At 63.6% G+C, this 54,817-nt stretch carries 56 protein-coding genes and 1 pseudogene (1 of these 57 only partly in view); 37 read left to right on the forward strand and 20 right to left on the reverse strand.

Annotated elements, in window-relative coordinates; genetic code table 11:
• A protein-coding gene (locus tag AC07ZH_RS02290) for a DUF4382 domain-containing protein (protein WP_495198373.1) crosses the window boundary here: on the forward strand, positions 1-817 show its 3' portion. 347 nt of this gene lie to the left of the window's left edge; 817 of the gene's 1,164 nt are visible here — the last part of the coding sequence; the start codon falls outside the window, past its left edge; the stop codon is at positions 815-817.
• Positions 818-1,051: 234 nt separating this feature from the next.
• Here AC07ZH_RS02290 and AC07ZH_RS02295 read toward each other — a convergent pair whose 3' ends face one another.
• A complete protein-coding gene (locus AC07ZH_RS02295; RefSeq protein WP_119107900.1) occupies positions 1,052-1,327 on the reverse strand; it encodes a metal/formaldehyde-sensitive transcriptional repressor in 276 nt (91 codons plus the stop codon).
• 65 nt (positions 1,328-1,392) lie between these two features.
• On the opposite strand from AC07ZH_RS02295, the gene dmeF reads away from it, so the two are divergent.
• Both dmeF and AC07ZH_RS02305 read left to right on the forward strand, forming a co-directional pair.
• Positions 1,393-2,346, forward strand: a complete 954-nt coding sequence (gene dmeF / locus AC07ZH_RS02300; RefSeq protein WP_495198374.1) for a CDF family Co(II)/Ni(II) efflux transporter DmeF — start codon at positions 1,393-1,395, stop codon at positions 2,344-2,346.
• 92 nt (positions 2,347-2,438) lie between these two features.
• Positions 2,439-3,392, forward strand: a complete 954-nt coding sequence (locus tag AC07ZH_RS02305) for a cation diffusion facilitator family transporter (RefSeq protein WP_119107898.1) — start codon at positions 2,439-2,441, stop codon at positions 3,390-3,392.
• A gap of 6 nt (positions 3,393-3,398) precedes the next feature.
• On the opposite strand, the gene AC07ZH_RS02310 is transcribed toward AC07ZH_RS02305, so the two are convergent.
• Positions 3,399-6,080: a cation-translocating P-type ATPase gene (locus AC07ZH_RS02310; RefSeq protein WP_495198375.1), complete on the reverse strand. Its 2,682-nt coding sequence runs from the start codon at positions 6,078-6,080 to the stop codon at positions 3,399-3,401.
• Between the two features lie 422 nt (positions 6,081-6,502).
• Here AC07ZH_RS02310 and AC07ZH_RS02315 point away from each other — a divergent pair, with 422 nt between their 5' ends.
• From AC07ZH_RS02315 to arsA, 8 genes are all read left to right on the forward strand, one after another.
• Positions 6,503-8,053, forward strand: coding sequence for an RNB domain-containing ribonuclease (locus tag AC07ZH_RS02315; protein WP_495198376.1), 1,551 nt, complete (start codon positions 6,503-6,505; stop codon positions 8,051-8,053).
• Positions 8,054-8,178: 125 nt separating this feature from the next.
• Positions 8,179-9,420 (forward strand): MFS transporter, encoded by a 1,242-nt coding sequence (locus AC07ZH_RS02320; RefSeq protein ID WP_495198377.1) that lies wholly within the window; start codon positions 8,179-8,181, stop codon positions 9,418-9,420.
• 22 nt (positions 9,421-9,442) lie between these two features.
• A complete protein-coding gene (locus tag AC07ZH_RS02325) occupies positions 9,443-10,915 on the forward strand; it encodes an RNB domain-containing ribonuclease (protein WP_495198378.1) in 1,473 nt (490 codons plus the stop codon).
• An 86-nt stretch (positions 10,916-11,001) separates the two neighbouring features.
• Complete coding sequence (locus tag AC07ZH_RS02330; RefSeq protein ID WP_495198379.1) at positions 11,002-11,571, forward strand: hypothetical protein; 570 nt, start codon at positions 11,002-11,004, stop codon at positions 11,569-11,571.
• Between the two features lie 92 nt (positions 11,572-11,663).
• Entirely contained in the window at positions 11,664-12,002 is a 339-nt protein-coding gene (locus AC07ZH_RS02335) for an ArsR/SmtB family transcription factor (RefSeq protein WP_495198380.1), read from the forward strand.
• A 56-nt stretch (positions 12,003-12,058) separates the two neighbouring features.
• On the forward strand, positions 12,059-12,559 hold the full coding sequence (locus AC07ZH_RS02340) for an arsenate reductase ArsC (protein WP_495198381.1): 501 nt from the start codon (positions 12,059-12,061) through the stop codon (positions 12,557-12,559).
• A gap of 67 nt (positions 12,560-12,626) precedes the next feature.
• The gene (arsD, locus tag AC07ZH_RS02345; RefSeq protein WP_495198382.1) at positions 12,627-12,989 is read left to right on the forward strand and encodes an arsenite efflux transporter metallochaperone ArsD; all 363 of its coding nucleotides are present in this window, start codon (positions 12,627-12,629) and stop codon (positions 12,987-12,989) included.
• 18 nt (positions 12,990-13,007) lie between these two features.
• Positions 13,008-14,810, forward strand: a complete 1,803-nt coding sequence (gene arsA, locus AC07ZH_RS02350) for an arsenical pump-driving ATPase (RefSeq protein WP_495198383.1) — start codon at positions 13,008-13,010, stop codon at positions 14,808-14,810.
• Positions 14,811-14,870: 60 nt separating this feature from the next.
• Here the strand turns inward: arsA and AC07ZH_RS02355 are convergent, their stop codons facing one another.
• Entirely contained in the window at positions 14,871-15,188 is a 318-nt protein-coding gene (locus AC07ZH_RS02355) for a universal stress protein (protein ID WP_495198482.1), read from the reverse strand.
• Positions 15,189-15,272: 84 nt separating this feature from the next.
• Positions 15,273-15,773: pseudogene (locus AC07ZH_RS02360) on the reverse strand (universal stress protein); the annotation flags it as partial.
• Between the two features lie 263 nt (positions 15,774-16,036).
• Here AC07ZH_RS02360 and AC07ZH_RS02365 point away from each other — a divergent pair.
• From AC07ZH_RS02365 to AC07ZH_RS02405, 9 genes are all read left to right on the forward strand, one after another.
• Entirely contained in the window at positions 16,037-16,438 is a 402-nt protein-coding gene (locus tag AC07ZH_RS02365; RefSeq protein WP_119107888.1) for a thioredoxin family protein, read from the forward strand.
• 224 nt (positions 16,439-16,662) lie between these two features.
• The gene (gene rimP, locus AC07ZH_RS02370; RefSeq protein WP_119107887.1) at positions 16,663-17,247 is read left to right on the forward strand and encodes a ribosome maturation factor RimP; all 585 of its coding nucleotides are present in this window, start codon (positions 16,663-16,665) and stop codon (positions 17,245-17,247) included.
• Positions 17,248-17,322: 75 nt separating this feature from the next.
• The gene (nusA, locus tag AC07ZH_RS02375) at positions 17,323-18,807 is read left to right on the forward strand and encodes a transcription termination factor NusA (protein WP_495198384.1); all 1,485 of its coding nucleotides are present in this window, start codon (positions 17,323-17,325) and stop codon (positions 18,805-18,807) included.
• A 23-nt stretch (positions 18,808-18,830) separates the two neighbouring features.
• Entirely contained in the window at positions 18,831-21,701 is a 2,871-nt protein-coding gene (gene infB, locus AC07ZH_RS02380) for a translation initiation factor IF-2 (protein ID WP_119107885.1), read from the forward strand.
• A 165-nt stretch (positions 21,702-21,866) separates the two neighbouring features.
• On the forward strand, positions 21,867-22,244 hold the full coding sequence (gene rbfA / locus AC07ZH_RS02385) for a 30S ribosome-binding factor RbfA (RefSeq protein WP_119107884.1): 378 nt from the start codon (positions 21,867-21,869) through the stop codon (positions 22,242-22,244).
• A complete protein-coding gene (gene truB / locus AC07ZH_RS02390) occupies positions 22,241-23,239 on the forward strand; it encodes a tRNA pseudouridine(55) synthase TruB (protein WP_495198385.1) in 999 nt (332 codons plus the stop codon). Before rbfA ends, truB begins: the two co-directional genes overlap by 4 nt.
• Positions 23,236-25,059 carry a translational GTPase TypA gene (gene typA, locus AC07ZH_RS02395; RefSeq protein WP_119107882.1) on the forward strand — a complete coding sequence of 608 codons (1,824 nt, stop codon included), beginning with the start codon at positions 23,236-23,238 and terminating at the stop codon, positions 25,057-25,059. Before truB ends, typA begins: the two co-directional genes overlap by 4 nt.
• Positions 25,060-25,099: 40 nt before the next feature.
• On the forward strand, positions 25,100-25,966 hold the full coding sequence (locus tag AC07ZH_RS02400; protein WP_495198386.1) for a DMT family transporter: 867 nt from the start codon (positions 25,100-25,102) through the stop codon (positions 25,964-25,966).
• Positions 25,963-27,054, forward strand: coding sequence for an enoyl-CoA hydratase/isomerase family protein (locus AC07ZH_RS02405; RefSeq protein WP_495198387.1), 1,092 nt, complete (start codon positions 25,963-25,965; stop codon positions 27,052-27,054). The genes AC07ZH_RS02400 and AC07ZH_RS02405 overlap by 4 nt, the downstream gene beginning before the upstream one ends.
• 13 nt (positions 27,055-27,067) lie before the next feature.
• Here the strand turns inward: AC07ZH_RS02405 and AC07ZH_RS02410 are convergent, their stop codons facing one another.
• The 4 genes from AC07ZH_RS02410 to smpB form a co-directional block, all read right to left on the reverse strand.
• Entirely contained in the window at positions 27,068-28,003 is a 936-nt protein-coding gene (locus tag AC07ZH_RS02410; protein ID WP_495198388.1) for an anti-sigma factor family protein, read from the reverse strand.
• A 5-nt stretch (positions 28,004-28,008) separates the two neighbouring features.
• On the reverse strand, positions 28,009-28,554 hold the full coding sequence (locus AC07ZH_RS02415) for an RNA polymerase sigma factor (RefSeq protein WP_495198389.1): 546 nt from the start codon (positions 28,552-28,554) through the stop codon (positions 28,009-28,011).
• Between the two features lie 21 nt (positions 28,555-28,575).
• Entirely contained in the window at positions 28,576-28,947 is a 372-nt protein-coding gene (locus AC07ZH_RS02420) for a COG4315 family predicted lipoprotein (protein ID WP_495198390.1), read from the reverse strand.
• A gap of 150 nt (positions 28,948-29,097) precedes the next feature.
• The gene (gene smpB, locus AC07ZH_RS02425; protein ID WP_119107878.1) at positions 29,098-29,571 is read right to left on the reverse strand and encodes an SsrA-binding protein SmpB; all 474 of its coding nucleotides are present in this window, start codon (positions 29,569-29,571) and stop codon (positions 29,098-29,100) included.
• Between the two features lie 122 nt (positions 29,572-29,693).
• Here smpB and AC07ZH_RS02430 point away from each other — a divergent pair, with 122 nt between their 5' ends.
• A complete protein-coding gene (locus AC07ZH_RS02430) occupies positions 29,694-30,134 on the forward strand; it encodes a type II toxin-antitoxin system RatA family toxin (protein WP_495198391.1) in 441 nt (146 codons plus the stop codon).
• On the forward strand, positions 30,127-30,459 hold the full coding sequence (locus AC07ZH_RS02435) for an RnfH family protein (protein ID WP_495198392.1): 333 nt from the start codon (positions 30,127-30,129) through the stop codon (positions 30,457-30,459). The genes AC07ZH_RS02430 and AC07ZH_RS02435 overlap by 8 nt, the downstream gene beginning before the upstream one ends.
• A 3-nt stretch (positions 30,460-30,462) precedes the next feature.
• Here the strand turns inward: AC07ZH_RS02435 and AC07ZH_RS02440 are convergent, their stop codons facing one another.
• Complete coding sequence (locus AC07ZH_RS02440) at positions 30,463-30,993, reverse strand: DUF4124 domain-containing protein (protein ID WP_495198393.1); 531 nt, start codon at positions 30,991-30,993, stop codon at positions 30,463-30,465.
• A gap of 76 nt (positions 30,994-31,069) precedes the next feature.
• Here AC07ZH_RS02440 and guaB point away from each other — a divergent pair, with 76 nt between their 5' ends.
• From guaB to AC07ZH_RS02465, 5 genes are all read left to right on the forward strand, one after another.
• The gene (guaB, locus tag AC07ZH_RS02445; protein WP_495198394.1) at positions 31,070-32,545 is read left to right on the forward strand and encodes an IMP dehydrogenase; all 1,476 of its coding nucleotides are present in this window, start codon (positions 31,070-31,072) and stop codon (positions 32,543-32,545) included.
• 70 nt (positions 32,546-32,615) lie between these two features.
• Entirely contained in the window at positions 32,616-34,229 is a 1,614-nt protein-coding gene (guaA, locus tag AC07ZH_RS02450; RefSeq protein WP_495198395.1) for a glutamine-hydrolyzing GMP synthase, read from the forward strand.
• A 301-nt stretch (positions 34,230-34,530) separates the two neighbouring features.
• Positions 34,531-35,787, forward strand: coding sequence for a tyrosine-type recombinase/integrase (locus AC07ZH_RS02455; RefSeq protein ID WP_495198396.1), 1,257 nt, complete (start codon positions 34,531-34,533; stop codon positions 35,785-35,787).
• A gap of 60 nt (positions 35,788-35,847) precedes the next feature.
• The gene (locus AC07ZH_RS02460; RefSeq protein WP_495198397.1) at positions 35,848-36,123 is read left to right on the forward strand and encodes a hypothetical protein; all 276 of its coding nucleotides are present in this window, start codon (positions 35,848-35,850) and stop codon (positions 36,121-36,123) included.
• 4 nt (positions 36,124-36,127) lie between these two features.
• Positions 36,128-36,652, forward strand: coding sequence for a helix-turn-helix transcriptional regulator (locus AC07ZH_RS02465; protein WP_495198398.1), 525 nt, complete (start codon positions 36,128-36,130; stop codon positions 36,650-36,652).
• A gap of 14 nt (positions 36,653-36,666) precedes the next feature.
• On the opposite strand, the gene AC07ZH_RS02470 is transcribed toward AC07ZH_RS02465, so the two are convergent.
• Positions 36,667-37,005 carry a helix-turn-helix transcriptional regulator gene (locus AC07ZH_RS02470; protein ID WP_495198483.1) on the reverse strand — a complete coding sequence of 113 codons (339 nt, stop codon included), beginning with the start codon at positions 37,003-37,005 and terminating at the stop codon, positions 36,667-36,669.
• 187 nt (positions 37,006-37,192) lie between these two features.
• Between AC07ZH_RS02470 and AC07ZH_RS02475 the strand changes: the two genes are divergently transcribed.
• The 3 genes from AC07ZH_RS02475 to AC07ZH_RS02485 are packed head-to-tail and all read left to right on the forward strand — an operon-like array spanning position 37,193 to position 39,458.
• Positions 37,193-38,131, forward strand: coding sequence for a hypothetical protein (locus tag AC07ZH_RS02475; protein ID WP_495198399.1), 939 nt, complete (start codon positions 37,193-37,195; stop codon positions 38,129-38,131).
• 11 nt (positions 38,132-38,142) lie between these two features.
• Positions 38,143-38,622 carry a hypothetical protein gene (locus AC07ZH_RS02480; RefSeq protein ID WP_495198400.1) on the forward strand — a complete coding sequence of 160 codons (480 nt, stop codon included), beginning with the start codon at positions 38,143-38,145 and terminating at the stop codon, positions 38,620-38,622.
• Positions 38,623-38,642: 20 nt separating this feature from the next.
• The gene (locus AC07ZH_RS02485; RefSeq protein ID WP_495198401.1) at positions 38,643-39,458 is read left to right on the forward strand and encodes a TIGR02391 family protein; all 816 of its coding nucleotides are present in this window, start codon (positions 38,643-38,645) and stop codon (positions 39,456-39,458) included.
• Positions 39,459-39,478: 20 nt separating this feature from the next.
• Here AC07ZH_RS02485 and AC07ZH_RS02490 read toward each other — a convergent pair whose 3' ends face one another.
• The 7 genes from AC07ZH_RS02490 to AC07ZH_RS02520 form a co-directional block, all read right to left on the reverse strand.
• On the reverse strand, positions 39,479-41,038 hold the full coding sequence (locus AC07ZH_RS02490; protein ID WP_495198402.1) for an LA2681 family HEPN domain-containing protein: 1,560 nt from the start codon (positions 41,036-41,038) through the stop codon (positions 39,479-39,481).
• A gap of 19 nt (positions 41,039-41,057) precedes the next feature.
• Entirely contained in the window at positions 41,058-42,083 is a 1,026-nt protein-coding gene (locus tag AC07ZH_RS02495; protein ID WP_495198403.1) for a DUF4917 family protein, read from the reverse strand.
• Between the two features lie 33 nt (positions 42,084-42,116).
• A complete protein-coding gene (locus AC07ZH_RS02500; protein ID WP_495198404.1) occupies positions 42,117-42,842 on the reverse strand; it encodes a hypothetical protein in 726 nt (241 codons plus the stop codon).
• A gap of 70 nt (positions 42,843-42,912) precedes the next feature.
• Positions 42,913-44,634, reverse strand: coding sequence for an ABC-three component system protein (locus AC07ZH_RS02505; protein WP_495198405.1), 1,722 nt, complete (start codon positions 44,632-44,634; stop codon positions 42,913-42,915).
• Positions 44,631-44,879, reverse strand: coding sequence for an ABC-three component system middle component 6 (locus tag AC07ZH_RS02510; RefSeq protein ID WP_160854109.1), 249 nt, complete (start codon positions 44,877-44,879; stop codon positions 44,631-44,633). The genes AC07ZH_RS02505 and AC07ZH_RS02510 overlap by 4 nt, the downstream gene beginning before the upstream one ends.
• A complete protein-coding gene (locus AC07ZH_RS02515; RefSeq protein WP_495198406.1) occupies positions 44,876-45,796 on the reverse strand; it encodes an ABC-three component system protein in 921 nt (306 codons plus the stop codon). Before AC07ZH_RS02515 ends, AC07ZH_RS02510 begins: the two co-directional genes overlap by 4 nt.
• Positions 45,797-45,831: 35 nt before the next feature.
• A complete protein-coding gene (locus tag AC07ZH_RS02520; RefSeq protein ID WP_160854105.1) occupies positions 45,832-46,038 on the reverse strand; it encodes a type II toxin-antitoxin system RelB/DinJ family antitoxin in 207 nt (68 codons plus the stop codon).
• A 387-nt stretch (positions 46,039-46,425) separates the two neighbouring features.
• Between AC07ZH_RS02520 and AC07ZH_RS02525 the strand changes: the two genes are divergently transcribed.
• Complete coding sequence (locus tag AC07ZH_RS02525; RefSeq protein WP_495198407.1) at positions 46,426-46,776, forward strand: DUF2958 domain-containing protein; 351 nt, start codon at positions 46,426-46,428, stop codon at positions 46,774-46,776.
• Between the two features lie 30 nt (positions 46,777-46,806).
• Here AC07ZH_RS02525 and AC07ZH_RS02530 read toward each other — a convergent pair whose 3' ends face one another.
• On the reverse strand, positions 46,807-47,475 hold the full coding sequence (locus AC07ZH_RS02530) for a DUF6988 family protein (protein WP_495198408.1): 669 nt from the start codon (positions 47,473-47,475) through the stop codon (positions 46,807-46,809).
• 522 nt (positions 47,476-47,997) lie between these two features.
• On the opposite strand from AC07ZH_RS02530, the gene AC07ZH_RS02535 reads away from it, so the two are divergent.
• From AC07ZH_RS02535 to AC07ZH_RS02550, 4 genes are all read left to right on the forward strand, one after another.
• A complete protein-coding gene (locus tag AC07ZH_RS02535; protein WP_495198409.1) occupies positions 47,998-48,822 on the forward strand; it encodes a DUF932 domain-containing protein in 825 nt (274 codons plus the stop codon).
• 66 nt (positions 48,823-48,888) lie between these two features.
• Positions 48,889-50,943: a ParB/RepB/Spo0J family partition protein gene (locus AC07ZH_RS02540; RefSeq protein ID WP_495198410.1), complete on the forward strand. Its 2,055-nt coding sequence runs from the start codon at positions 48,889-48,891 to the stop codon at positions 50,941-50,943.
• Between the two features lie 61 nt (positions 50,944-51,004).
• On the forward strand, positions 51,005-51,217 hold the full coding sequence (locus AC07ZH_RS02545) for a hypothetical protein (protein ID WP_495198411.1): 213 nt from the start codon (positions 51,005-51,007) through the stop codon (positions 51,215-51,217).
• A complete protein-coding gene (locus AC07ZH_RS02550; protein WP_495198412.1) occupies positions 51,214-51,396 on the forward strand; it encodes a hypothetical protein in 183 nt (60 codons plus the stop codon). Before AC07ZH_RS02545 ends, AC07ZH_RS02550 begins: the two co-directional genes overlap by 4 nt.
• Here AC07ZH_RS02550 and AC07ZH_RS02555 read toward each other — a convergent pair.
• Positions 51,386-52,054: a hypothetical protein gene (locus AC07ZH_RS02555; protein ID WP_495198413.1), complete on the reverse strand. Its 669-nt coding sequence runs from the start codon at positions 52,052-52,054 to the stop codon at positions 51,386-51,388. The two genes, AC07ZH_RS02550 and AC07ZH_RS02555, sit on opposite strands and share 11 nt — an antisense overlap.
• 899 nt (positions 52,055-52,953) lie before the next feature.
• Here AC07ZH_RS02555 and AC07ZH_RS02560 point away from each other — a divergent pair.
• Positions 52,954-53,268: a DUF736 domain-containing protein gene (locus AC07ZH_RS02560; RefSeq protein ID WP_495198414.1), complete on the forward strand. Its 315-nt coding sequence runs from the start codon at positions 52,954-52,956 to the stop codon at positions 53,266-53,268.
• Between the two features lie 377 nt (positions 53,269-53,645).
• Here the strand turns inward: AC07ZH_RS02560 and AC07ZH_RS02565 are convergent, their stop codons facing one another.
• Positions 53,646-53,939 (reverse strand): helix-turn-helix domain-containing protein, encoded by a 294-nt coding sequence (locus tag AC07ZH_RS02565; RefSeq protein ID WP_495198415.1) that lies wholly within the window; start codon positions 53,937-53,939, stop codon positions 53,646-53,648.
• A 224-nt stretch (positions 53,940-54,163) separates the two neighbouring features.
• Between AC07ZH_RS02565 and AC07ZH_RS02570 the strand changes: the two genes are divergently transcribed.
• The gene (locus tag AC07ZH_RS02570) at positions 54,164-54,511 is read left to right on the forward strand and encodes a DUF2958 domain-containing protein (protein WP_495198416.1); all 348 of its coding nucleotides are present in this window, start codon (positions 54,164-54,166) and stop codon (positions 54,509-54,511) included.
• Positions 54,512-54,817 lie beyond the last annotated feature (306 nt).

Here is a 54,817-nt window from a genome sequence, read left to right on the forward strand (position 1 = left end):
CAACAGCACCACCCAGCCGCTGGCCAATTCGGTGCTGCCCACTGGCGGCCGCGAAGTGGCCCTCAAGACGCCGAGCGGCCAGCAGTCGGGTGTCAAGACCAACATCAATATCGACATCGCCGAGAACAAGATGGCCGATTTCGTGCTGGACTTCGATGCCTGCAAGTCGGTGGTGCAGGCCGGGGCGTCCGGCCAGTACCTGCTCAAGCCGGTGGTGGCGGTGATCCCGCGCTACGTGTCCGGCGTGCAAGGGTATGTGGACCCGGCCCTGAGCGCGGGTGCCACCCGCGTGTCGCTGCAGGTCAACGGCACCGTCGTGAAAGCGACCACTCCTGACAGCACCGGCAAGTTCCTGCTGCAGCCCGTGGCGCCGGGCAACTACACGCTGGTCATGGCGGCACCGGGCCGTACGTCGGCTGTGGTCACCGGGGTGCCAGTGGCGGCGGAGACCGTGACACCAGTGGCCAGTGCGGCTGCGCCCGTGGCCCTGCCACCCTCGGCCAGCGCCAGCGCTACGGGCACCGCGCCAGCCGACACGCTGGTGCGCGCGCTGCAACCGCTCGCGGTGGGCACCGTGGAGATCGACGGCCAGTACGTGAACAGCGTTACGGGCGCCTATGCCTTCTCGCTGCCGGTCAGCTCCCCGCTGGTGGCCGCCTATGCCGCAGCGCCCGCGCCGCTGGTGTTCGCTGCCGACGCGTCTGCGGCCGGCCGGTACACCCTGCGCGCCAGCCTGCCGGGCTTTGCCGACAAGGACGCCGTGCTGCCCGCCCTGACCGCTGGGGGCGCCGCCACCGCCAACTTCACTTTCCCCTGAGGGGAAGCGGACAGGCAGGGCGAGCGCTCTGCACAGTGCCTGTTTTATATAAAAACGGCCTGTGGCGCTTACTGGATAAGCGCATATAGCTATTAAATAAGTAGCAATCATCGGGCCGCTCTGTGCGGCCCGATGCATTTCGGCTAAGGAGCCTCTGCACGAATTGCGTGGCAAGTGGGCGCTGCGGATCGCCCGAAGCCGCAGATGCACACGGCGCGACGATTCGTGCAGAGGCTAGCGCAGGTACGAGCGCAGCACGGCCGTGACCTGGTTCATGGCTTCGCTGCGGGCCGCCTCTGAAAGCCCCGGTGCGCCTACGTGCTCGCACAGGTGGCCTTCCAGCACCTGGGCCATCAGCCCGTTGACAGCGCCGCGCACTGCCGCGATCTGCTGCAGCACGGCGGCGCAGTCGGTCTCGGCGAGCAGGGCTTTTTCCAGCGCAGCGGCCTGGCCCTGGATGCGGCGCACGCGCGCCAGCAACTGCTTCTTCCCTGCGATGGTGTGTGCCATGGTGCTTGCCCTTTTTGATACTGGGGTGGAGTATATTTCAGGCATTCTCCCGCCGCCTTCCTCCCATGCAAGCCTCTGCCCAGAACCCGGACTGGACCCATTCCCACCATTTCCACCAGGGCAACCCGCTGGCCGAACGCCATACGCGCTGGGCGATGGCCCTGACGGCGGTGATGATGGTGGTGGAGATCGCGAGCGGCTGGATCTTCAACTCCATGGCCTTGCTGGCCGACGGCTGGCACATGAGTTCGCACGCGCTGGCGCTGGGCCTGTCGGCCATGGCTTATGCAGCGGCGCGGCACTATGCGCACGACCGGCGGTTTTCCTTCGGCACCTGGAAGATCGAGGTGCTGGCGGGCTACACCAGCGCGCTGGCGCTGGTACTGGTGGCGGGCGTGATGCTGGTGCAGTCGCTCCAGCGGCTGTTGGCGCCCCAGCCCATCCACTATGACGAGGCCATCGCCATCGGTGTGCTGGGCCTGCTCGTCAACCTGGCGTGTGCCTGGCTGCTGCGCGATGGCCACCACCATGGCCATGGCCATGACCATGGGCATTCCCATGGCCATGCGGGCCACCACCACGACCTGAACCTGCACTCGGCCTACCTGCATGTGCTGGCCGATGCGGCCACCTCGGTGCTGGCCATCGTGGCGCTGTTCGGCGGCAAGCTCTGGGGCTTCGACTGGCTCGACCCGGTGATGGGCCTGGCGGGCGCGGGCCTGGTGGCCGTGTGGGCCCAAGGGCTGCTGCGCGACGCGGGCAAGGTGTTGCTCGATGCCGAGATGGAGGCGCCGGTGGTGGAGGAAATCCGCGAGGTCATCGCGGCCAGCCCGGTGCCGGCGCGCATCAGCGATTTGCACGTCTGGCGCGTGGGCCGGGGCGACTATGCCTGCATCGTGTCGCTGGTGACGGCACCGGGTGCCAACCCGGAATATTTCAAGCAGCAGTTGCGGGTGCACGAGGAACTGGTCCATATCACGGTCGAGATCCAATCCGCCGGCGCTGGCGCTGCGGGCTGATGTTTTCTTCTATGCCACCGGCAGGCCGCCGCAGCGGCGGGGCAGAATCCCCGCGTGGCGCGAAGGCGTGCTGACACTACGGAACCCCGGCGATGAAATTCAGCGAACTTGAAGACGATACCGAGCACACCGAACACACGCCCCAGCAGCGGGCCGCCGCCGCATCGCGCAGCACCTGGGTGAGCGTGGGGGTCAATGTGCTGCTGACCTCGGTGCAGATCGTGGTGGGCGTGCTGGCCAAGTCGCAGGGCCTGATCGCCGACGGCATCCATTCGCTGTCGGATCTCGTGGCCGACTTCGTGGTGCTGTTCGCCAACCACCATGCCCAGAAAGACGCCGACGAGGGCCACCCTTACGGTCACCACCGTTTCGAGACAGCCGCCTCGCTGGTGCTGGGTCTGCTGCTGCTGGGCGTGGGCGTGGGCATGGTGTGGTCGGCGGTTGTCAAGCTGGAGAACCCCGAAACCGTACCGCAGGTGCATGTGATCGCCCTGTGGGTGGCTGGCGGCGCGCTGCTGGGCAAGGAGCTGCTGTTCCGCTACATGCTGGCCGTGGCCAAGCGCGTCAAGTCGAGCATGCTGGTGGCCAACGCCTGGCACGCGCGCTCGGACGCCGCCTCGTCGCTGGTGGTGGGTGTCGGCATTGCCGGCAATCTGGCCGGCTATCCCATCCTGGACCCGATCGCCGCGCTCATCGTCGGCTTCATGGTCGCAAAAATGGGCTGGGGGTTCGGCTGGGATGCGCTGCACGACCTCATGGACCGTTCGGTGGACGAGCAGGAGGTGCAGGCCATCCGCCAGACGCTGCTCGACACCCCTGGCGTGAGCGGCGTGCACGACGTGCGCACGCGCAAGATGGGCGACATGATCGTCGTCGATGCGCACCTGGAGGTGAATGCCGCGCTGACCGTGGAGGCCGGCCACGACATTGCCGTTGCAGCGCGCCAGCGCGTGCTGCAGCGCCACCGCGTGCTCAACCTCATGACCCATGTGGACCCGTGGCGCCTGCCCGACCTGGACCACGCCGCGCCGCCCGTGGCACGGTAGGTCGTTTTATTGGCGCAGAGCAGGCCCGGGCAACCGGGGCCGCACTAGGCGCCGTCCCGCCAGCCGCAGCAGTTCCAGCCACGCCAGGCACAGCACCAGCAGGCCTGCGGCCACCACCATGCCCTGAGATCCGGGCAAAACCAACCCCATCAGGGCGCGCAGCCATGGAATGGCCAGCACCGCAGCCAGCAGCACCAGCATGGCGGCGGTGATGCGCCACAGCCAGGGAGTGGGGGCGGTGATGCCCAGTAGCGCGGGGCGCGACAGATCGCGGTTTGCCAGAATCAACAGCATCACGCCAAGCACCAACGTGAGGAAGACCACGGTGCGGCTCTGGGCGCTGCTCCAGCCTTGGTCCGCCAGCCAGGCCTGCCCAGCCAGCAGCACGGCCGCCATGCCAATGCCTTGCAGCACGGAGTAAAGCAAGGGGCCCATGGCAAAGGGCGAGTCGGAAACAGGGCGGGGCGGCCGTTCCATGCTGCCGCTGGCTTCGGGCTCGGCTTCCAGCACGACCGCGCAGGTGGGGTCGATCAGCAACTGCAGCAGCACGATATGCACCGGCATCAGCAGCGTAGGCCATTTCAGCAGCGTGGGGCCCAGCACCAGCGCGATGATGGGGATGTGGACCGCAAAGGTGAAACGCGTGGCCTTGCGCACGTTGTCGTCGATGCGCCGGCCCTGGCGGATGGCGGCCACGATGCGCGCAAAGCTGTCGTCCAGCAGCACCAGCGCGGCGGCCTCGCGCGCCACATCGGTGCCGCGTTCGCCCATGGCGATGCCCACGTCGGCGGCCTTGAGTGCGGGGGCGTCGTTCACGCCGTCGCCGGTCATGGCCACCACCTCGCCGCTGGCGCGCAGCAGCTGCACCAGGCGCAGCTTGTGCTGGGGCTGGAGGCGCGCGCACAGGTCCACGTGGCGCAGCCGCTCGGCAAGGGCCGCATCGTCCAGCGCTTCGAGCTCCGCGCCGGTGATGACGTCGGGGCGGTCTGACAGGCCCACCTGCTGGGCAATGGCGCGGGCCGTGGCCGGGTGGTCGCCGGTCATCATGATCACACGCACGCCGGCGCGTCGGCATTCGGCCAGCGCGGCGGGCACCTCGGGGCGGGGTGGGTCGGCCAGGGCCACCAGGCCCAGGAAGTCGAAATCGAAGTCGTGCTGGCTTTGCGGCCAGGGCGGGGGCTGGTCGGGCGCCGGGGCCTGGCCCCGCCAGCGCCCCCGCGCCACGCCCAGCACGCGCAGGCCGCGCTCGGCCATGGCTTCAACCTGGCTGCGGATCGCGCCCAGCCGCACCGCGTCGAGATGGCACAGATCGGCCACGGCCTCGGGTGCGCCCTTGGTGGCCAGCAGGTGCACGTCCGGCTCGTCGCTGGCGAACACGCGCGTCATGGCCAGGATCTCGCCCGAGAGGGCGTATTCGAACTCGGGCTCACGCCCGTCATGCACATGCTCGGTGCCTTCCAGCCACTGGTGGCCGAAATGCTGAATGGCCTTTTCCATGGGGTCGAACGGATCGCCCGGCGTCGCCAGCATGGCGAATTCGGCCAGCAGGTGAAAGTCTTCGGGCAGATGGCCGGCGCCTTCGGGGCGGAAATGCTGGTCGGCCGTGGCCAGCTCGGCCACCGCCATGCGGTTGACGGTGAGCGTGCCCGTCTTGTCCACGGCCAGCACGGTGATGGCGCCCAGCGCCTCGACGGCGGTGACGCGCCGCGTCAGGACCTTCTGGTGCGCGATGCGCCACGCCCCCAGGGCCAGGAACACGGTGAGGATGACCGGAATCTCCTCGGGCAGGATGGCCATGGCCAGGGCGATGCCCGAGAGCAGGCTCTCCAGCAGCGGCCGGCCGTTCCACCACCAGCCCAGCAGCACCTGGGCCAGCGCCAGCACTAAGGCACCGATGCCGAGGTTGCGCACCAGCCGGCGTGAGCCTTCCTGCAGCGCCGAGGGCGGCTCGGTGGTGGCCGCCAGGTCGGCGCCAATGCGTCCGACGGCTGTCTGGGCTCCGGTGGCGCACACCCGGGCCATGCCCACGCCCCGCGTGACCACGGTGCTGGCGAATAGTGCCCCCACGCTTGCCACTTCGTGTGCCGCGCTGCCCCCCAAGGGGGCTGGCCTCTTTTGGGGCGGCCCGGCGTTGGCGGCCGTCTGCTCGTTCTGTACCACGGACAGCTTGGCCACAGGCACCGCTTCGCCGGTGAGCAGCGATTCATCCACTTCGAGCTGGCCGTCGATCAGTAGGGCGTCGGCGGCGATGCGATCACCCTCATGCAGCACCAGCAGGTCATCGCGCACCACGTCGCGTCCGGCCACGCGCTGCTCCTGGCCGTCGCGGATGACCAGCGCGCGCGGTGCCGACAGATCGCGCAGGGATTCAAGGGCGCGCTGCGTCTTGCGCTCCTGTGCCAGCGTGATGCCGATGACCACGAACACGAAGCCGAGCAGGAACAGTGCCTCGCCCCGGTCGCCCAGCGCCAGGTAGATGCCGCCCGCGGCCAACAGCATCAGGAACATCGGCTCGGTGAGCACGTCCCGCACGATGGCCCAACTGGACTTGGGTGCGCTGCCGGGAAGCATATTGGGTCCGTCCGCAGCCAGGCGGCGGGCAGCCTCGGCGGCGCTCAGGCCATGGTGGGTGGCGATTGACCCGGTAGCCTCGGGTGGAGAAGGCGAGCGCGTCATTCTGGTAGGCATGGAAATCACTTCATTGGACGGGGCATGGGTCGCCGCAATTTGGCGTGGCCAAGCGTGCTGCGTGTCTCAGTGTAGGCAGCCGATCATCCGTCCTGACGGTATTGGTAGATTTTTTTGCCGGAATTGGCACCTAGCGCTTTTCAGTTCAGCGGTTCATGCTATTGTTATGCTAGCAATCCCCTCTCGACCTGAATGCCATTGAATGGTGCCATCCCGGCCCCAGCCAATCGACGAAAGCAGGTTTCGGACTCCGAACGCCGGGTGATTCCATTTCTCAATCAAGCGATTCCTTTGCCGACTTCGCTTCCTGTGCTACAGCACTGTCTGCGCTTCGCCTTCGCGTGCTCGATGGATTGGGCAATGGAATAAGCGCCATGGGCGGATACCCCTTTGGTAGGCGCGTGAGGCTCTACCATTGCGGCATGAGCGAACCCTCCAGCACCGAAGCCGTTCAGGCCCATGCCACAGCGACCACCCCAGCCATTTCGCGCCGCAGCGAGCTGGTGGAGCTCGCGGTGGCGGCCTTGGCCGCGCACGGCCTGGCCCCGGATTTTTCAGCCGCTGCACTGGCCGAGCTGGCCACCATTGCCGGCCCTGCGCAGGAGGCTGGGCCCAACATCCGCGACCTGCGTGCCTTGCCCTGGTGCTCCATTGACGACGACGATTCGCAAGACATCGATCAGCTCAGCTGCTGTGAGCCGTCGGGCAGCGGGTGGACGGTGTCCGTCGCCATTGCCGATGTTGATGCGCTGGTGCACAAGGGCTCGGCCATCGACCTGCAGGCGCAGCGCAACACCACTTCGGTCTACACCGCGGCACGCGTGTTTCCCATGCTGCCCGAGCGGCTCTCCACCGACCTCAGCTCGCTGGGCGCGCACCAGGACCGCCTGGCCATCGTCACGGCCATGGTGGTGGATGCGGAAGGGCAGGTGAGTGGCTTCTCCATCTGCCGCGCCCAGGTGCGCAACCAGGCCAAGCTGGCCTACGACGCCTTGGCCGCCTGGCTGGACGGCAACGGCGAAATGCCTGCCGCCGTTCGTGCCGCGCCCGGCATGGATGCACAACTGCGCCTGCAGGACGCCGCCGCCCAGGCGCTGCGCCAACGCCGCACGGCGCAGGGCGCATTGCAGTTCGAAACCTTCGAGCCGCGCGCACAGGTCGAAGGCGATCAGGTGGTGGCCATTTCGCAGCGCGAGCACAACCGCGCGCGCCAGCTGATTGAAGAATTCATGGTGGCGACCAACATCTGCACCGCGCAGTTTTTAGAACAGCACGGCGGCTTGGCCATGCGCCGCGTGGTGCGTTCGCCCGAGCGCTGGAGCCGCGTGGTCGAGGTGGCCAAGAAATACGGCGATAGCTTGCCGGCCGAGCCCGATTCGAAGGCGCTGGAGGCCTTTCTGGAGCGCCAGCGCCAAGCCGATCCGCTGCGTTTCCCCGACCTCTCGCTCACCATCGTGCAGCTCATGGGCGCGGGCGAATACGTGATCGAGGCTGCCCAGCCCGGCGTGCCAGTGGATCGCTCAAAAACCGTGGCCATCGAGGACTATGGCCACTTTGGCCTCGCGATTCGGGACTACGCGCACTCCACCGCACCCAACCGCCGTTACCCCGACCTCATCAGCCACCGGCTCGTCAAGGCGGTGCTGGCCGAGGCGCCTTCGCCCTACAGCGTGGCCGAACTGCAGGCCCTGGCCGAGCACTGCAACCACCAGGAAAGCGCCGCCACGAAGGTGGAGCGGAGTCTGCGCAAGTCCGAGGCCGCGCTGTTCCTGCAGGACAAGATAGGCGCCGAGTTCGACGCCATCGTCACCGGCAGGAACAACCGGGGCACCTGGATTCGTACCTTGGTGCCGCCGGTGGAAGGCAAACTGGAGGGCGCCGGGGCGCAGGTGGAGGTGGGCGAGAAGCTGCGTGTCAAGCTGCTCAGCGCCGATGTGGCCCAGGGGTTTATTGATTTCGCGCCGCTTCCTTGATGCTGCCTTGCTATGGGCAGAAAAATTTCAGATAAAAATCGCCTCTAGCGCTTATACCGTATGCGCTACCAGCTATAGTTTTAATAGTATCTAACCCGGCCGCCTCTGGGCGCCGCCCGACAGACATGCACCCAGAGCCACCGCTTCCGTCCGCACCCGCAGCACCTGACTCCACGGCGCCTCCAGCGCTGGGCCAACCCAGGGCCAAGCTGCATCCCGATGTGCTCAAGCTCGGCCTGGTGAGCTTTCTCACCGACCTGAGTTCGGAGATGATTTTCTCGGTGTTCGCCGTGTTCTTCACCACGGTGGCCGGCGCGTCGAGCGCGCTGCTGGGGCTCATCGAAGGGCTGGCGGATTTTTCCGCCTCCTCGCTCAACTACCTGGCCGGCTGGTTGTCGGACCGCAGCGGCCAGCGCAAGTGGTTCGCCACGGCGGGCTATGGGTTTTCGTCGCTGGCCAAACTGATTTTGCTGGTGTCTTCGTCCATTGCCGGCCTGGCGGTGTTCCGTGTGCTCGAGCGCCTGGGCAAGGGCTTTCGCGGGCCGCCGCGCGATGCCTGGCTGGTGTCGGTGGCGGGCCAGGCCACACGCGGCTACGCGCTCGGCGTGCACAAGGCGCTGGACAAATCGGGCGCCGTCGTCGGCCCCCTGGTGGCCTACGGCTTGTTGAAATGGCTGGGCGAATCCGCCAGCACCTACCGCCTGCTGTTCCTGGTGGCCGTGGTGCCGGCGGTGCTCGCCGTGCTGGTGCTCATGCTCATCTCGAACGCTCCGGGCCAGCCGCATCCGCGCGAAGGCCTGCGCCAGAACTGGCAGCAGCTCAGCCCCGGCTTCAAGCGCTTCCTGCTGCCGGCCGGCGTGTTTGCGCTGGGCTACTTCAGCCTGGGCTTTTTTCTGCTGCGCGCGCACGACGTGGGCTTCAGCATGACCGACGTGGTGCTGCTCTATGCCTTGTTCAACACCACCTGCGTCGTTGTGGCGCCGCTGGTGGGACACCTGGGCGACCGGGTAGGGCGCAGCCGTATCGTGCTGCTGGGCTACGGGGCGTACGCCGGCTTGAACCTGTGGATGGTGTTTGCCGGCACGCGTTGGGAGATGATCGCGGTGTTCTGCATCTACGGCGTTTTCTATGCGATTGAAGAGTCGCAAAGCAAGGCCTTCATTGCCGATATCGAACCCGAGCGCCGCGCCACGGCCATGGGGGCCTACAACTTCGTTACGGGTTTGCTGTACCTGCCGGCTTCGCTCGTGGCCGGGGCGCTGTGGACGTTGTCCCCCAGCCTGGCGTTTGGCCTGGCGGCTGCGTTGTCGCTGGCGGCGATGGCGGTTTTTGTGCGCGTGCGGCCCGCTGCGGGTCCGGCGCACTGATCCGCTGCCCTACAGTTGCACCATGAGCCATCCACAAAACTTTCGCCGCAGCGACCTGGTTCGCATTGCCACCGAGGCTATGGTGGAGCGCGGCCTGGAACCCGAATTTCCTGCTGGCGCCCTCCAGGAACTCCATGCCATCACGGGCCCAGGCAGAGACGCCAGTTCCACCATCCGCGACCTCACGGCGCTGCCCTGGTGCTCCATCGACAACGACGATTCGCTCGATCTCGACCAGCTCACCGCCTGCGCTGCCATGGGCCGCGGTGCGGTGAAGATTTTTGTCGCCGTGGCCGATGTGGACGCGCTGGTGAAGAAAAACTCCGCCATCGATGTGCATGCGCGCACCAACACCACTTCGGTCTACACCTCGGCACGGGTGTTTCCCATGCTGCCCGAGCGTTTGTCCACCAACCTGACTTCGCTCAATGCCGGGCAGAACCGCTTGGCCATCGTCACCGAAATGCTGGTCGACCACGATGGCGTGGTGACCCACAGCACCGTGCACCGTGCCCGCGTGCGCAACCAGGCCAAGCTGGCCTACGACGCCGTGTCCGCGTGGATCGAGGGTGTGGGCGATTTGCCCGACGCCGCGCGCGACGTGCCGGGCATGGACGAGCAACTGCGCACGCAGGACGCCGTGGCCCAGCGCATGCGCGCGCGCCGGCGCGAGCAGGGCGCGCTCGACCTGGAAACCTTCCAGCCACGCGCCGTGTTCGAGGGAGAGCGCGTGGTGGACATCGTCCAGCAGGCGCAAAACCGCGCGCGCCAGCTGATTGAAGAATTCATGATCGCCACCAACACCTGCACCGCGCAGTTCCTGGCGCAGCACGGCGCCAGCTCCCTGCGCCGGGTGGTGCGCTCGCCCGAGCGCTGGCAGCGCATCGTGGAGGTGGCCGCCAAGTACGCCGAGCACCTGCCGTCGGCGCCCGATTCGCGCGCGCTGGAGGGCTTTTTGGCGCGCCGGCGCAAGGCCGACCCGCTGAGGTTTCCCGACCTCTCGTTAGTGATCGTCAAGCTCATGGGCTCAGGCGAATACGTGGTGGAACACCCGCGCGGCGAGCCGATCGGCCACTTCGGCCTGGCGGTGCGCGACTACACCCATTCCACCGCGCCCAATCGGCGCTACCCCGACCTGATCACGCTGCGCATGGTCAAGGCGCTGCTGCAGGGCGAGCACTCGCCCTATGGCGCGGCGGAGCTGGAGCTTCTGGCCGAGCACTGCACGCAGCAGGAAGACGCAGCGCAGAAGGTGGAGCGCAGTGTGCGCAAGTCCGAAGCCGCGTTGTACCTGCAGGGGCTGGTGGGCAGAAAGTTCGACGCCGTCGTCACCGGCGCGACCGACCGCGCCACCTGGGTGCGCATCTTCGTGCCGCCTGCCGAGGGCATGCTGGTGGGTGCTGGCACCCACCTGGACGTGGGCCAGAAGCTGCGCGTCAAATTGGTGGCGACCAATGTGGAGCGCGGTTTCATCGATTTTGAGCAGATCGCCTAGTGTGCTCGGTCCCCGCCTGGACCGTTCAGGCGCTTGGTTTGCATTTGGCCCTTGGCGGCAAGGGCGCTCACCGAAGGAAATATTCCATGGAACCACACGCTACGCCCCCTGAACCCGCACCGACGCCCTGGGATGCGGAGGCGAGCATCCGCCATGCCTACCGAACGGTGCGCGTGCATGCCGGGTCGACCGAGGCTCTTACGGTGCTGCACATCGGTGCCGAGCACACGGTCGTGGCCACGGGGGAGGGCGCCGAGGCGGCCGCCACCCTCGTACTGCCGATCGGCGCGCTGAAAACGGCGCAAACGTTCTTCCGGCGCAGCCCACCGACGCCGCTGGAAATGGAAAACGCCATTGCCACGGTGGAGGACGAAGTGATGCGCCTGGCTGCGCTGTTGCCGCCCAGTTCCACTCTGTGGTCGGTGGACCCGTCGGTGCGTGACATTGCCCTGATGGCGGGCGTGGCCCCTGGCGCGTGCATGGTGCTGCCCCTGGAGCGCATGGAGCAGACTTTTGAGCGGCTGGCCGCCGTGGCCGAGGGCCGCCCGGCGGTACTCGAAGGCCTGCCCGACAGCACAGCGTTTGCGGCTGTGCTGCTGATCCTGCGTGAATTCATGCACCACCTGGCTTTTTCGGCCATCCGCGTGTCGGCCTGAGAGGCTGAGCAGGTTCGTTCGGGCCGCCTGACGCCTTGTGCGCTTGGGTTCATTACGTTGCAATCATTCAATTATTATTGAATAATTGCAAAATGAAAAAAGAAACCGCTACCACTGTCTTTGAATCGCTGGCATCGGGTGTCCGGCTTGATGTCTTTCGCCTCCTCGTCAAACAAGGCCCTGAGGGCCTGGTGGCGGGCGAGATTGCGGCCGCGCTGGGGGTGCCAGCCACCAATTTGTCGTTTCACCTGAAGGCCCTCACGCAGGCCGGCCTGCTCACCGCCACACAGGAGGGGCGCTACCAGCGCTACCGCGCCCACATTCCCCTGATGGTCGAACTGATCGCTTACCTGATGGACGAATGCTGCGCAGGCCACCCCGAGGCCTGTCTGCCGGCTGGCGCCATGGCAGCCTGCACCAACCGCGCCTGACGCCCCAAAACGCAGGCCTTTTTTTACTCCACCATCCTTCGGATCGACCACAAGCCATGCGCAATGTCCTGTTTCTTTGCACCCACAACTCCGCCCGCAGCATCCTGGCCGAAGCGTTGCTTAACCACTTGGACAGCCGGGCACCCACGCGGCGCTTCCAGGCCTGGTCGGCTGGCAGCAGCCCCCGGCCCGGGCAGCAGCCGCACCCGCTGGCGCTGGAGGTTCTACAGCGCGCCGGCATTTCTACCGAGGGCCTGCACAGCAAGAACTGGGACGAATTCGCCGCCCCGGGCGCGCCCCACATGGACCTGATCATCACCGTCTGTGACAGTGCCGCAGGCGAGGTGTGCCCCATTTGGCCCGGCCACCCAGCCACCGCGCACTGGGGCTATGCCGACCCGTCGGAAGGCGATGCGCCGGATGCAGTCAAGCGCGAGGCCTTCCGCCAGACGCTGCACGCCATCAAGCGCCGCCTCGAACTGCTGCTCAACCTGCCGTCCGAGAAGCTGCAACAAAACCTGCTGCAGGAAACCGCCCGCGGCCTGTCTTCCCAATAGGGTCTGTTAACACCTTGCAACGCGATCCCCTTGGATAGTGTTAACAGGCCCCAAATAGGAGTTCCCCATGACCACCATCCAGATTTTTGACCCCGCCTTGTGCTGCAGCAGCGGCGTGTGCGGCACCGACGTGGACCAAGCCCTCGTCAACTTCTCCGCCGATGCCGACTGGGCGCGCCAGAACGGCGCGCAGATCGAGCGCTTCAACCTCGCGCAGCAGCCGATGGCGTTTGCCGAGAACCCCTTGGTGAAAGGCTTTCTGCAGCGCTCCGGCCAGGAGGCCCTGCCGCTCACGCTGGTGGCGGGCGAGGTGGCGCTGGCTGGCCGCTACCCCAGCCGCAGCGATCTGGCGCGCTGGGCCGGCATTGCGCTGCCTGCTGCCGAGCCGCAGTCGGCCGGCAGTTGCTGCTCGGGCGGGGCCTGCTGCTGAAACACCCAGAGTCACCCTATGCAATTTCTCGACAACGCACCGCGTTTTCTGTTTTTCACCGGTAAGGGTGGGGTGGGCAAGACCTCGCTGGCCTGCGCCACGGCCATGCACTTGGCCGCGCAGGGCCAGCGCGTGCTGCTGGTCAGCACCGACCCGGCCTCCAACGTGGGCCAGGTGTTTGGCGTTGCCATTGGCAACCAGGTCACGGCCGTGCCCGAGGTGCCGCGCCTGTGGGCACTGGAGATCGATCCCCAGGCGGCCGCGCAGGGCTACCGCGACCGCATCGTCGGGCCGGTGCGCGGCGTGCTGCCCGACGACGTGGTCAAGGGCATCGAAGAGCAGCTCTCGGGCGCCTGCACCACCGAGATTGCCGCGTTTGACGAATTCACCGCGCTGCTGACCGACGACAGCCTGGACGCGCGCTACGAGCACATCATTTTTGACACCGCGCCCACCGGCCACACCATCCGCCTGCTGCAATTGCCGGGGGCCTGGAGCGGTTTTCTGGAGTCTGGCAAGGGCGATGCCTCCTGCCTGGGCCCGCTGGCCGGGCTGGAGAAGCAGCGCAGCCAGTACGCGGCGGCCGTGGCGGCGCTGGCCGACGGCACGCGCACCCGGCTGGTGTTGGTGGCGCGCGCGCAGCAGTCCACGCTGCGCGAAGCCGCGCGCACGCATGGCGAACTGCACGCCATCGGCCTGGGGCAGCAATTCCTGGTGGTGAACGGCGTGTTTCCGCCCGGCGAAGCGGCGCAAGACCCGCTGGCCGCCGCCATATGCCGGCGCGAGCAGGCCGTGCTCGCCGCCATGCCGCCCGCCTTGCAGGCGCTGCCCACGGACCTCGTGGCGCTCAAGCCCTTCAACCTGGTGGGGCGCGAGGCCTTGCGCCAGTTGCTGGTGGAGACCGTACCGGCGGTGATGTCTGACGACGCTGGCGAGCAGCCACAGACCGACCTGCCGCGCCTGGCCGCGCTGGTGGATGGCATTGCTGCCGATGGCCACGGCCTGGTCATGCTGATGGGCAAGGGCGGCGTGGGCAAGACCACCCTGGCCGCCGCCGTCGCGGTGGAACTCGCGCACCGGGGCTTTGCGGTGCACTTGTCCACGTCGGACCCGGCGGCCAACCTGGAGCAAACCCTAAGCGGCGCGCTGGAGAACCTCACCGTGAGCCGCATCGACCCGCACGAGGTGACCGAGCGGTACCGCCAGCAGGTGCTGGCAGCCAAGGGCGCCAAGCTCGACGCCGCAGGGCGCGCACTGCTTGAAGAAGACCTGCGCTCGCCGTGCACCGAAGAAATCGCCGTCTTCCAGGCCTTCTCGCGCACCATCCGCGAAGCGGGCAAGAAGTTTGTCGTGATGGACACGGCCCCCACCGGCCACACGCTGCTGTTGCTGGACGCCACCGGCGCCTACCACCGCGACATCGTGCGCCAGATGGGCAGCACGGGCGTGCACTTCACCACGCCGATGATGCAGCTCCAGGACCCCAAGCAGACCAAGGTGATTCTGGTCACGCTGGCCGAGACCACGCCGGTGCTGGAAGCCGCCAACCTGCAGAACGACCTGCGCCGCGCCGGCATTGAGCCCTGGGCCTGGGTCATCAACAACAGCGTGGCGGCTGCTCGGGTGACCTCGCCGCTGCTGCGCCAGCGCGCCCGCAACGAGCTGCGCGAGATCGACGCCGTGACCACGCAGCACGCCACGCGCTGGGCCATCGTGCCGCTGCTGAGCGAGGAGCCCGTGGGCATTGCGCGCCTGCTGGAGCTTGCCGGATCGGCCTTCCAGGCTCAGGGAGAACGGACCGTGTCTGAGGCAGGCATTTAATCCGATGAAAATGGCCTCTAGCGCTTATTGGGTAAGCGCTAGCAGCTATCAAAAACAGAGTTACCGAAGAATCAACACCGGCACATCGGACAAGCGCAGCAGCGTCGTCGTGGTGCTGCCGACGATGAGCTGGCGAATGCGCGAATGGCCGTAGGCACCCATGACCAGCAGGGCCGCGCCCTGGCTGGCGAGCAGTTCGGGTAGCGCACTTTCGGGCTCGCCCGGTAACAGCCGCGTCTGCACCGAAAAGCCCGCGACGCGCAGCAGCTCGGCGGCCGCAGCGAGCGGCTCCTGCGCCTCGGGCGTGTCCTCGCCCACCATGGCGATCAGTGCCGGCAGGTCGCGCAGCAGGGGGCTGGCAGCCACCATGTCCACCATCTTGCGGGCGGTGGGGCTGGCGTCGTAGGCCACCACAAAGCGCTCGGGTGGGGCAAAGCGCTCGCTGGTGGCGACCAATACCGGCCGTTGCAGCGCCCGGATGACGCGCTCGACATGGTGGTCCAGGTGCAGCCGGCGCGGCCCGCTGGCCCGGTGGTTCGCGCCCAGCACGCACAAACGCAGCTCGGGTTCGAGTTCCAAAAGGGTATCGACGAGTTCGCCGTGGCGCATGTGCGTGGCGGGCACCGGCAGGCCGGCAGCTTGGGCGCGCAGGCTGGCAGCTTCCAGCATGTCGCGTCCGGCCTGCTGCGCCAGCTTGCTGCGTTGCTCATCGAGTGCACTCAGTTGCTGTAGCAGCACCTCTTGTGCCCCCAGGCCGATCGTGCCGCTGTAGTCGCCCACGTTGGGCAGCTCGGGCGGGCGCTCCAGCACATGCAGCAATTCGAGTGGCGCAGACAGGCGCTGCGCCGCCCAGGCGGCCCAGTCGATGACGGCGGCGGTGGTGGTGCGGCCGTCGATGCAGGCGTAGACCTTGTTCATGGGATCTCCTATCAGAACGTGTTGACGATCCATCCGGGGCCGCATTCGGGCGCAATCAGGACAAGTTTAAGCCCGGCTGAGCAGCATGGGCGCATGCCCATTGCCAAGCCGCCGGACGTGGAAATCGCCCGATTTCGCCCCAATCTGAAGGGAAAGCGACGTTCCGGGCAGGCTGCTGCATCTTGTATGCCGTTCTGAAAAGACGCTTGTGTGACCTTGGAGAGATCGTAAACATGTTCTGTGACCAGAGCGACTGCGGCTACCATGGCGACCTGTCGTGCGCACCTATGGTGCGGCGCCTCCCTTAAATGCCTATGACGCAGTCCCACGCCGTGAAACCTTTGGCCACCGAACCGAAGTCGGCCCCCAGCCTCTTGTGGGTGGTGTGTCTATGCGCCGGCTGGTGCAATACTTGTAGCGATTACCGTGCGACGTTCGAAGCCGTTGCGCGCCAGTGGCCGGCGATTCGCTTTGAATGGGTAGACATCGAAGATGAAGCCGAAGTCACGGGCGATGTCGACGTGGAAACCTTTCCCACGCTGTTAGTGGCCGATGCCAGTGGCACGCGCTTTCTCGGCCCCTTGCTGCCGCAGGCCGGCGTTCTGACGCGCCTCATCAGCAACCTGCAGGCGGGCGCCTCAGGGCTGGCGCCTGGGGTGGACCCGCAGGGGCAGGCGCTGTTCGAGCGGGTCCGTGCAAGCAGGAACTGACCGTGCGGCCCTGCGCCAGCCGTTTGCTGGGGGTATGGCAAGGCCTGTTTTTGCGTTTTTCAGGGGCCAGGGGCTTTTGTGAGGAGGTTTTCCGGGCTACAATGGCTCTCTCACGACCAAGCGGGCGGGTACCAACCGCCCGTTTTTTTTGGCCGTAAGCTTTTGGAGCTCGAAGCCTCAGGGGGTTCTCGGGTTTTTTGTTTTTCCGGAATTGAATTCAATACGTGGCGCTGCAGCAAATCGTCGAGCAAACCGTCATCGGCCTGGGGTACGACTTGGTCGAGGTGGCTCGCTGCCCCGGTGGCCTGTTGCGCATCACCATTGATTTGCCTTGGCAGGCGCCGGCAGAAATCGGTGGTTCGCGGTCTGAGCAATTCATCACCGTGGAAGATTGCGAGAAGGTCACGCGGCAGCTGCAGTTTGCGCTGGAAGTGGATGCGGTGGAGTACACGCGGCTTGAGGTGTCTTCGCCCGGTATCGATCGGCCTTTGCGCCACGAGCAGGATTTTGTGCGTTTTGAGGGGCAGGTAATTGATCTTGTCCTCAAGCAGCCCATAGGCGCTGCCGCGGCAGGGCAGGTGAGCCCGCTGCGCAAGAAGTTTCGCGGGACGCTTGAGCGTGCCGAGGGTGGTGGCTGGCAGATTACGTGGCGCGACGAGCCGCCGATCAAGCCTGGTCAGCGTGTCAGCGCCAAACGGGCGCAGACGCCGCTCCAGGCGCTGGGTTTTGCACTTGATGAACTCAAGGAGGTGCGCTTGGCGCCCATTGTGAATTTCAAAGGGCGCGGCGCGGGGGCGGCGTCGGGGTGATTTCCCGTGAGGGATGAAGTCGGTCCGGGCCGCCTGCGTGTGGCCCCAAGGTGAAAGAAATAGGAGAGTCGTTGCATGAATCGCGAATTGTTGATGTTGGTGGATGCCATTTCGCGCGAAAAAAGCGTTGAGCGGGACGTGGTGCTGGGTGCCGTTGAATCCGCCTTGGCCCAGGCGACGAAAAAACTCTATTCCGGCGAAGTAGATATCCGCGTGGCGCTTGATCGCGACAGCGGTAACTACGAAACCTTCCGTCGCTGGCTGGTGGTGCCTGACGACGCCGGTCTGCAAAACCCTGACGCTGAAGAGTTGCTGATGGATGCGCGGGAGCGCGTTCCAGACGTTGAGGTCGGCGAGTACATTGAGGAAGGCATCGAATCTGTGCCCATCGGCCGCATTGGCGCGATGGCTGCCAAGCAGGTCATCCTGCAGAAGATTCGTGACGCCGAGCGCGAAATGTTGCTGAACGACTTCATGTCGCGTGGCGAGAAGATTCTGACAGGTACCGTCAAGCGCATGGACAAGGGGGACCTCATTGTCGAGTCTGGCCGCGTCGAAGGGCGTCTGCGCCGCAGCGAGATGATTCCCAAGGAAAACCTGCGCAGCGGCGACCGCGTGCGCGCCATGATCATGGAGGTGGACCTGACGCTGCGCGGCGCGCCCATCATCCTCTCGCGCTCGGCGCCAGAATTCATGATCGAGCTGTTCCGCCATGAGGTGCCCGAGATCGAGCAGGGCCTGCTGGAGATCAAGAGCTGTGCCCGTGACCCCGGCAGCCGGGCCAAAATTGCCGTGCTCTCGCATGACCGTCGCGTGGACCCCATTGGCACTTGCGTCGGTGTGCGTGGCACGCGCGTCAATGCCGTGACCAACGAACTCGCTGGTGAGCGTGTCGATATTGTGCTGTGGTCCGAAGACCCGGCGCAGTTTGTCATTGGCGCCCTGGCGCCAGCGAATGTCTCATCGATCATGGTCGATGAGGAAAAGCACGCTATGGATGTGGTGGTGGACGAGGAAAACCTCGCCATTGCCATCGGCCGTGGTGGCCAGAACGTGCGCCTTGCGTCTGACCTCACGGGTTGGAAAATCAACATCATGGACGCTGCCGAATCGGCCCAGAAGCAGGCCAACGAGACCGATATGGCGCGTCACCTGTTCATGGAAAAGCTTGATGTTGACCAGGAGATCGCCGACACCCTGATCGAAGAGGGCTTCAACACCCTCGAGGAAGTGGCCTACGTGCCGCTGCAGGAAATGCTGGAGATTGAGAGTTTCGACGAAGACACCGTCAACGAACTGCGCGCGCGCGCCAAGGATGCCTTGTTGACTATGGAAATCGCACGCGAAGACAGTGTCGAGAGCGTCTCTCAGGATCTGCGCGATCTCGAAGGCGTGACGCCCGAGCTGATTGCCAAGCTGGCTGGGGGTGGCGTACACACACGCGACGATTTGGCCGACTTGGGCCTGGATGAGCTCATCGAGCTGACAGGGCAAACCGAAGACGACGCCAAGGGATTGATCATGAAAGCACGCGAGCATTGGTTCGCGGGGCAAGCGTAAAGGTCGGGAGGCACGAACCACATATGTCCAGTAATACCGTTGCCGAGTTCGCCAGCGAACTCAAAAAAACCTCTGACGTCTTGCTCGAACAGCTCAAGTCTGCCGGTGTCTCCAAGGCCGCTGCGTCCGACGTTCTGACCGAGAGCGACAAGCAAAAGCTGCTCGCGCATCTGCAGGCCAGCCATGGTCTTGCAGCATCGGATCGCAAAAAAATTACCTTGGTAAAGCGCTCCACCAGCGAAATCAAGCAGGCCGATGCCTCTGGAAAGGCGCGTACCATTCAGGTGGAAGTGCGCAAAAAGCGCACTTTCGTCAAGCGTGACGATGCGGCGGAGGCTGCAGCACTGTCGGACATTGATGCCGTGCCGGAAGACGTGGAGCAGGCGCCAGAACAGGACAACGCTGATCTCGCACGCCGCGAGGAGGAAGCGCGTCGCCAGGCCGAGCTGATCAGCCGCCAGGAGCAAGATCTGAGCGAGAAACGCCGCGACCGCGAGATGCGCGAGCAGCGCGAACGCGAAGCCGCAGAGCGCGCCGCAGCCTATGCCGCGCAGGAAGCCGAGAAAAAGGCGCAGGCGTCTGCTGAGAAGCAGGAGGCCACGCGTGAGCAGGCCGCCGAGGCCGCAGCCCGCGCGGCCGCACAGGCCGAAGCGCGTGAAAAGGCCGAAGCCGAGTCCCGCGCGCGTGCCGCCGAGGAAGCCGAACGCGCTAGCGATCTGGATGAGCGCCGTCGCAAGGCATTGGCGGAAGCCGCTGCCATTCGCTCCATGATGTCGGCGCCTGCCAAGGTGCTGGTAGCCAAGAAGCCGGAAGAGCCCAAGGTGGTTGCGCGCGCTGGCGACGCCAAGAAGGGCACCTTGCACAAGCCGGCTGCCGCCCCTGGTGCGGCACCGCGTGCGGCGGGCTCCCCAGGTGCCCCAGGGGGTGCCGGCAAGGAAGTCAAGTCAGCCAAGCTCTCGTCGAGTTGGGCGGGTGACGCAGCCAAGAAAAAGGGCATTCCCACCCGTGGCGACACGGGCGGTGGACGTGGTGGAGCCAGCGCCTGGCGCAGTGGCAGCGGTTCGCGCAGCGGCGGCCGCCGTGGCAACGACCGCGACCGTTCTGATCAGCACGCACACGCCGCACCGGTGGAGATGCGCGCCATTGAAGTGCACGTGCCTGAAACCATTACGGTGGCCGAGCTGGCGCACAAAATGTCCATCAAGGCGTCTGAAGTCATCAAGGCGCTGATGAAGATGGGCCAGATGGTGACCATCAACCAGCCGCTGGACCAGGACACCGCGATGATCGTGGTCGAGGAACTCGGCCACACGGCCGTGGTCGCCGCGCTGGACGATCCGGAAGCTTTTGCGCAAGAGGATGCATCCTTGCAAACCGCCGAGCTCGTCTCGCGCGCGCCGGTTGTCACCGTCATGGGCCACGTGGACCACGGCAAGACCTCGCTGCTGGACTACATCCGCCGCACCAAGGTGGCGACAGGTGAAGCGGGCGGCATTACGCAGCACATTGGGGCTTACCACGTCGAGACCCCGCGCGGCATGGTGTCGTTCCTCGATACCCCCGGTCACGAGGCGTTTACCGCCATGCGTGCCCGTGGCGCGCAGGCGACCGACATCGTGATTCTGGTGGTGGCAGCCGACGACGGCGTCATGCCGCAGACCAAGGAAGCCATCAAGCACGCCAAGGCGGCCGGGGTTCCCATGGTGGTGGCCATCACCAAGTCCGACAAGCCCGACGCCAACTTCGAGCGCGTCAAGCAGGAGCTGGTGGTCGAGCAGGTGGTGCCTGAAGAATACGGTGGCGACACGCCTTTCGTGCAAGTGTCTTCCAAGACCGGAATGGGCATCGACGCGCTGCTTGAGCAGGTACTGCTGCAAGCCGAAGTGATGGAGCTCAAGGCGCCGGTGACAACGCTGGCCAAGGGTCTCGTGATTGAAGCGCAGCTCGACAAAGGCCGTGGCCCGGTTGCGACGGTGCTGGTGCAGTCCGGTACGCTCAAGGTGGGCGACGTGGTGCTTGCCGGCCAGACCTTTGGCCGCGTGCGCGCCATGCTGGATGAAAATGGCCAGACCGCCAAGTCCGCAGGTCCGTCCATTCCGGTGGAAATCCAGGGTTTGACGGAAGTGCCGCAGGCTGGCGACGAGTTCATGGTGCTCACCGACGAGCGCCGTGCACGCGAAATCGCGACCTACCGCGCCGGTAAGTTCCGCAATACCAAGCTGGCCAAGATGCAGGCAGCCAAGCTGGAGAACATGTTCTCCGACATGACGGCGGGCGAAGTCAAGATGCTGCCCATCATCGTCAAGGCCGATGTGCAGGGTTCGCAAGAGGCGCTGTCGCAGTCGCTGCTCAAACTCTCGACCGACGAAGTCAAGGTGCAACTGGTCTATACCGGCGTAGGCGCGATCAGCGAGTCGGACATCAACCTGGCGATCGCATCCAAGTCCATCGTCATTGGCTTCAATGTGCGGGCCGACGCCGGTGCGCGCAAGCTGGCCGAAGCCAACGATGTCGAACTGCACTACTACAGCATCATCTACGACGCCGTCGATGAATTGAAAGTGGCCATGTCCGGCATGCTGGCACCCGAGCAGCGCGAAGAGATCATCGGCACGGCCGAAATCCGTACGGTGTTCGTGGCCTCCAAGATCGGTACCGTTGCGGGTTCGTACATCACGTCCGGCATGGTGCATCGCAATGCGAAGTTCCGCCTGCTGCGCGAGAACGTCGTCATCTACACCGGCGAAGTCGAGTCGCTGCGCCGCCTGAAAGACGACGTCAAGGATGTCAAGGAAGGTTTCGAGTGCGGTATCAAGCTGAAGAACTACAACGACGTCAAGGAAGGTGATCAGCTGGAATTCTTCGACGTCAAGGAAATCGCGCGGACGCTATGAAGCACCCCCTGAGTCGCTTCGCGCCTTCCCCCTCTCTCGAATCGCTTTGCGATTCGGGAGGGGGACGCCCCCAGCACGGCGGGGCGGCCCTTGTGCGGGGGCGCTGGCATTGGCCGCGCCACGTTCACGCGGCGTCGTCGGTGATTGGCGCAGTGGGTTACTAACATGGCAGCCAAGAAATCGTCCACGCCCAACCGCGCCTTCAAGGTGGCCGACCAGATCCAGCGCGATCTGTCGGAGCTGATCGCGCGCGAGCTCAAGGACCCGCGCGTCGGCATGGTCACCATCCAGTCGGTGGAGGTGACCCCCGATTACGCCCATGCGAAGGTGTTCTACAGCGTGCTGACCGGCGAGCCGGCCGCCACGCAAGAAGCACTGGATCAGGCGGCGGGGTTTTTGCGTGCCGGTCTGTTCAAGCGCCTGCACATCCATACCGTGCCCACGCTGCACTTCGTGTTCGACCGCACGCCCGAGCATGCGGCGGATATGAATGCGCTGATTGCCCAGGCGGTCGCTTCGCGCTCAAAAGAAGACAACGAATGACCGCGCCGGCTCCCCGCATTCGGGTGCAGCGGCGCCCGGTGCATGGGGTGCTGCTCATCGACAAGCCGCTGGGGCTCTCCAGCAACCAGGCCTTGCAAAAGGCCAAATGGCTGCTGCGCGCGGAAAAGGCGGGCCATACGGGTACGCTCGATCCGCTGGCCACTGGCGTGCTGCCGCTGTGTTTTGGCGCGGCGACCAAATTCAGCCAGTTGCAGCTCGACGCCCCTAAGACATACCACGCGGTGGCGCGCCTCGGTGTGACGACCAGCACGGGCGACGCGGAAGGTGACGTGCTGGCCGAGCGGCCGGTTCCGGCTGACGCACTCTCCCCAGAGCGGCTTGCGGCCGTGCAGCGCCAGTTCACCGGCCCCATGGCGCAGGTGCCGCCGATGCACAGCGCCTTGAAGAAGGACGGGCGCGCGCTCTACGAATACGCGCGCGCGGGCATTGAGGTGGAGCGCGCGCCGCGTAACGTAGAAATTTTTGAGTTAAATCTGGCTCCAGCGCAGGATACATCTGCGCATTCAGCTATCAATATCGTAGTGAAATGCAGCAAAGGCACCTACATCCGCACCCTCGGCGAAGATATCGGAGCGGCACTCGGTTGTGGCGCCCACCTGACCTTTTTGCGCCGTATTGAAACCGGAGGCCTGGGGCTGGCCGATTGCGTCACGCTTGAGGCGCTGGAAGCCATGGACGAAGACGCTCGCCTTGCCTGCCTGGCGCCGGCTGAGTTGTTGCTCGTCGGCCAACCTCGCATTGAGCTGGACGCCTACGAGGCCGGGCGTTTCCTCTCCGGTCTGCGCCGCCGCGGCGCCTGGCCCGATGCGCCAGAAGTTGCGGTGTTCGGGCAAGCGCCTGCCGCGCTGTTGGGCGCGGGCCACGTGGTGGCAGGCGAACTTATCCCCGACCGGTTGCTGAGCCCGATCGAAATCGAACAAATCTTGAAGAGCACGCCGAGCGCCGCAAGCGCCGGTATTTTGGAAACGACATGAACAAGCAAATTCGCAACATCGCCATCATCGCCCACGTTGACCATGGCAAAACCACCATGGTGGACCAGCTGCTGCGCCAGTCGGGCACTTTCGCCGAACACGAAAAAGTCGTCGACACGGTGATGGACAACAACGCCATCGAACGCGAGCGCGGCATCACCATCCTGGCCAAGAACTGCGCCGTGTCCTGGAAGGGCACGCACATCAACATCGTCGATACCCCCGGCCACGCCGACTTTGGTGGTGAGGTCGAGCGGGCGCTGTCCATGGTGGACGGCGTGGTGCTGCTGATCGACGCGCAGGAAGGCCCGATGCCGCAAACGCGTTTCGTCACCAAGAAGGCGTTGGCGCTGGGCCTCAAGCCCATCGTGGTGGTCAACAAGGTGGACAAGCCCGGCGCGAACCCCGACAAGGTGGTGAACGCTGCATTTGACTTGTTCGACAAGCTCGGCGCAACCGACGAACAGCTCGATTTCCCGGTGGTCTACGCCTCGGGCATTAACGGCTGGACGTCGCTGGTAGAAGGCGAACCGGGCGAACAATGGGGCCCGGACATGTCGGCGCTGTTTGAAACCGTGCTCGGGCACGTTCCCGCGCATGAGGGCGACGAGAATGCGCCGCTGCAGCTGCAGATCTCGGCGCTCGATTTCTCCACCTTCGTCGGCCGCATTGGGGTGGGCCGCATCAACCAGGGGACCATCAAACCCAACATGGACGTGCTCGTGATGGAGGGTCCGGACGGGAAATCCTTCAAAGGCCGCGTCAACCAGGTGCTCACCTTCCAGGGCCTGGAGCGCGTGCAGGCCACCGAGGCCGGCCCGGGCGAAATCGTGCTGATCAACGGCATTTCGGATATCGGCATTGGCGTGACGGTGACCGACCCCACGAACCCGGCGCCGTTGCCCATGCTCAAGGTGGATGAGCCCACGCTGACCATGAATTTCTGCGTCAACACCAGCCCGCTGGCTGGCCGCGAAGGCAAGTACGTTACCAGCCGCCAGATCTGGGACCGCCTCCAGAAAGAGCTGCAGCACAACGTGGCTCTGCGCGTCAGCGAGACCAATGAAGAAGGCATTTTTGAAGTGATGGGCCGGGGCGAGTTGCACCTGACCATCCTGCTGGAGAACATGCGCCGCGAAGGCTACGAAATGGCCGTCTCCAAACCCCGCGTGCTGTTCAAGGACGTGGGCGGCGTCAAGCACGAGCCTATCGAGCTGGTCACCGCCGACATCGAGGAAACCCACCAGGGCGGCGTGATGCAGGCGCTGGGCGAGCGCAAGGGTGAACTGGTGAACATGGAGCCGGACGGCCGCGGCCGCGTGCGCCTGGAATACCGCATTCCTGCGCGTGGGCTGATTGGTTTCACCAACGAATTCCTGAACCTGACACGCGGCTCGGGCTTGATTTCCAACATTTTTGACAGCTATGAGCCGCACAAGGGCGAGATCGGCAGCCGCAAGAACGGCGTGCTGATTTCCATGGACGACGGCGAAATCTTCACCTACGCCCTGGGCAAGCTCGACGACCGCGGCCGCATGTTCGTCAAGGCCAACGACCCGGTGTACGAGGGCATGATCGTCGGCATCCACAGCCGCGACAACGACCTGGTGGTGAACGCCACGCGCACCAAGCAGCTGACCAACTTCCGTGTCTCGGGCAAGGAAGACGCCATCAAGATCACGCCGCCCATCGACCTCACGCTGGAGTACGGCGTCGAGTTCATCGAGGACGACGAGTTGGTCGAGATCACGCCCAAGTCCGTTCGCCTGCGCAAGCGCCACCTGAAAGAGAGTGACCGCAAGCGCGCCAGCCGTGAGTGAGGCCCTGGCGCCTCACGCCGCAGGGCGGAGCGCCTCTTCCATGAACCATGCCCAGGCGGCGTGGACCATGGTGGGTGCGACGTTCTTGTGGTCGATAGCGGGCGTGGTGACGCGCCAGCTGGAGCAGGCGCGCAGTTTTGAGGTGACGTTCTGGCGCAGCGTGTTCACGCTCGCCGCCTTGCTGATTTTGCTGCCCGCCGTGCGCGGGCGCGGTGCGTTCAAGCCGCTGGTGCGCGGCGGGCATGCCCTGTGGCTCTCAGGTCTGTGCTGGAGCGTGATGTTCACGGCCTTCATGGTCGGCATCACGCTCATGCCGGTGGCCAACGTACTGGTTACCATGGCCTCTGGTCCGCTACTGACCGCTCTGGTCGCCCGGGTCTTCATCGGCCATCGCATCGCCCCCCGCACCGGGGTGGCCATTGCCGTGGCGGGTCTGGGCATCGCCTGGATGTTCGGTACGCAGGTGCGCAGCGTGCCGCTGGCGGGCACCTTGGTTGCCCTGTGTGTGCCCCTGGCTGCGGCCGTGAACTGGACGGTGGTGCAGCACGCGCAGCGCCATGGGGAATCGGTCGACCTGATGCCTGCGGTACTGATCGGCGCCGTGATCTCCAGCCTTGCCACCCTGCCACTCGCACTGCCATTTGCCGCATCGGGTCACGATTTGCTGTTGCTGGCTTTTCTTGGTTTGGTGCAGTTGGCTATTCCCTGTCTGTTGGTTGTGCGCTGTGGCCGTGTGCTCAAAGCACCCGAGATGGCGCTGCTGGGCTTGTTGGAAGTGATTTTTGGCATCCTGCTGGCATGGCTGGGTGCGGGCGAGCGACCTGGCCCTGCTGTGCTGATTGGCGGCGTACTGGTGATTGGTGCGCTGGTTTTCAACGAACTTCTGGGGTGGAGAGAGCAGACATGACAGAACATTTGAGTGAACTGCAGTGCGAAGTCCGGGGGCAGGTGGGCTTCATTACCTTGAGCCGTCCGCGTGCACTCAACGCGCTCTCGCTGGGCATGGTGCGCGGCTTGATGCAACAACTCCTTGCCTGGCAGGACGACTCTGCCGTGCTGGCGGTCGCCGTGCGCGGCAGCAACAAAGAGGGCGCTTTTGGCGCCTTCTGTGCGGGTGGCGACATCCGCTTTCTGCACCAGGCTGGCAGCGCAGGCGACCCGCGCATTGAAGATTTTTTCACCGAGGAATACACGCTCAACCACCTGATTCACTGCTACCCCAAGCCCTATATCGCCTTTATGGACGGCATTGTCATGGGCGGTGGCATGGGCATCAGCCAGGGTGCTGCGTTGCGGCTGGTGACCGAGCGGACCAAGATGGCCATGCCCGAGACAGCGATCGGCCTGTTCCCGGACGTGGGCGGCGGCTATTTTCTTTCGCGCTGCCCCGGCTACACGGGCGAGTGGCTGGCGCTGACCGGCGAGAGCATTGGGGTGGATACGGCCTTGGCGCTTGGCTTGGCCGATGGCCGCATTGCGCTGGAAGCCCAGGCGCCTTTGTGGAACGCCCTGGGCGCACAGCGTTTTGAGAATGCCGATGCAGTCACTGCCTTGGTTAATTCAAAAATAATAGCTTCTAACGCTTACCAGATAAGCGCTAGAGCCCTAATTGACCAATATTTTTCGCTCCCGAGCGTCCCTGAAATCGTCGCAGCACTCGAAGCCGCCGACGGTGAGTGGGAGCAGCGCACCGCCGCTACGCTGCGCAAGCGCTCGCCGCTGATGCTCGGCGTGGTGCTGGAGCAGATCCGCCGCGCGCGCGGCATGGACCTGGCGGATGACTTGCGCATGGAGCGCGACATGGTGCGGCACTGCTTCACCCTGCGTCCAGGCCAGAGCGAAACCCTGGAAGGCATTCGCGCACTCGCCGTGGACAAGGACCATACGCCCCACTGGAACCCGGCGCGCATCGAAGACGTGACACCCGCGATGGTGGCGCCGTTCTTTACCAGCCCCTGGCCTGCCTACGCACATCCGCTGGCCCAGTTGGCCTGAACTGTCGTTGGCCTCAGAGATTCAACTGCTGGAACACGGCTGTTGCCAGGCTCAGTAGCTCCGGGCGCGAGAGCTGCCCGCTCAAGGCGTAGCCAAATCCGGCGTCTGTCCAGTAGAAGCCGGACACCGGGCCTGTCTGGGTGAACTGGAAAGAAGCGGTGTCGGAGGGCGAAGTCGCCCCGGGCGCCGGGGCGATTGGCCCCGGCAAGCCGCTGCGGACGGCACTGGCCGACGCGGGTGCGAGAGCGCCCAGGTACAGCGTGATCCGTTGGCCTGCGCTGTTTTGGTACATGAACTGCGCGCGTACCCCGGTATCGCCGGGCAAGAGCCGACCGCCGACCAGTTCGTAGCCAAGCGAGCCCAGGGCAGGGACCTTGAGCGGCCGGCCCAGCCGTTTGGACAACCACTGCACCAGATGGTCTTGCTGCGCGGCGGTAACCTCGACCGGGTGGCGCACCTCGGGCTGGTACACCGCGTGGGCCACCGCGGCCTGCTGGGCAAATCGCTGCGGGGTTTCTGCCGCCAGCGGCGCTGCGTCCCGGATTGCCATGCTGCTTCCAGGTGCAACGCCAGGTGCAACGCCGGGCCATTGGCTGCGTCCCGTCCATCCCAGCCCAAAGGCCAGCACCACCGAGGCGGCCATGCCACCCCAGCGCCACCACCTCGCCTGCTGCTGCCCGCGGTCTGCGGTTCGCAACGCGGCGGCGAGCAGCATGTCGGGTACAGGGGCGTGGAGCAGATCCTGGTGCAGCGCGTGCAGCCGGTCCCCCTGCACCCGCCAGTGGGCCATGGCGTCCTGGGCGGCCTCATCGTCAAGCAGTTGCTCGTGCAGCGCCTGCGCCTGTGCGGGTGGCAGCTGGCCGTCCACCAGCGCATGCCAGTGGGCACTCTCGTCGGTCTGAGGGCGAGAGGCGTGCTGGCTCGGATCGATGGTGGAGGAGCGGGTCATGGTCGTTACTTCAGGCGGCGCAGTGCAGGTGCCGGGCCTGTGGTCGGCGCGCCCGCGGGGGCCGCCTGTGAGAGGCCTGGTGTGGGTTCGCGGTCCATCAGCGCGCGCAGGCGTGTGCGGGCCCGCGACAGGCGCGACATGACGGTGCCCACCGGGATGCCCAGGATCCGGGCTGTGTCTTCATAGCTCATGTCCTCCATGGCGACCAGCAGCAGCACAGCTCGCTGGTCGGGCGGCAGGCGCTGCAGGCAGCGTTCCAGGTCCAGCGCCTCATCCGAAGGTCCACTGCCACCGGGCAACTGGTCCTGGACGTCCTCGATATTGACGGGCGTTGGCGAGGACAGCGCGCGGCGCTGGTTGAGGTACAGGTTGTGCATCAGCGTGAACAGCCAGGCGCGCAGGTCAGTTCCCGTACGCCACAGCAGCCACTTGCTGCAGGCGCGCTCGAGCGTGTCCTGTACGAGATCATCGGCCGCCCAGGCCTCGCCCGTCAGCACCCGGGCATAACGGCGCAGCCCGGGCAGCTGCTCGACGACCTGGGTGCGGTTCATGCCTGCGGTGCTTCGTGAACTTTATGGTCGTGCGGTATGCCAAACCTGGTTCACGCCGTCGCCAGTTTTGTCGCCAGGCTTGGTGTCTTTGGACCAGTAGTACAGCGGCTTGCCCTTGTAGGCCAGCTGGGTCATGCCGTCGTCGCGGGTAATGACGCTGTAGTTGCCGCCGGGGGCCTTGCTGGCCATCAGCGGCGGCCAGTTGGCGGCGCAGGGGCCATTGCACGCCGACTTGCCGCTGCCCGCGGCGTCTCGGTCGAAGGTGTAGAGCGTCATGCCGCCAGCGCCGACCAGTGCGCCGTCCATGGTTTTCACGGGCGAGTCGTCCATGGTAGCGCAGCCAGCCAGCGAGGCTGCTGCGGCGAATACGGCCATCGAGATCAATCTTTTCATGGGTTTCTCCAGGTGGGATGCAGGCGGAGGCGGATGCTGCCTTGCACTTGAACAAACACATGGGCCCCGATGTTTATTCCACGGCCCCGGAAAAAAACCCAAGCCCGGTGCCCTTTGGCACTCGGCGCTGGGCCCCTACCGCGCGCTGCCTCAGCGGCTGCGGCTTTTCAGGGCGCGTTCCACCTCGCGCTTGCCTTCGCGGTCCTTGATGGTGTCGCGCTTGTCGTGTTCGGCCTTGCCTTTGGCCAGGGCGATGTCGCATTTGGCCCGGCCGTCCTTCCAATGCAGATTCAGGGGCACCAGCGTGTAGCCCTTTTGCTCGACCTTGCCGATCAGGCGCTTGATCTCCTCCTTGTGCAGCAGGAGCTTTTTGGTGCGCGCGGCCTCGGGGCTGACGTGGGTGGACGCGGTCTTGAGCGGATTGATCTGACATCCAATCAGGTACAGCTCGCCCTCGCGGATCACCACATAGCCATCTGTCAGCTGCGCCTTGCCTTCGCGCAGCGCCTTCACTTCCCAGCCCTGCAGGACCAAGCCTGCCTCATAGCGCTCCTCAATGAAGTAGTTGTACGCGGCCTTCTTGTTGTCGGCGATGCGGGAATTGGAATCAGGTTTCTTGGCCATCGGGTCGTAAGGCGCCAGCGGAGGGGGCGGACGCCCCTCCTTACAATTGCTGTTCTCGCGCAGTCCTGATTCTAGGGTGTGCCATGGTCGGAGCGCGGCCTGGCGCCCCGCAGTCCCATTTCATGAAGAACGTCAACAAATCTGTCCTCATTTGGTACAGCCCGGAGGAAATGTTCAGCCTCGTCACCGATGTGGACCGTTATCCCGAGTTTCTTCCTTGGTGCGACCACGCCCGTGTGCTGGAACAGGAAAGCAGCGGCGTGGTGGCAGAAATCGGCATTTCCATGGCGGGGATTCGCCAGAGTTTTGTTACCCGCAACCTGCATGAGGCCGGTCGGCGGGTGGAGATGCAACTGATCAAGGGTCCATTTTCCCGCTTGAATGGCGATTGGCATTTCCAACCCGTGGGGGACGGCGCGCAGCGCGCAGCGCGCATTCATCTGCATTTGGATTACGGGTTCAACAGCGCACCCTTGGCCGCGGTGGTGGGGCCGGTGTTCGATCGTATTGCCAGCAGCTTGATGGATGCCTTCGTCAAGCGCGCTGAGCAGGTCTATGGCTGACGTTGGCCAAGCGCCACAGAGGCTGCGGGTGACGGTGGCCATCTGCACAGAAGCAAGCGCGGTGCGCGAATGGTGCGGCGATATGCCTGCCGGCGCGCAACTTGTGGACGCCCTGCGCCTCGCTGGCTGCGATGTGACAGCCCTGGATTCTGTCGGTATCTGGGGCAAGGCTGCGCCGCTCACCCAGGTGTTGCGTGATGGCGATCGGGTAGAGACCTACCGAGCGCTGAGGGTGGATCCCAAGGTGGCCCGGCGTGAACGCTTTGTTAGCCAGGGTGCGCGAAGCGCCGGGCTGTTTGTACGCAAACCGGTTGCGAAGCGATGATGCTCAGGGTTTGCAGTCCGAGTCGATGACCGCCTGTGCGCGTTTGCGCTCGGCGGCCCGCGCTGCGTCGTCGAGGAACACTTGCTCGCCCTTGGCATTGGTGTGTTTCATGAGCTGACCCGAGTCCAGCGTGGCCTTGGACTGCTTGGCGCGGGTGCAGTTTTCTGCCTTGGCGGCAGCCATTTTTTTCTCGTCTGCCTTGTCCTTGGCCGCTTTTTCCGCATCGGCTTTGGCCTTGCGTTCTTCGAGCTCCTTGTCTACGCCTTTGCCTGGCGCATTGGCGGCAGGCTTTGCAGCCGCCTTGGCAGCGGCAGGCTGCGCATCTGCCTGCGTGTCTGCATCAGCGTTGGCTGGCGCTACGGGTCGCGGTTGCTGCTGTGGTTGGCGAAGGATGTCTTTATCCGGAATGCTCAGCGGCGGCGGACGGTCGCTGAAAACCTTGCGGCCGTCCTTGTCGATCCATTGCCATTGCGCTAGGGCGCCCACCGACCAAACGCAGGCCAGCGTCACCAGACAGAGTTTGTGCAGCTTCATGCTTGCAGTTTAGCGGCTGCTGCGCCGAAGTCGCCAGCAAAAGTGGCGGGTACAATTGATTTTTTGGAGCTTTCACATGCGCCTTCTTGGCAAAGCGCTCACCTTCGACGACGTGTTGCTGGTGCCAGCGTATTCCCAGGTCCTGCCCAAGGACACCTCTCTCGCCACCCGGTTTTCCCGCAATATCCGTCTCAACCTGCCGCTGGTGTCCGCCGCGATGGATACGGTCACGGAAGCACGCCTGGCCATTGCCATTGCCCAGGAAGGCGGCATCGGCATCGTGCACAAGAACCTGACCGCGCAGGAGCAAGCTGCCCAGGTGGCCAAGGTCAAGCGCTACGAGTCGGGCGTGGTGCGCGATCCGGTGGTGATCACGCCGGAACATACCGTGCTGCAGGTGCTGCAATTGTCCGAGCAGCTGGGTATCTCAGGATTCCCGGTCTGTGATGGCGGCAAGGTGGTCGGCATCGTGACGGGGCGCGACCTGCGCTTTGAGACGCGCTACGACGTCAAGGTGCACCAGATCATGACGCCGCGCGAGAAGCTCATCACGGTGAACGAGCGCGATGGCACGTCCCCTGCGCAGGCCAAGGCGCTGCTCAACAAGCACAAGCTTGAACGCATCCTGGTGGTCAATGACGCCTTCGAGCTCAAGGGCCTGATCACGGTGAAGGACATCACCAAGCAGACCAGTTTCCCCAACGCTGCGCGCGACGCTTCGGGGCGCCTGCGGGTGGGCGCTGCCGTGGGGGTGGGCGAGGGCACCGAAGAGCGCGTTGAGGCGCTCGTCAAAGCCGGGGTGGACGCCATTGTGGTCGATACGGCGCACGGGCATAGCAAGGGCGTGATCGAGCGCGTGCGCTGGGTCAAACAGAACTATCCGCATATCGACGTCGTCGGCGGCAATATCGCCACGGGCGGAGCTGCGCTTGCGCTGGTGGAGGCAGGGGCCGACGCCGTTAAGGTGGGCATTGGCCCTGGCTCGATCTGCACGACGCGCATCGTCGCAGGCGTGGGTGTGCCGCAGATCATGGCCATTGACAACGTCGCCACTGCCTTGCAGGGCACGGGCGTGCTCTTGATCGCCGACGGCGGCGTGCGTTTCAGCGGCGACATTGCCAAAGCGCTTGCTGCTGGGGCCAGCACTATCATGATGGGGGGCATGTTTGCAGGTACGGAAGAGGCGCCGGGCGAAGTTATCTTGTTCCAAGGGCGTAGTTACAAGAGCTACCGCGGCATGGGCAGCATTGGCGCCATGCAGCAAGGCAGCGCTGACCGCTACTTCCAGGAATCGAGCACGGGCAATCCGAACGCCGACAAGCTGGTGCCCGAAGGCATTGAGGGCCGTGTGCCGTACAAGGGCTCCATGGTGTCCATCGTCTACCAGATGGCGGGTGGCGTGCGCGCCGCCATGGGCTACTGCGGTTGCGCCACCATTGAAGACATGAACAACAAGGCCGAGTTCGTCGAGATCACCACAGCCGGGATCCGCGAAAGCCACGTGCACGACGTGCAGATTACCAAGGAAGCGCCGAACTACCGCGCCGACTGACGCTACTGCTCCGCAGGCCCGAACCCAGTTCACGGTGTTCGGGCCTTTGTCTTTCTTTCTGTCGCCTGCCATGCAACACCAGAAAATTCTCATTCTCGATTTCGGCTCCCAGGTCACCCAGCTTATCGCCCGCCGTGTGCGTGAAGCCCATGTGTACTGCGAGGTGCACCCTTGCGACGTGACCGATGCCTGGGTCCGCGAGTTCGCCGCAGACGGCATGCTCAAGGGCGTGATCCTCTCGGGCAGCCATGCCAGCCTCTGGGAAGACGAAACCCTGCGGGCGCCGCAGGTGGTGTTCGAACTCGGTATTCCGGTGCTCGGTATCTGCTTTGGCATGTACGCAATAGCTGCCGCGCTGGGGGGCAAGGTCGAAGGTGGGCACAAACGTGAATTCGGTTATGCCGAAGTCCGTGCACGTGGCCACACCCAGTTGTTCGAAGGCATCCAGGATTACGCAACGCCCGAAGGCCACGGCATGCTGCATGTCTGGATGAGCCACGGTGACAACGTGACCGAGATGCCTCCTGGCTTCAAACTCATGGCGTCCACCGATTCCTGTCCCATCGCGGGCATGGCCGATGAGGAGCGCAAGTTTTATGCAGTGCAGTTTCACCCGGAGGTGACGCATACGCGGCAAGGCAAGGCCATTCTCGAGCGTTTTGTGCTGGGCATCTGCCAGATCTCACCCGATTGGGTCATGCGCGACCACGTGGCCGAAGCCGTGGCGTTGATTCGCAAGCAGGTGGGTGACGAGGAAGTGATTCTTGGTTTGTCGGGCGGAGTGGATTCATCCGTGGCTGCTGCGCTGATTCACCGTGCCATTGGTGATCAGCTGACCTGCGTGTTCGTGGACCACGGTCTGCTGCGCCTCAATGAAGGCGACATGGTCATGGACATGTTTGTCGGCAAGCTGCGCGCCAAAGTGATTCGTGTCGATGCGAGCGAGCTGTTTCTCGGCAAGCTCGCGGGCGTCGCCGACCCGGAGGCCAAGCGCAAGATCATTGGAGGCGAGTTCGTCACGGTGTTCAAGCAGGAAGCGGCCAAGCTGACCAGTGCTGGTGCCAAGGGCGCCAAATGGCTCGCGCAGGGCACCATCTACCCCGACGTGATCGAGTCGGGTGGCGCCAAGAGCAAAAAAGCGGTCACCATCAAGAGCCACCACAACGTGGGCGGCCTGCCGGAGCAGTTGGGATTGAAGCTGCTAGAGCCCCTGCGCGATCTGTTCAAGGACGAGGTGCGCGAGCTAGGCGTAGCCTTGGGTCTGCCGCCCGAGATGGTTTATCGCCATCCCTTCCCCGGCCCCGGCCTGGGCGTGCGTATTCTGGGCGAAGTGAAGCCGGAATATGCCGACCTGCTGCGCCGTGCAGATGCCATCTTTATTGAGGAACTGCGCAACTTTAAGGACGAGGCAAGCGGAAAGAGTTGGTACGACTTGACGAGCCAGGCCTTCGCCGTTTTCCTGCCGGTCAAGAGCGTCGGAGTGATGGGCGATGGCCGCACCTACGACTACGTGGTGGCACTGCGCGCCGTGCAGACCAGCGACTTCATGACGGCCGACTGGGCCGAACTGCCCTACGCGCTGCTCAAGAAGGTTTCCGGCCGCATCATCAATGAGGTGCGGGGTATCAATCGGGTGACCTACGACGTCAGCTCTAAGCCGCCAGCGACGATTGAGTGGGAGTGAAATTAGGTCCTTCGGGGACTATCGCTACCTATCGAAAATCCGCCGTAACGTGTTGATTCCAAAGGAAATACGTCACGGCAGCTATCGGCAGCTATCGCCGGGCAGCGAAACGGATTGACGGTAGAGGTGACGGTAGAAACCGGAGGTCGGATTAAGACCTCCTTGTTTACTATCGAGACCAAATCGGTCTTTGACGGTAAATCACTCCTCTGGAAAGCTTGTTTCATGCGGCTTTCCAGGCATCAGCAGGTCTCCTGACCCCTGACGGTAAAAGCCGTCATGAACAGGAGGAAAAACCTCGATGCTTACCGACACCACACTGCGCAATTTGAAGCCTAAGTCCTTGACTTATAAGGCCTCCGACCGGGATGGAATGTACGTGACGGTATCGCCCACCGGTACCGTCACCTTCCGCTTCGATTACCGTCTCAACGGCCGCCGCGAGACCCTGACCATTGGCCGCTATGGGCCGGCGGGCATTTCGCTGGCGATGGCCCGCGAAAAGCTGCTGGATGCCAAGAAGGCCGTCGCCCAGGGCAAGTCTCCGGCCCACGAGAAGCAGCGCGAGAAGCGCCGCCTGACCGCCGCCAAGAACTTTGGCGACATGACGGCCCAATGGCTGGCCGGCGCCAGGATGGCCGATAGCACGCGAGCGATGCGTAAGAGCATCGTCGATCGGGACATCCTGCCGGCCTTCCAAAACCGCCTGCTCAACGAAATCACCGCTGATGACTTGCGCGCCTTGTGCGGCAAGGTGAAGGGGCGCGGGGCGCCAGCCACCGCGGTGCACGTCCGCGACATCGTGAAGCAGGTCTATGCCTTTGCCATCCTACATGGGGAGAAGGTGGACAACCCGGCGGCCGATGTGGGCGCAGCCTCGATTGCGACCTTCGTACCGAAGGACCGTGCTTTGTCACCGCTGGAGATCCGCCTGATGTGGCGGCAGATGGAGTCGGTGGCCACCTATCCGACCATCCGTCTGGCCCTGCGCATGGTCCTGCTGACGCTGGTGCGCAAGAGCGAGCTGATCGAGGCCACCTGGGACGAGGTCGATTTCGAGAACGCGACCTGGACCATTCCGAAGCAGCGGATGAAGGGGCGCAACCCGCATGTGGTCTACCTGTCGCGCCAGGCGTTGGACATCCTGGTGGCGTTGCACACCTGCGCGGCCGGCTCGAAGTTCGTGCTGCCGTCGCGCTACGACTCCGACCGCTGCATGTCCCACGCGACCCTGAACCGGGTCACGCAGATCGTGGCGCAGCGGGCCAAGGCTGCAGGCCTGCCGCTGGAGCCGTTCACCGTCCACGATCTGCGCCGCACGGGCTCGACGCTGCTTAATGAGATCGGGTTCAACCGCGACTGGATCGAGAAGTGCCTTGCGCACGAGGAGGGGCGTTCCTCGCGCTCGATCTACAACAAGGCCGAGTACGCCGAGCAGCGGCGCCACATGCTGCAGGAGTGGGCCAGCATGGTCGATGCTTGGATCGACGGGCAGATCTACGTGCCAAAGCTGATGCCCGACAACGTCGTCGTGCCGGTGTTGAGTGCAATGGCCTGAAGCAGTGGCTAGGTTGTCACTTGACAACCTGGCCAATCATTCCCATACTGGAGATTCTTGATGGCCCGTTCCTCTCATCCGAAGAAAGAGGTCGAGGAAGCACTCAGGCATGCCGAAGGGCAGGGTTGGCGCGTGGAAGTCGGCGGCAGCCACGCCTGGGGGCGGATTTGCTGTCCGTATAACGACGTGGAGTGTCGTTGCGGCGAGTTCTGTATCACCAGCGTGTGGAGCACGCCGAAGAACCCAGGGAACCACGCGCGCGCCTTGCGGCGCGTCGTGGACAACTGCACCACGCACCGCAAGCAGCGGGAGGCGGCCGACGGTGCCGAGGAATAGCGCGATGGAATACACCTTCACCCTGAAATACCAGCTTGCCGATGATGACAGTGACCCGGATGGGCTGGTCGAGCGCCTGGGCGAAGCCGGCTGCGACGATGCTCTGGTCGGCATCGGGCAGCCGGGGCGGCTCGCGCTGGAATTCGTCCGCGAGGCGCACAGTGCGGACGCGGCTGTGCGCAGCGCGCTGGCCGACGTGCGGCGCGCCGTACCGTTGGCCAGGCTGATCGAGGTTGCGCCGGATTTGGTCGGGCTGACCGATGTGGCCGACATCGTCGGCGTGTCGCGGCAGAACATGCGCAAGCTGATGCTGGCCCACCCGGGCAGCTTCCCGGCGCCGGTGCATGAGGGCAGTGCGTCGATCTGGCACCTGGCGGATGTGTTGGCCTGGCTGCAGGCCAAGGGCAGCTACTCGCTGGCTTTGGACGTTCTGGAGGTGGCGCGCGTGGCTCTCCAGGTCAATGTTGCCAAGGAAAGGCAGCGGCTATCGGGTTCGGCTTCCAAGGGGTTGGAAGCTCTCGTTGGATGAGGCTGCCGCCAGCCTCATCTTTGACTGGAACCCGCCCGAACAGGGCGGGTTTTTCGCAGGTGGACATCCGGCTTGGTGACGCCGGCGCGAGGGGCTTGCTTGCGTTCGTCAATCCAGGCCTCTACCTCGGCCAGGTCCCACACCACGCAGCGCGGTGTCAGATTGAAGCGCCGTGGAAACTCACCGCGGCGCTCCATTTCGTAGATCGTCGTCTCGGCCAAGGGGACGATCTGCCGTAGCTCGTGTCGGCGGATTGTGCGTCGGAAGGGAAGGGCACCGTCCATCGGGAACTGCGGGAGATCCCCGTAGGCGTTCGAGCCCGGTAAGGGGAGTCTTGCCGGTTGCGGGCGCATCGCCAGGTCCGTGTCCAGGTCGATTTTTCCTAACGGGTTATTCTCCATGTCGAACTCCGTGATTGTTAGGCGATGCATGGATTGCCGCCGCGTGACGATATCGTGTCTTTAATGGGCTATCGCGGAAACTCTCAGGAGCGTAGTGAGGCGTACTGAAGACAAATAGCCGAGGGAAGAGGGGGAGAGCATGGCGACGGTAACGGTTTCTCCGATTCATTTTGAGGACTACAGCGGCCTCCAGTTTGAGCGTTTGGTCTTTGCGTACCATGTGCGCGTTGGCTGGCGCGGCCTCGTTTGGCACGGCCAATCGGGAGGCGACCAAGTGCGGGACATCTCCGGTATCGAGCCATTCGATGACCAGCCGGCACGCAAGACCATCATCCAATGCGCGAACCGGGGAACATTGACGTTGGCGAAAGCCGAGGCCGACATGGGCAAGGTGGTCAAGGCAATAGGCGGGGCGCCAGATGCCTTCAAGTTCGTCTCTCGTGGCGCCGTTTCAGACGCAAGCCGAATACGGATTGAGCAAGCCGCAGCTTCCCTGGGAGTTGCGCATGTGACGATATGGTCAGGAGTGGAGTTCGAGGAAAACCTGCGGCTTCGTGCCGAGTACCTGCTGCATCGCTTCGTCCAGGGCATCGAGTTTCCCGATGCTGAAGCGGAGATCCGAAAGTTCGTGGACGACTTCCCTGACCTTTCGGACGCCGATGCGCTGCAATTGATGGCGGCCGTGTTTGATCGTCCGGCCTTGCGCACGCCGTTTCAGCAGGAAAGCTCTTTGCCTGCCTTTCAGCAGGCGGTCGAAGACACCATTGGCGCACTCAACACTGGCGTGTGGCGGACGCGCGAGGGCGACGAGATCAGGCGTATCCCTTCGATCCACCATCTTCAGGATCAACGTATCCAGGCGGTGCTTGCAAACGTTGTTCGTCAGGTCGATGAACTGCGCCGCATCTTTGTGACCCGGCTCAAGGAAGGAGAGATCAAGCACTGCGGATGCGGTCAACCGAACTGCCCCACGTTCGAGCTCACAGAGCGCGTTGCCGTCGAACTGGACGAAGCCAGGCGGAAAATCCTGACGACGTTTCGATCCGTGCACGCGTCCTTTGATGTGGATGTTCAGTAGGGGGGCATCGCATGGCACTGACTGCAGCTCAAATTGCGTACCTCAAACATCATCCACCTGGCGATGCGGTGGTACACGCACTGTCCGAGCTACTGGTCAATGACCATGACTTGCTCGGCATCGACGCCAATGAACGATCCATCACCTTTCGCTTCGCCATGTATCTCCAGCGTCATTTTCCTGATTGGACTGTCGATTGCGAATACAACCGGGATGGCATAGAGCCGAAAAGGCTTGGGCATCTGGAGCTTTACCCGGACAGCGAGGATGATGAGGCGAAGACCGTATTTCCAGATGTGATCGTGCATCGGCGTGGAACGAAGGAGAACCATCTGGTCTTGGAGTTCAAGAAATCAACGAGCCGCGTTAACCGACAGATCGATCTTCGGAAACTTCAAGGCTACAAGCGGCAGCTTGGCTACGAACACGCCCTGTTCGTGGAGGTCGGCACCGAGGGACAGGCGATCATCATCGCACTTGAATGGGCTTGAGGGCCTGCCGAGAAGAACTCATGACACGAATTCCACCATTCAGCTCACAGCACTTGGAAGCTGCCTGTCGTGTTCTCGCCGATACTGAGCGCGGCTTGAGCGGTACGCAGATCGAGCGCCTGTTGCAGGAGATCGAGATTGCGGACACCTCGCCCGGCATGACGAAGTGGAAGCGGCTGTTCAATGCGCTGGTTGGTGCGCAGAACCAGCATGAGTTCGGCAACCATCTCATCATGTTCGTCAACCGGGCGATGAACCCAGTCAACTACGCCCGTGACCCTGCGACGTTTGCGTGGCGGCGCGACGAACTTAACGTCGTCCTAGCCTTCTCGGGTTTTTACGTGCGCGAGGATGGCAAGGTCGCGCACGCCGACAAGGCTACAACGCTCGACGCTGCACGCGCCCGCGCGGGACGACTTAAGGCCGCGCTGGAAAGCCGCATCGTGCACGCGGAAGTGCTGAACTACTGCCGCGCAGAGTTGCTGGACGAAAACTATTTCCATGCTGTCTTTGAGGCAACAAAAGGCGTTGCAGAGAGGATTCGCCTGCTGTCAGGTCTGAACGGCGACGGCGCTGACCTGGTGAACAAATCATTCGCAGGCCAGCAGCCGGTCCTGGCCTTGGGGCCGCTCACCACGGAGTCTGAGAAGAGCGAGCAGAAAGGCTTTGCCAACTTGCTGATCGGCCTGTTCGGCGCCGTGCGCAATCCGCTGGCGCATGCACCCAAGACGAATTGGCCCATGTCCGAACAAGATGCACTGGACATCCTGACCCTGATATCGCTGATTCACCGCAAGCTGGACGGCACCGTGAAAGCAGCTGCCGTTTCACCATAAGGGTAAGGACAAGAATGGATCTAAGTTTCGTCGTCGCGCCCACGAATCCAGTCGTGGTCGGGGACGATCAGTGATCCAACAAGGCCGCCTGTCCGCTGTGCCAAACCTTGTTCATGCTGCGAAATCGAAAGTGCCAGCATTTGGATGGCCGACCTGGCAACACGCAAAGCACGCAGTACTTCCTGTGTAAATGGTTCCCTTCGGTGATGCTCGATTTCAGGCGCTTGCCTGCTGTTCGCTGGGTCGCCAATGTCATGCAGTACCACGAATCGGTGCGTGCCTGCGTTGCGGAGGTCCTTTTGAGAACGCAAAATTCCCGCGCTGTTGTCATAGTCCTCGGCAAGCTCTACAAGGCCATAGAGGGCACTGGCGCCCCCACGAATTGCCTTCTCCACCTCTTCGGCAAGTGGGTGCGCGCCGGTGGTCTTGTCAGGTTTTCCGCGCCACAATTTCCCGAAGTAGACCTTGTCAGGCGATTGCCCAAGCTCGAAGTAATGGTTTGCTGTTACGGCGATCTTGTCGAGCAAGTCGAGCGCCGTGCGATGTGCCAAGATGAGGGCAGACGCATCAGGGCCATAGGTAGCATGGTCGAGAGTGTCCCCAAATCGCCCTGTTGCAGGCCACGCGTTTTCATCGCTAGCCCGCCATAACAAGTCGCGCGCGAGTATGAAGTCGCTCTTCAGCATGTTGAACATGGCGAACACGGGCGGAGGCATCCCGACTGCAACTGACTCTCGCTCCAGAATTCCGGGCAGCATGAGCCAGTCCAACTTGCCCAAGTTGGGATCGATGAGCTCGACTACGGGCGCAAGCGTCAGGCGTTCACGCTCGACCCACCTAATGAATGGATCTTGATGCGGTGATCGCGGTGGCGCATCTCCCAATTTGCTTGCGAACGCGGCGATCTGCTCCGCGGCCTGCACGCCGGCGTATTGGATGACTCGATCCCTATGCCGGTCCGCGATCTTGGCCAACAAAATCGCCTCGACACGCGTGAGTTCTGAGCACCCACCTCGCTCATAGAGCCAAAGCAAACTACGGGCCGCTGAGCTTGCAGCAACTCCGTTCTCTGGATCAATTTCTAGTGCAGCAAGCCATCCATCATGGGCTTCGCCAAGCCGATAGCTGCCGCTGAACTGGTTGGCGAGATTCGTCCAAGCTTGAGTTCGCAGCGCTGAATCGGCATCCGGATCCTGAGCTACTTTCCAGAAACATCGTCGTGCTTCTGCGCGTCGCTCTCTAGTTAGCTCCTGATGGTTCAACCAATCTGCATTGCGAGGTGGGAAACCTGTCGCGGCGACCAGCCCATTGGCCAAGTTATACGTGACGTCAGCAATTGGAAATGAGCTGTGGAGTTCACGAAACAGCGCGAGCCCTTCTTCAATCGCGTCCTGCTGGTGAGTCAACGTGCCGCCATCGACCAGGATCGCTGCGCGTAGGCCCATCAGGTTGAATCGCTCATCTGTATCGAGATCGAGATTGATCTCTCGGGCCTGTTTCACGGCCTCGGCTGGATTGCTGTTCAGCAAGGCATTTAGATGAGCGGACCGCTCATAGAACCTGTCCAGCATTGATGACATAGAGGGGTTGCGCCGCGCGCTATACGGCAGGGCGTGGTTCTTGGTGGGTCGGGTGGGTCCAGCAACCGGGACTTTCGCTGTCGAAGAATTCCACTTCGACATGCGCTCCCAATACATCATGGATCATCTGGAAGACCCGGTTGCAGTACGCCTGATCGCCTCGGAATACTGATACCGCTACACGATTTATACCCGTGTCCTTCATGCGCTGAAGGAGGTGGATGTCTTGGTCCGCGAAGCCCCAGCCGTAGACCACTAGCGTTTCCCGGTGCGATTTCAGAACCTCTCTGTAGACGGTGGAGAGGTAGTAGCTGTTCTGGATGGAGGCAACTTTTTGTGACCATGTTCCTTCGCTCACGAACAAAGGAACGACCTCTCCGTCCTGCCAGCGTTGCAGGACAGCCTCCAGCAAACCGCCCTGAAGGTTATGGATCTTGCGCTCCTGTTCGACCAAGTTTCGACACAACACCAAACTGCCATGCGGATAGAAAACGAGCGAGGTTGAACGATCTCCTCGGATCGGTTGCCTGAATCGCTGCCAGTCATCGTCGAAGGCACCGCCTCCCACAAAGCAGTCCTTGAACGCATGCTGGTCGTCGATGTCCAACCCGTAGGTCATAGCCCAGTACACAACCAGGTCGTAGTTGAGCGAGATGACGGTACTGAATCGCTTCAGGAATTGATAAATGCTTGGCAGGTGGGCGCTTACCGCACCATGCTCCGGGTGAATATTGCGGACCGTTTGGATGAGACAGTCCCTAAGAGCGACGTAGGCGGCATGGGTGCGCTCATCCGGTATTCGTAGCGAACGGTTGACGTTCGACGCCTGCCAGACGATCCGAAGAACTAGTTCGAAGTCGTTGGTCTGGAAGAACTTGAACAACTGCTGTGCGTCCTCGGGAAGCAAGTTGTGCTCAGCAGCGTGTTGAAGCAGCGATGCATACGAAAAGCTCGGACTGACGGAAATGCTGGCACCGTTGCCGAGGAGAATTGTGCAACCGTAGTTCTCGACAATCGCTTCCCACGGCCTGATCTCAAACGGCATGTCATCGTTCCTTGCGTGATCGAGTAAGTGTGTTCAAGGCTGTCGGATTCGCAGGAGATGGTTCTTGAGCAGGAACCAGCACATATTGAGCGCGAAGGAGCGGCCGAGCCGTGTCATCTGATCTTCCGGAATGCCCACCGGGCGATGAGCGCCAGGACTCAGGAAACCGAATACGCCGGCGAGTCCTCTTTCCTCCTCGGTCGTGATCTCGCCACTCGTGCGCAGGAACAACAGCACCTCGCCCCACTTCGAGGGGTTGTAGGTCGCGTGGCCTTGCGACCGCGATGCAACGTCGGCAGCTACATCACCTGCCAACGTCTCTAGCGCCACGCGGGCATTCACGAGTGATGCGTTGTAGTCGGGTGGTGTCGCCCGGAATGCGCTGGCCGAATCGTTGATTTTTGCGATGATCTCCTGCGCACGAGGAGCCCCCGAGTTCTGTAGGGCGTCGATCAGGTCATCCTCCAGCGGCGCAGCATCGGAAATCGACGGGTCGGTCTGGACCAGCCTCTCGTCTTGGATGATGTAGCCGTCCAGTAGTAGGCACTGCTTCAGATCGCGTATTCGCTCTTCGAACCGATACTTCGGATTGACCGTCGTTCGCAGATCGCCTTGGGTCGCCACTACCTCGGCGAGCACCTGCATGATGATGTGGTCATCGAGATCGCGCAGTATGTTCAGCAGTTCGTACAGCAGTTGCCCTCGAGAGAACGAAAGGTGCTGCACGCCGTACTTTCTCAGGAGCACGATGGAAGTCATGGGCTCCTGCAGTTCGAGGAATTGCGCGAACGAGTAACGGGTTCTGTGTCCGATCATGCGTCTTGCTCACTCATCCAAATCTGATACCAAACAGCCCGCCGTCCTCCGTGGCGTCGGTCAAGCGTGTGGGGAGTACATACTTGTTGAGGTCGAAGCCATCTATGGTCTCCTTGAAGGCATCGTCTTCGTTCATCGTCACGATGTATTGAAAACCAAGCTCTTGCGCGATCTCTGAGCCAAGACGCAATGCACTGATGACCTGGCGTCCGTCAACGCCATCGAACAGATGGCTGTCATGGATCAGAAATCCCGGCCCCATCTGGCGCTTGGCGCACAAGCGCATAAGCATCATGTCGAAGCAGAAGATCTGCATGTTCTTGATGCCCTTGCTGCGCTCGCCCTGCATCGGAAACTTGAAGATCGGTCCATTCGACGTTTCATCGACCGTCATGCTGCCGGCCGACTCATACAGGCGTTGAGAGGTTTCCTCGAAGGCGACGATGGCCTCTGCCAGTCTGTCCTTCTGTTCGGCGAAGTCGCGCCGCAAGCGGATCGTGAGGCGGTTGCGCTCAATTTCCAACTCGTTCTTAGTGCCTTCAAGCTGCTCTGCGGCTTCGAAGCGTTGCCGCAGCGATTCCACTTCAGCCTCAAGTCGCCCCAGTTCGCCTTGCAGCTTGAGGAACTGTTCGAGCGCACCGTGGCTCCTGAGAATGCCCAGGATTTCGCCACGCCTCTGGTCAATCTGAGCTTTCTTGCTATCGCGCAGCTCGATACGCAGCTTCGCAGCTTCGAGTTCGCTGGACAGATAGTCCTTGCGATTGCGCACCACCGATTCATGAAAGCTCTTCACGTCCTCGTAGCGGCGCTTGACCAGGCCGGGCAGCACAATGCCTGCCTCTTGATAGACCGCCTGGAGGTCTTCATGGTCTGGCGGAACCTCCGAGGCCAGTGCGCTTTCCAGATCACGGATAGCTGAGAAGTCGATGGTATTGGCGTTGGCCAACTCGTTGAGTTGGCGAGTCAAACTGGCGCTTTCGACTTCCAGTTCCCGGTACTCTGGCAAGACCTGAAAAGTCTCAACTTCTGCGTGAAGCTTCTTGAGACGGGCTTCTTGAATGGTCAGCTCCGTGCGCAAGTCGGCGGCCTTGCCGATGATTGAACCGAATGCGCCGTTCCCGGCCGCCTTCTTCAGCTCTTCGAGAGTCTTTTCCCGGTCGCGGACAGCCTGCCAATCCCGGGCAATCTGCCAGTCCAGTCCGAGCAAGAACATCAGCGCCATCTGCATGTCGCCGGTTCCTTGCATCGTGGCCTGCTTTTCCGGCGTCATGAAAGCGCCGCTCGCCTGTCGGCGCACAAAGTACGCAAACAGTGACCGGAACGAAGGCGGCTTGCTACCAGCAGCTTCAAGGCTGCTCAGACCGAACATTTGTTCGCCGAGGAACGTACACCACTCGGTGGCAGAGAACTTGACCTTCGCGGCAGGTGGGACTGTCACGAAGATTTTGGCCTTGGAAGCACCGCTACGCTCGACGACCGTGCGTTCCGACTTCAGATCGAAGTCCATGCCGAAGGTGTGTTCGGCCAGTTCCGCAGTGCGGAAAATCGACTCCGGGCCAGCTTCGGCACCGAGCAGGAAATGCACCAGCTCAACGAAGCTGGTTTTGCCGGCGCGATTGCGCGTTTGCTTGCTGGTTGCCCCCTCGGTTTTTTGGGCGAGCAGTACATTCAGGCCAGGCTTCAGATCTCCAAGATTCTTGAAGCTAGGCAGCGTGCTGAAGATGTGATGAATCACGCTGCCCTCCTTGCCACAAGGCCGCTTTCGAGTTCGATGGCTCCAAGGGCATAGAGGAGGTCGAGGGCGAGCAAGAACCAGTCGTAAGTAATGCGCCGGGGCGTTGCCGCCAAGCCGACGTCATGCTTGTTCAATTCCTCCCAAAGCGCGGAGACAGTCTTGGGCCGTGCGAGGAACGTCAGAACATGCGCGCCGACGGTCAATAGCGCACGATCCTGCGGCAGATGCTTGGATGGCAGGATCATGCAATCCCCATCGCTTGAGCATCTTCAAAAATCTCGCACTTGTCGAACAGGTACGCCATGACGGCCAACACGGCCGCCTTGTGCGCGGGAGTGGTGTTCGTCGTGCCCCCAGCCCAAACTTCTAGGCGGCCGAATATTTCGTCAGGATGGAGCTGCGGAACTCCATCCCGCAGCCCCACGTATTCGCTCTTGAACGCCTGCGCGATCTGCTCGCCGTAGGTGGGGTTCTGCCAGCTATTGAAGAACTGCGCAACGAGCGGCGACTTCTGCATGCCGATTTTCAGGAAGTCGGCGACAGCCTGGGACAGAAGGTTTGCCTCGATCTTTCCGCGCGAAACGTCCTTCACCTCGCTCGCCGTGGGTACGGGCGTGATGCTGATGTGAGTGAGCACAGCGGCCAGATCGCTGAAGCCCAAGTTGACATTTGCTTCCATAGTCAACGAGGGGCCGAACCAGGACTCGAGATCCTGAAGGCTTAACTGACGGAACTTCGCCAGCATCTCCTCGTACCCACAGTGTCCGATCTTGATCTGCGGGTTGTCTTGCGCGAGTTTGGCCAGGACTTCGATGATGTGTGGACCCAGACGCCCATCGGGTGCGTTGTGGACGAAGGTCCACTCATCGAAATAGTCTTCCCAGTGCTCTTTGGCCCCTTCGAAGTCCTCGTTGATTTTCTTGATGGCCTCGGCCGCGGTCAGTTCGTTGGGGGCGTAGCTCTGGAACAGGATTCGCGCGGAAGGTAGGTATCCGTCGTTCTTCCGATCCCCAACGTTGCCCCAGGGGCGGCAAGCCATAAAGTCATTGGGGTGTGCCTTCGACATCAGCTTCTCGAAGAGACGTTGAAACCCATCCCCCTTGGATTCCAAGAAGGCGATGCGGAAGTCTTTCTCGTAGTTGAGTTGCTGTATGCGATCCATGCGTTCGAGCCCTGGCCTTGATGTTCTTGGAGTTTTCAGGCAGAAGCGCCGGGCTTCTTGTGGATGGGCTGGGCCTGCGCACGGTTGATGTCGAAGGGCAGTGCCTTATCGGCTGCAATGCGCGTGAGCAGTACCCGAATGGCGTCTGAAACGGACAGCCCCATGCCTGCCAACACGTTCGTGGCCTCCTCTTTGATATGCCCGTCAATTCGGGCGCGAACGACATCACTGCTGCTTGCCATTGCATGCCTCAAGCCTTGGTTGTAGCTACATTGTGCTCCATTTGGGCCTCCATGTCATTTACTGTTTGTTGCAGTCATCCGGGCGTCCCGTCGCTGGGCTTGCGGGCTCTGTGCCCCTTGCCTTTGGTCGAGTTGCGGTCATCCAGCGTTGACCGCTGACGACTTCGGCCTTCGCGGGTCCGCGAATTTCGCTTGCAAGGGCCGGACTGCGGAAGGGTAGGGCGGTTTGCTGTTCCCTTCATCGTGCCACGGCGTGCTCGCCGTCAAGGGCGGCGCGTGCCGTGCACGCTTGCGGCCTGCGGCCGTCTTTGCCCCTTGACTGCTTGTGCTGCGCCGTGACCCGGAAGGGCTGGGCAATTCCGCCCGACTACCTTCCAGGAGGTCACCATGGACTACACATTCATCACTGACGAGCAGCGCTTGGTGCTGCTGGCCAACGGCCGCGAATCTTTGCAGAACCCGGACTTTGATCCGGCCCCCGTGGTCAAGCTGTTCACGCCGGATGCCGGCGCGACCTGGCTGCTAACTGAGATCGACCCGGACGACTACGACCACGCTTTTGGCCTGTGCGACCTCGGCCTGGGGATGCCTGAACTGGGCTGGGTCAGCTTGGCCGAACTTGCTTCGGTACGCGGTCGGCTTGGTTTGCCGATCGAGCGCGATCTGCACTTTCGTGCGGAGAAGCGGTTGAGCGCTTACGCGCGTGATGCGCGCCACGCTGGCCGGATCGTCCACTAGCCGGACAAGGGGCGTCGCAAGATGCCCCGTTCACGGTCTCAGCAGATCCGGCAAGCAATCGGCGAAGGCCGGCTGGATCTTGCTTACCGGCTTGGCCACGGCTTCGTCGCCGGTGAGGACTGCCATCGTCATGCCGGTCATGGTGGTCAGACCGTTCGAGCTGCGCAGCACCTGTAGCGCAAGATCAACCGGGAAGGCCTCGGCATTGCGCCTTAGCGGATGAATGCCGCCATGCACGAATGAGTTCATGGCATGCCAGGTCACTTCCTTGAAGTGCGACAGCATCTGGTGAGCGGCTGCCGGCGCGCCTTGCCCGACCCGCTTGCCGATCTGTTCGATCATTTCGCTGGCGCCAGGCAGGTTCTTAGCCGCCTGTTCGCTTTGCAGCGTCAGTGGCCCCAGCAGTTTTTCAATCGCTGTGTCGCTGGCTGCGTAGAGCAGCCACATCGCCCGCGTCAGGGTCTCGAACTGCAGGCGCATGAGGCCGACGGCGGACGTGGGCAGTCGCAACGCCATCAACGCTCGCATTGCCGCTGCATGTTCCATGGTGACCAAGCACATGCCGAGGGCTGATTCGCCACGGGGCGATCCATCGAACTCGGCATCACCCAGTAGTTCATCCAGACGTTCTTGTAAGGCATTGGAGCGGCGGAGCATGCGCTCCAAAGGATCGTCGTTATTGATGATGGTTTCCTCCATAGAAGGATGGTAGGACGGTCGTGCGTCCCCGGCCAAGGAAACATGGCCGGTCGCGCTGTCGTGCTGCGCATCGAGCCTCGCTGCGCGAGTCTCGCCCCTCTCGGGCTTCCATCGTTCCCTCGCTCCGTTCGGCTGACGCCTGCGGCCCGGCTTCCAGCTTCGGGCCTGCGCGCTTCGCTTGCCGTGCGGTCGGCGGTGGAAGGGGCCGTTGCCTTGTTCAGCCGTCTTCCCTGACTCCATCACCTTGCTCGCGACTGTAGCCCGCGCCCGTGCGCCATCAAGGCGCGCAGGGCCGTGTCCTCGGCTGCGCCTGCGGGCCGCACCAACCCTGCGCTTGTCTCCTTGACGGCGCCCGTTCGCGCGCTCCTGACCGTCGCGGGCGATGAACTCAGGAAAGACGGTGGCAACAGGGCCAACCGGGTTCCTCGTGCCGACCGCACCGAACAGCCACAAGGCTGGGCTCCGAATCTAGGAATCCGGTGTGCGGTTTTCTTCAACAGCCTTTTTGTTCAGGAGAACGCCATGCTTGCCAACCGCTTTGCCTCCCACTCCCCCGCGTTGCGCAGCGACACCCCGCTGTCCGATGACCAGATTCGCCGGGTGGCCCCGTCCATCTTCGCGGACGCCCCGCACCAAAGCCGCTCCGAGCGGTACGCCTACATCCCCACGGTGGCGGTGCTGACCGAGCTTCGCAAGGAAGGGTTTCAGCCCTTCATGGTGACGCAGACCCGCGTGCGCGATGAAGGCAAGCGCGAGCACACGAAACACATGCTGCGCCTGCGCCATGCCAGCCAGATCAACGGCGCAGAGGCCAACGAAATCATCCTGCTGAACTCGCACGACGGCACGAGCAGCTACCAGATGCTGGCGGGCCAGTTCCGTTTTGTTTGCAGCAATGGGCTTGTGTGCGGCGACACCGTGGCCGATGTGCGCGTGCCCCACAAGGGCGACGTGGCGGGCCAAGTCATTGAAGGCGCCTTCGAGGTGCTGCACGGCTTTGACCGCGTGAAGGAGTCGCGCGACCTGATGCGCAGCATCACCTTAGACGATGGCGAATCGCAAGTGTTCGCCCGCGCAGCGCTGGCCCTCAAGTATGACGACCCAGCCAAGCCCGCGCCCGTCACGGAATCACAAATCCTGATGCCGCGCCGCTTCGACGATCGCCGCCCCGACCTGTGGAGCGTGTTCAACCGCACGCAGGAGAACCTGACCAAGGGCGGATTGTCCGGCCGTGCTGCCAATGGCCGCAGGCAGCAGACCCGCCCCGTGCAGGGCATCGATTCCGACATTCGCCTGAACCGCGCCCTGTGGCTGCTGGCCGATGGCATGCGCCAGTTGAAGGCTTGAACCGTTCCCCCCGCCGGAGGGGCGGTTCCCCTCCATTCCCTTGTTTCACTCGATTGGAGATTCACCATGAACGCCGTTACCACCACCGAAGCCCAAGCCGTCCACACCGCAGCCAGCAGCGCCGCCAACGTGCTGCAAGCTGCCGACCCGAGCAAGCACATGATCCTGGTGCCGCTGTCGCGGCTGGTGCTGCGCCCCACGGGCCGCAACGTGCGCAAGACCGTCCCGCGCATGTCCATCCCCGAGCTGGCCGCGAGCATCCAGCGCGTGGGCCTGCTGCAAAACCTGATCGTGATCCCCGCCGCCGATGGTCTGCATTACGAGGTGGTGGCCGGTGGCCGACGCCTCGCGGCCCTTAAGCTGCTGGCGAAAAAGCACCGCATCGCCAAGGATTGGAACGTGCCTTGCCTGCAGGTGGCCGATGGCACGGCACGGACTGCCAGCCTCACCGAGAACGTGCAGCGAGAGGCCATGCACCCGGCTGACCAGTTCGATGCCTTCGCCGCCCTGGTGGCCGAGGGCCGGCCCATCGAGGACATTGCGGCGGATTTCTCCGTAACGCCGCTGGTGGTGCAGCGCCGTTTGAAGCTGGCGAATGTCTCGCCGCGCCTGATGGACGACTACCGGGCCGATGCCGTGACGCTCGATCAGTTGATGGCCCTTGCCATCACCGACGACCATGCCGCGCAGGAGGCCGCGTTCTACGATGCGCCGCAGTGGCAGCGCAACCCGTCCGCGCTGCGCGAGCGCCTGACCGAGCGCGAGATTGGAGCCTCGCATCCGCTGGTACGCTTCGTCGGGCTGGACGCCTACGAAGCCGCAGGCGGCGGCATCCGCCGCGACCTGTTCGCGGAAGGCGATGCGGGCGTGTATGTGTCCGACACTGCGATGCTGGAAACGCTGGTGCGCGAGAAGCTGACTGGCATGGCCGACACCATACGCACCGAGGGCTGGGCCTGGGTGGACGCCACCCCCGCCATGACCCATGCCGACCTGCAAGCCTTCCAGCGTGCCCCGAGGGAGCGGCGCACGCCGAACAAGCGCGAGGCGCAGCGCATCGAGCGGCTGCAAGAGAAGATGCAGGCCGCAAGCGTTGCCGTGGATGCGGCGATGGACGCCGACGACGAAGACAAGGCCGAAGCCTTGCAGGAAGAAGGCGAACGTCTGGGCGAGCAGTTGCAGGCGCTGGAAGACGGCTTGGAGGGCTACAGCGCGAGTGTGAAAGCCGCAGCCGGTGCCATCGTCACCATCGACCGCAACGGGGACGCCGTGATCCATCGCGGGCTGCTGCGCGAGGCCGAGGCCAAGGTGCTGCGCACGCTGGAGAAGCTGCGCCAAGGCTTTGCCGAGGGTGAAGGCGCGAACGAGGATGAAGACGAAGCGGCGGAAGAAGCCCAGGCCCAGGCCCCCGCCGTCTCCGACCGGCTGGCGCAGCGCCTGAGCGCGCACCGCACCGCAGCGCTGCAAATCGAGGTCGCCCGGCATCCGCAAGCGGCGCTGGCCGCGCTGGTGCATGGCATGGTGCAGAGCGTCTTGCAGGGGCGCTACTACGGGCACGACATGCCGATGGGGGTTCGCCTCACCGTGCAAGACCGGCTGGAAGGCATGGCCCCGGACTGGCCGGAATCACCCGCCGCCCTGGCGCTGCGCGAGGTGCAGCAGGCATGGGGCGACAAGCTGCCCGAGGACAGCGCCGCACTGTTCGCCGCGCTGCTGGCGATGGAGCAAGGCGAGCTGGTCCAACTGCTGGCCGTGTGCGTGGCGGGGGCGGTGGACGTGGTAACCCCGCGCGCCACGCCGCACCAGCCTGGCGCGGAACTGGCGCAGGCCGTGGGCCTCGACATGGCCGCATGGTGGAAGCCGAGCGCGGAAGGCTACTTCAAGCACGTTCCGAAGGCCGCGATCCTGCAAGCCGTGGGCGAGTTCGCGCCGGATCACGTCAACCGGCTGGGCAAGCTCAAGAAGGCTGATATTGCCAGCGAAGCCGAGCGGCTGGCCGGTGGCACGGGCTGGATGCCTGCCATCTTCACGGCCGAGGGGCCGCAGGAGGCCGCATCGGATGAAGGCCCGGAAGAAGCCCCCGCCGTGGTGGATGAAGCGGCCGAAGCGTTGGCCGCTTGACCCTCGATACAGACCAACGCCCCGGCCCCGGCCGGGGCGTTGGCTTGCAGGGGCCGGACCCATGCCTACCACCGACACTACGAGCCGCCCGAGGATGGCGGCGATCTATGAACCGGGCACGGTGCGCGCCCGCCGCTGGCACGGCGCGGGCGATGTGCGCGGCTACCGTCCACCCTCGGGCTGGACGGCCCGCGCCGACCTCACGGACGTTCACCCCATTACGGCCCGCGCCCTGGCGCGGCCCGTGTGGTGGATCATCGAGACGAAGGAATGACGCCAGCACCCGGCCCAGGCCGTTCCGACCTGGGCCGGGTGGATTCAAAAATCTGGGCGCGGCGGTGGCCGCGCCCGGTGTTGAACCCCGAAGACCAGCCAGAACGCCGCAGCCTTCGCTACCGCCTCGGTTGCGGCGTTGGCGCGTCGGTCGATGGCGAGGGCCCGATCACACCTTGATCGGGCCAAACATTCCCGTGTAGATCAGCGTTTCCCAAACCTTCTTGATCCCCTGTCCGGTCTCCTGGCTCACAAACAGCGACGACCTGGCGCCGTGAGGGGCGCCCAGGAAATACGAACGCATCGACTCCCAGGTCTCCGCGACTTCCGACCAGGTCCAGCATGGAACCTCTTTTTCCAGGATAAGAGGAACTGCGATGGACAGCGGGATCATGTTGTCCATTGGAAAGAGCTCTTCCCAATTGCATTTGACCAAAATCGGGGTGGTCTCTGCGGCGTAGAACTGTACATCCAGCCTTTCCGCTGTGATGTGAGCAGCGTGGTGGCGGGGAAGGGCGACCACGGAGTCCAGTACATCTTGGCCATCGCCATAGGGGCAGGTGATGAATCCGTTGACGAAGTGCCGCGTGTGATCGAGGCCCTTGTAGCCGCACCGATCACTTGGTCTGGTTGTGGGGTGACGGCCATGGTGATTGCGCACCAGCGGGTGCCAGGTTGGGTACCTGTCAACCACAGGTCCGAGCTCATCCACGATGTCCCGCAGTGCTTGCTTGCTTCGCGCTCGTTCCGACTCGTCCGCATCCCGGGGGCGGGGGACAAGGTATTTCTCCACTTCGTCGTACCCAGCCTGTGCCGCTTCGTCTGCTCTGAATGCCATGATTGACTTTGGTTGGCTAATGTTGTGCGTGAGTTTATTTTTTGCGCATGAAATGTCAATATTGTGCGTAAATTTATTGATTCATGTTGGTTGGCGGTTCGTAGTTCGACAACCATGAGCGTGCCGGCGTAACGCGCCGTCGGGCTCTCGGACTGCGCCCCGTGCCGACTTCGCTGTCACGGCCATTTGGCTTCCATCCCTCACGCCTTCGCGCCTGCGGCACTGCGCGCTTCGCTTGCCTCCGGGGGACAGTCCCGCGGACTCTCCCCGCCGCGCATGGCTTGGCGCCCCTCGATACCGCCGAACCGGCATGCGCCGGATCGGCCGGGCCAGCGTCCCGCTGCGATGGACGGGGCGCTGGCGAACACGCCGGCGCTTGCTGCGGCAGGTTGTGCAAATGCGTGCTGTCCTCAACGCTGGCGGATCCTGCCCATCACGTCGCGAAGGACGACTGACGCCAGTTCACGTCATCCCCGCCCGGCATCGCCATGGAGTTTCCACGCCAAGCCTCAAGACCGGCGCCGCAAGGTGCGGCGGGGGCGTTCTCGTCTGTCGTCGGGGGGGGCCTGGCCCGCGTTAGTGGGCGAGCCGGCGCAGCCTTCGTGCGGGGATGCCGAGCCGGCCCCGTCTCCTTGCGGTGCGGTTCGGCCCAAGGCGTCCTTGTGTTGTTGTGAATCCTGGCGGTGGCGCGGCTGCGCCTCGGGCTTCATGGCTGCAACCGTCCGGCGAAAACAATTTCCCCTCTGCTGCGCAGATTCCTCGCGCGACAAGTTCTTTTCGCCTCCCGGCTCTCCACTGCGTTGCGACCGCAAGCGGTGCAGCCCGCCCGTCCCCCGCCGGCCGGATCACAACAAGGACGCGATGGGCGCGAACCTTGTTCCACCAAAAGGAGTTTCATCATGGCCAACATCGGCAGCTTCAACGCAGACAAAGACGGCTTCACCGGCACGCTTCGCACCCTGACGCTCAACGTCAAGGTCAAGCTGGTTCCCAACGACAAGGGCGACAACGAGAAGGCCCCCGACTTCCGCCTGCAGGCCGCCGGTCACGACATCGGCGCGGCGTGGAAGAAGACCAGCGAAGCCGGGCGGGAGTACATCTCCGTGACACTCGACGATCCTTCGTTCCCGGCCACGGTCTACGCCCGCCTGATCGAGGGCGATAACGGCACGCACGACCTGATCTGGTCACGCAGTAAGCCCCAGGCGGCGTGACCGCCGCCCGCAGCGCCCCGCCACACGGCGGGGCGCTGCGCTGTGGGTTCGCCCCCAACGCGGCGGCAGCAGGTCGTGGCCCATGGCGGGCCGTGTCTTCCTGGTCTTCCTGTCTAGAGGCAGCGTCTGCAGTGGTTGTCTGGGCCTGGCGTGTCGGCGCGGTGCGCCGCCGGGCTTTGCGGGCTGCGCCCCGTGCCGTCTTTGCCGTCACGGCCATTCGGCTCCAATCCCTCACGCCTTCGCGCCTGCGGCGCTGCGCGCTTCACTTGCCTCCGGGGGAAAGCCGTGCGGGCTATCCCCGCCGCGCAGGCTTGGCGCCCCTGGAATACCGCCGAACCGGCTGAGCCGGATCGGCCTTGCCAGCGCATGCGCACACGCTATGGCGTGCCACCCTTCTTCGTCATCGTCTCCAGCTCCTGCCGCACCTGCGCCAGCAGCTGGTCGGCCTGCCGCAGGTCGTCACCGGCATAGGCCAGCGTCAGCAGCGTGAGCGGGTGGACCTCCATGACCTCGCACAGTTCGGCCAGCTTGTTCAGGGTCGGGCTTTTCATGTCGCGCTCCAGCGTGCTCATGTAGGTGCGACTGGACACGTCGGAGAACGCCTCCTGGCTCAATCCACGCGCTTTCCTGATGGTCTTTAGTGCCTCCGACAATGTATGTTTCGCTGCCAACCCTGGATCTCCCCAAAATCCAAGATGACAGTCGATTGCGCCCTATAGGGCTACAATCTATAGTGTTCAATTCTGCTGACCTGCCGTTTTTGTGCTTTTACGGAAATCCGCATCCACGGCTTCGCACAGAAGCGCAAAGCCGCTTGCGTGTTTTTCCTCCAATCCGCCTATACGTTTCTGTGCTTTCACGCTTCGGCGGCTTTGTGCGAATGAGGGGGTAACCCGTGGACCGACTCATCACCGACGACGAGCGCAGGCAATTGCTGGACCACGGCGCGGCTCGTGTCGCTGGCCAGGCCATCGACCCGCAGCCCGTCGTGCGGCTCTTCACCCCGGACGCGCACGCCACCTGGCTGCTGGCTTCGCTCAGCCCAGCCGATGGCGACACGGCCTATGGCTTGATCGACTTGGGGATCGGCATGCCCGAGCTGGGCGAGATCAAGCTGTCCGACCTCGCGTTCATCGTCGGGCCGCGTCGGCAGCCCGTGATGCGGGATCGATATTTCCGGGCGGCGCGTACGCTGTCGGAGTACACCAGGCTGGCCCAGGAGAACGGCTCCATCGTCGATTGAGCCGTCCGCGCCGCAGCCAAGCCGGGCGTATTGAGGCTATTTCGGTCTTGCTCCAGACCTGCCAAGTCTCAGTCTGCACTGTTGCACTAAACCGGTGCGACTCTGGCGAAACCAGCCATGACGCAGCGGGCTTTATGGGGCACGGTGGATACCGCAGGAGGCGGCATTTCCTCGCGCGCCACCGTCGCATTCAGACGATTCGCACAACGTACAGTATTGCTTTTCGTCTTGACACGCAAGTTACTAATCTAACAGCTTATTCACGATTGGATGCTGACTCGATGCGGTGACGTTTGCGCGTGAAAC

This window comes from Simplicispira sp. GW247-4R2A (genome assembly GCF_059424465.1).

Coding starts and splice junctions, on each gene's coding strand:
- AC07ZH_RS02325 (WP_495198378.1), top strand. CDS start 9,443: ATGAGCCATCCACAAAACTTTCGCCGCAGCGACCTGGTTCGCATTGCC.
- AC07ZH_RS02515 (WP_495198406.1), bottom strand. CDS start 45,796: ATGGATCGCATACAGCAACTCAACTACGAGAAAGACTTCCGCATCGCC.
- arsD (WP_495198382.1), top strand. CDS start 12,627: ATGACCACCATCCAGATTTTTGACCCCGCCTTGTGCTGCAGCAGCGGC.
- AC07ZH_RS02435 (WP_495198392.1), top strand. CDS start 30,127: ATGGCTGACGTTGGCCAAGCGCCACAGAGGCTGCGGGTGACGGTGGCC.
- infB (WP_119107885.1), top strand. CDS start 18,831: ATGTCCAGTAATACCGTTGCCGAGTTCGCCAGCGAACTCAAAAAAACC.
- AC07ZH_RS02550 (WP_495198412.1), top strand. CDS start 51,214: ATGACGCCAGCACCCGGCCCAGGCCGTTCCGACCTGGGCCGGGTGGAT.
- AC07ZH_RS02320 (WP_495198377.1), top strand. CDS start 8,179: ATGCACCCAGAGCCACCGCTTCCGTCCGCACCCGCAGCACCTGACTCC.
- AC07ZH_RS02405 (WP_495198387.1), top strand. CDS start 25,963: ATGACAGAACATTTGAGTGAACTGCAGTGCGAAGTCCGGGGGCAGGTG.
- nusA (WP_495198384.1), top strand. CDS start 17,323: ATGAATCGCGAATTGTTGATGTTGGTGGATGCCATTTCGCGCGAAAAA.
- AC07ZH_RS02430 (WP_495198391.1), top strand. CDS start 29,694: ATGAAGAACGTCAACAAATCTGTCCTCATTTGGTACAGCCCGGAGGAA.
- typA (WP_119107882.1), top strand. CDS start 23,236: ATGAACAAGCAAATTCGCAACATCGCCATCATCGCCCACGTTGACCAT.
- AC07ZH_RS02420 (WP_495198390.1), bottom strand. CDS start 28,947: ATGAAAAGATTGATCTCGATGGCCGTATTCGCCGCAGCAGCCTCGCTG.
- AC07ZH_RS02355 (WP_495198482.1), bottom strand. CDS start 15,188: ATGGTGGACATGGTGGCTGCCAGCCCCCTGCTGCGCGACCTGCCGGCA.
- guaB (WP_495198394.1), top strand. CDS start 31,070: ATGCGCCTTCTTGGCAAAGCGCTCACCTTCGACGACGTGTTGCTGGTG.
- AC07ZH_RS02295 (WP_119107900.1), bottom strand. CDS start 1,327: ATGGCACACACCATCGCAGGGAAGAAGCAGTTGCTGGCGCGCGTGCGC.
- AC07ZH_RS02310 (WP_495198375.1), bottom strand. CDS start 6,080: ATGCCTACCAGAATGACGCGCTCGCCTTCTCCACCCGAGGCTACCGGG.
- AC07ZH_RS02475 (WP_495198399.1), top strand. CDS start 37,193: ATGGCGACGGTAACGGTTTCTCCGATTCATTTTGAGGACTACAGCGGC.
- AC07ZH_RS02455 (WP_495198396.1), top strand. CDS start 34,531: ATGCTTACCGACACCACACTGCGCAATTTGAAGCCTAAGTCCTTGACT.
- AC07ZH_RS02525 (WP_495198407.1), top strand. CDS start 46,426: ATGGACTACACATTCATCACTGACGAGCAGCGCTTGGTGCTGCTGGCC.
- AC07ZH_RS02495 (WP_495198403.1), bottom strand. CDS start 42,083: ATGCCGTTTGAGATCAGGCCGTGGGAAGCGATTGTCGAGAACTACGGT.
- AC07ZH_RS02500 (WP_495198404.1), bottom strand. CDS start 42,842: ATGACTTCCATCGTGCTCCTGAGAAAGTACGGCGTGCAGCACCTTTCG.
- AC07ZH_RS02535 (WP_495198409.1), top strand. CDS start 47,998: ATGCTTGCCAACCGCTTTGCCTCCCACTCCCCCGCGTTGCGCAGCGAC.
- AC07ZH_RS02470 (WP_495198483.1), bottom strand. CDS start 37,005: ATGCGCCCGCAACCGGCAAGACTCCCCTTACCGGGCTCGAACGCCTAC.
- AC07ZH_RS02520 (WP_160854105.1), bottom strand. CDS start 46,038: ATGGCAAGCAGCAGTGATGTCGTTCGCGCCCGAATTGACGGGCATATC.
- AC07ZH_RS02335 (WP_495198380.1), top strand. CDS start 11,664: ATGAAAAAAGAAACCGCTACCACTGTCTTTGAATCGCTGGCATCGGGT.
- AC07ZH_RS02480 (WP_495198400.1), top strand. CDS start 38,143: ATGGCACTGACTGCAGCTCAAATTGCGTACCTCAAACATCATCCACCT.
- AC07ZH_RS02460 (WP_495198397.1), top strand. CDS start 35,848: ATGGCCCGTTCCTCTCATCCGAAGAAAGAGGTCGAGGAAGCACTCAGG.
- rbfA (WP_119107884.1), top strand. CDS start 21,867: ATGGCAGCCAAGAAATCGTCCACGCCCAACCGCGCCTTCAAGGTGGCC.
- AC07ZH_RS02365 (WP_119107888.1), top strand. CDS start 16,037: ATGCCTATGACGCAGTCCCACGCCGTGAAACCTTTGGCCACCGAACCG.
- AC07ZH_RS02415 (WP_495198389.1), bottom strand. CDS start 28,554: ATGAACCGCACCCAGGTCGTCGAGCAGCTGCCCGGGCTGCGCCGTTAT.
- truB (WP_495198385.1), top strand. CDS start 22,241: ATGACCGCGCCGGCTCCCCGCATTCGGGTGCAGCGGCGCCCGGTGCAT.
- AC07ZH_RS02540 (WP_495198410.1), top strand. CDS start 48,889: ATGAACGCCGTTACCACCACCGAAGCCCAAGCCGTCCACACCGCAGCC.
- AC07ZH_RS02545 (WP_495198411.1), top strand. CDS start 51,005: ATGCCTACCACCGACACTACGAGCCGCCCGAGGATGGCGGCGATCTAT.
- AC07ZH_RS02305 (WP_119107898.1), top strand. CDS start 2,439: ATGAAATTCAGCGAACTTGAAGACGATACCGAGCACACCGAACACACG.
- AC07ZH_RS02440 (WP_495198393.1), bottom strand. CDS start 30,993: ATGAAGCTGCACAAACTCTGTCTGGTGACGCTGGCCTGCGTTTGGTCG.
- AC07ZH_RS02560 (WP_495198414.1), top strand. CDS start 52,954: ATGGCCAACATCGGCAGCTTCAACGCAGACAAAGACGGCTTCACCGGC.
- AC07ZH_RS02340 (WP_495198381.1), top strand. CDS start 12,059: ATGCGCAATGTCCTGTTTCTTTGCACCCACAACTCCGCCCGCAGCATC.
- AC07ZH_RS02530 (WP_495198408.1), bottom strand. CDS start 47,475: ATGGAGGAAACCATCATCAATAACGACGATCCTTTGGAGCGCATGCTC.
- dmeF (WP_495198374.1), top strand. CDS start 1,393: ATGCAAGCCTCTGCCCAGAACCCGGACTGGACCCATTCCCACCATTTC.
- AC07ZH_RS02485 (WP_495198401.1), top strand. CDS start 38,643: ATGACACGAATTCCACCATTCAGCTCACAGCACTTGGAAGCTGCCTGT.
- AC07ZH_RS02490 (WP_495198402.1), bottom strand. CDS start 41,038: ATGTCATCAATGCTGGACAGGTTCTATGAGCGGTCCGCTCATCTAAAT.
- AC07ZH_RS02465 (WP_495198398.1), top strand. CDS start 36,128: ATGGAATACACCTTCACCCTGAAATACCAGCTTGCCGATGATGACAGT.
- AC07ZH_RS02330 (WP_495198379.1), top strand. CDS start 11,002: ATGGAACCACACGCTACGCCCCCTGAACCCGCACCGACGCCCTGGGAT.
- AC07ZH_RS02510 (WP_160854109.1), bottom strand. CDS start 44,879: ATGATCCTGCCATCCAAGCATCTGCCGCAGGATCGTGCGCTATTGACC.
- smpB (WP_119107878.1), bottom strand. CDS start 29,571: ATGGCCAAGAAACCTGATTCCAATTCCCGCATCGCCGACAACAAGAAG.
- guaA (WP_495198395.1), top strand. CDS start 32,616: ATGCAACACCAGAAAATTCTCATTCTCGATTTCGGCTCCCAGGTCACC.
- AC07ZH_RS02555 (WP_495198413.1), bottom strand. CDS start 52,054: ATGGCATTCAGAGCAGACGAAGCGGCACAGGCTGGGTACGACGAAGTG.
- AC07ZH_RS02315 (WP_495198376.1), top strand. CDS start 6,503: ATGAGCGAACCCTCCAGCACCGAAGCCGTTCAGGCCCATGCCACAGCG.
- AC07ZH_RS02400 (WP_495198386.1), top strand. CDS start 25,100: ATGAACCATGCCCAGGCGGCGTGGACCATGGTGGGTGCGACGTTCTTG.
- AC07ZH_RS02410 (WP_495198388.1), bottom strand. CDS start 28,003: ATGACCCGCTCCTCCACCATCGATCCGAGCCAGCACGCCTCTCGCCCT.
- arsA (WP_495198383.1), top strand. CDS start 13,008: ATGCAATTTCTCGACAACGCACCGCGTTTTCTGTTTTTCACCGGTAAG.